The following is a 56638-nucleotide window of genomic DNA, read 5'->3' as shown; positions in this document are numbered from 1 at the left end:
CGCCCATGGGAAAATATTCCGGTACTCAGTTTTCTGTTCCTGCGCGGCCGCTGTTCTGGCTGCTCAGCACCGATCAGCAGACGTTATCCGCTGGTCGAACTGGCTTGCGGCCTGGGATCGGCCTTCATTGCCTGGCATTTCGGTTCCGGCTGGCAAGCGTGCATGACATTGCTCCTGAGCTGGGGCCTCTTGGCCATGAGCCTGATCGACGCCGAGCACCAACTGCTGCCGGACGTGCTGGTGCTGCCCTTGTTGTGGCTGGGGCTGATCGTCAACAGTCTCGGTCTGTTCGTGCCCTTGCCGGATGCGGTGTGGGGCGCCGTGGCCGGTTACATGACGCTGTGGTCGGTGTTCTGGCTGTTCAAGCTGCTCACCGGCAAGGACGGCATGGGCCATGGTGACTTCAAGTTGCTGGCGATGTTTGGCGCGTGGGGCGGCTGGCAGGTTCTGCCGCTGACGATCCTGTTGTCATCCCTGGTAGGCGCGGTGATTGGCGTAATTTACCTGCGCTTGCGCAACGCCAAAACGTCTACGCCGATCCCCTTCGGTCCCTATCTGGCAATTGCCGGCTGGATTGCCTTGCTCTGGGGTGGTCAAATAACCGACTTCTATTGGCAGTTTGTCGGTTTGAAATGAATACCCCTGTGGAAAAACCCTGGATTCTCGGCCTGACCGGCGGCATCGGCAGCGGCAAGAGCGCGGCTGCCCAGCATTTCATCGACCTGGGTGTGCACGCGGTCGATGCCGATCATGCCGCACGCTGGGTGGTGGAACCGGGTCGGCCGGCGCTGGCGAAGATCGCCGAACACTTCGGCCCTGGCGTGTTGCAGGCCGACGGCCATCTGGATCGCGCCGCATTGCGCAAACTGATCTTCGAAGTGCCGGATGAGCGTCGCTGGCTGGAAGCCTTGCTGCATCCGCTGATCGGCGAAGAAATCGCCCATCACCTGGCACTGGCAAAATCACCTTACGCGATTCTGGTTTCACCGCTGCTGATCGAGTCTGGCCAGTACGCCATGACCCAACGGGTGCTGGTCATCGATGCCCCTGAACAGCTACAGATCGAACGCACCTTGCGACGTGACCAGACCAGCGAACAGCAGGTCCAGGCGATCCTCAAGGCCCAGTCCAGCCGTCAGGATCGCATCAGCCATGCCGACGATGTGGTGGTCAATGACCGCGACCTCGCCTGGCTGCACAGCGAAGTCGAGCGCCTGCATCACTTTTACCTAACTTTGCGTGGAGGCCAGTCATGAGCCAAACCCCAACCGTCGAATGCCCGACCTGCGGCGCCCCTGTCGAATGGAGTGCCGAGAGTAAATTCCGGCCGTTCTGTTCAGACCGTTGCAAACTGATCGACCTCGGTGCCTGGGCGTCGGAAGAACACAAGATCCCGGTCGCCCCCGACGCCGAGGACGAACTGTTCAGCGGCGATTTCGACCCGCGTCACTGATCCTTCCCGTCGACGATCCCGGGACTGATCAAGGCTTGGGATCGTCGTCCTTCCACGGCGCCGACAGGTAGCGCGTGCGGTTGAACGTCTCCAGCCACTCGGGGCAAAACACCACCAGCGCACTGACCACCATGCCGTTGATGAATGCCTCCGGGAAAATGATCAGCCACAGGTAGCCGACGAAGTCCTCCAGCCAGTACGGCATGGCAAACAGCCCGTCGAACCACAGCAACCCGAGCGCCAGCAGCAGGCACAGCAACGCCGACAGGGCCGCCGCAAAAAATCCGGAAACGAAGATATACACAAAGGGATTGCGTGGCTGTGCACGCTCCACCAGGATCGCACAGCACTCGGTCACCAGCACCGGCAACAGAATAAACAACGCGCCATTGACCCCGACCGCAAACAAATCCTGCCGCCCGAGCGACACCAGCCCCATCTGCGCCACCAGCCCGCCGACGATAGCCAACGGCCAGTCCAGCAACAGCGTCACCGCCGTCATGCCGATGAAGTGATAGGACACGCCGGTGTCGAAATCCCGCCGCACCAGCCACAACATGAACAGCGCGAACACCGTGCCGAACAGCAGATGCTGGCGACGGCTGTCGGTGAACAGCTCGACCCACGGCGCACGCCAGATTGCCCAGAGCAACAGCGGCACATAAATCAGCCAGCCAACTGTCAGACTTTGCGGTGACAGCAGCTCGGCGCCGATCATGGGTGAGACGTCTCCAAGGCCTCACGCAACTGCGCAGCCGTGGCGTACTCGTGCTGCGCCACCAACTGGCCGCCCTTGAGCTGTAACCACAGCACTTTATCTTCGGCACCGGGATACCTCGGAGCAACGCGGCCATCGCGGTCCAGCATCACCCGGTAGGAATAATCACGCATGGCCGGTACGGCGAACATTTTGGCGATCAGCCGTGGCATGCGCTGGATATCCGCGAGAAACACTGCATGGCGGGCCTCCAGATAGCCTTTGGGCTGGCCTTGCAACGCAGCGTCGACCAACTTGGCCCCCTCCATGCTGCGAGCCACCAGCAGCGTCTGAGTGCGATCGTCGAGGGTAAACGCCTGATCGAACTGATCAAGCAACGTCCAGGGTGCCACACGCTCGCCGACCTCAAGTGCATTGGCCCAGAGGGGCAAAAGCCCGAGCAACAATACCGTCCAATATTTCACATTCAACCCCTTGGTCAATCATATGAGTGGTGGCCATCAGTCTACACCGCCGTTTCCGGGTGCCCAGCCACGCTTTTTACCGCTTAACGCTTTCTGCTTGTCGCAATTGAACGCTAAGCTTGGGCCTATGGATGACTCAGATTACTTACGCCTGCTGACCATCGCGGCCGAGCAAGCCAACGCTTTCCTGTCCAATGCCCGCAAATGGGAGCGTGAGCGTTGGGTTTGCCAACGCCTGCTGCAAGGGCTGAACATTCCGTATCGCGCCGACGAATTCGCCCCGGCCGGGGAACCACCGGACGTACTGTTTCGCGACGCCAGTTTCGAAGTGTTCTTCGTGCTCGATGAGGGCCGCCGCCTCAATGATGAGTGGCGCGATGAGCTGCAACGCCGGCGCAGCGCGTTCTCCCTGAGCCAGCTGGTGCGGCGCGAAGCCAAGCCGCGACGCATCCCCGCCAACGAATTCTTGCTGCGGTTGGCGCCGACCCTGCGCAAAAAGGCGCATAACTACAAAGAGCGCGGCATGGACCTGGGTGAGCTGGACATCATCGCCTTCGCCAGCCTCAAGCGCGAAGTGCTGGACCTCAACAGCCATTTCCCGCCGCCCACCGAGTACCTGCGCCAGGGCTGGCGCTCGCTGTCGCTGGTAGGACCGACGTTCGCCCGCGTTCTGTTCGCCCATCCCGACGCACCGGATTTCCTGCGCAGTAATCTGGGACGCAGCATCGTCTTCGATGTCGGGATCAGCCTGTGAGTCCATTGCAGGCGCTGATTGCCGATGTCCCGCAAACCGGCCGCGTTCGCTGGATCGGCGTGCGCCCGGAACGTAACGCGCCGATGATCGAACTCGATGCGGTGGAAGCACGGCTCGAAGCTGGCTTGACCGGTGACCGCGCCCGGCCAGGCGCACGCAACGCGCGGCAGGTGACGCTGATTCAGTGGGAACATCTGGCAGTGATCAGTTCGCTGATGGGCCGCCCGGTCGATCAACCGGTCAAACCTGAAGATCTGCGGCGCAATCTCGTTATCAGCGGGATCAACCTGTTCAGCCTCAAGGGCCGGCGCTTCCGGATCGGCCAGGCGATTTTCGAAACCACTGGCTGGTGCCAGCCTTGCGCACGTCTGCAAAACAACCTCGGCCCGGGCACCTTTCAAGCCGTACGCGGGCATGGCGGGATCACTGCCCGAGTGTTACAAAGTGGCATCATTCGCCTGGACGATACGGTGAACGTCGAGCCCGTTCCGGACACCGGCTATGCTCCGTTCATCGTTCGTTAAATCAGCCTGTAGCTTCTACACATTCAGCAACGTCTACCTGACGAGGCCTTTATGACCAGCCGCCTGAACCCCGACGACCAAAAACATGTCGAAGAGTACCTGCAACTGTCCCAGCACCAAGTCGAGCGCCGACCTTTCCGGCCGTGGATGCTCCTTGTACTGGTATTGGCAGTGACCATTGGTTTAGGCCTGTTGAGCCGACTTATCAGTTACCTGACGCTATGAGCTGCCTTGCGCTCGCGCGGTTGACTGTACCGATTTCATTTAGCCTTGCGAGTTATCCCCATGTCCCATCGTATTGTTATTGTCGGCGGCGGCGCCGGCGGTCTGGAGTTGGCTACCCGTCTGGGTAAGACTCTGGGCAAGCGCGGCACTGCCAGCGTCATGCTGGTCGACGCGAACCTGACCCATATCTGGAAACCGCTGTTGCACGAAGTGGCGGCCGGGTCGCTGAACTCTTCCGAAGATGAACTCAACTATGTGGCCCAGGCCAAATGGAACCACTTCGAGTTCCAGCTGGGTCGCATGAGCGGGCTCGATCGCACCCAGAAGAAAATCCAACTGGCCGCCACGTATGACGAAGCCGGTCTGGAACTGGTGCCCGCCCGTGAAGTGCCGTACGACTCGCTGGTGATCTCCGTCGGCAGCACCACCAATGATTTCGGTACCCAGGGCGCTGCCCAGCACTGCCTGTTCCTCGATACCCGCAAACAGGCCGAGCGTTTCCACCAGCAATTACTCAACCACTACCTGCGTGCCCACGCCGGGCAGACCGACAAGGTCGAGCAGATCAGCGTGGCCATCGTCGGCGCCGGTGCCACCGGGGTCGAACTGGCCGCCGAACTGCACAACGCCGCCCACGAACTGGCGGCTTATGGCCTGGACCGGATCAAGCCGGAAAACATGCACATCACCTTGATCGAAGCCGGTCCACGGGTATTGCCAGCGCTACCGGAACGCATCGGCGGGCCTGTGCATAAAACCCTGGAGAAACTCGGAGTCAACGTGATGACCAACGCAGCGGTCAGCGAAGTGACGGCTGACAGCCTGATCACCACGGATGGCAAAGTAATCAATGCCAGCCTGAAAGTCTGGGCGGCGGGGATTCGCGCACCGGGGTTCCTCAAGGAGATCGACGGCCTGGAAACCAACCGAATCAATCAGCTGCAGGTACTGCCTACCCTGCAAACCACGCGCGACGAAAACATTTTTGCCTTTGGTGACTGCGCCGCCTGCCCACAACCAGGCACTGACCGCAACGTTCCGCCGCGCGCCCAGGCTGCGCATCAACAAGCGTCGTTGCTGGCCAAATCACTGAAGCTGCGCATCGAAGGCAAGGCGCTGCCAGAGTACAAGTACACCGACTACGGTTCCTTGATTTCGCTGTCGCGTTTTTCGGCTGTAGGTAACTTGATGGGCAACCTCACCGGCAGCGTGATGCTCGAAGGCTGGCTGGCGCGGATGTTTTATGTCTCGCTGTACCGCATGCACCAGATGGCGTTGTACGGCCCGTTCCGCACGGCGATGCTGATGCTGGGCAGCAAGATCGGACGCGGCACCGAGCCACGCCTGAAGCTGCACTGATATAAAAACTGTGGGAGCCAGCCTGCTGGCTCCCACTTCCATGCGTTTATGTTTCTCGCAGGCAAAAAAAATCCCCGTATCTTTCGATACGAGGATTTTTAATATGGTCGGGGTAAGGGGATTCGAACTCCTGACATCCTGCTCCCAAAGCAGGCGCGCTACCGGACTGCGCTATACCCCGGTAAAAAAAAGGCACCTTCGAGAGGCGCCTTCTGCGAACAGAGCTTTTGGCGTCTGATCTTAAGATTTGATTCCAGCGTTAACTGGTTTCAAAAATGGTGGGTCGTGTGGGATTCGAACCTACGACCAATTGGTTAAAAGCCAACTGCTCTACCAACTGAGCTAACGACCCAAAAATGGTCGGGGTAAGGGGATTCGAACTCCTGACATCCTGCTCCCAAAGCAGGCGCGCTACCGGACTGCGCTATACCCCGGTTTGAAATTGGCTCCGTGACCAGGACTCGAACCTGGGACCCAATGATTAACAGTCATTTGCTCTACCGACTGAGCTATCACGGAACTACATATTTCAATTTACAACGTTGAAGCTTTACTGCGTTCTCTTCGACTCGTTCGCATCACTGCGTTCGTGTGTCTGAGGCGCGCTATTCTACAATCTTCAGCACCTCTGTCAACCCCCTAAATTGCTTTCAAGTTAATGATTTGCAACTTATTTTGGATTCCTGCTTGGGGAGCGGAAACCCTCGCGGGTGACTGACTGCGGGGCGCACTTTACAAGCCTTTTCCTTTGAGTTCAACAGCCTAACGAAAAAAAGGCCTCGCAATGCGAGGCCTTTTCATTTTTGCTGCCGTCGAGGATCAGGTGAAGACGATTTCGTCGTTTTCCACCACACCGTGGGCCGTGTCCCCTGGCATGAATCGTCCCGACAAAATCAGCTGCGCCAGCGGGTTCTCGATCCAGCGCTGAATCGCTCGTTTGAGCGGCCGTGCGCCATACACCGGGTCGTAACCCACCGCGATCAGCTTATCCATGGCCTCAGGGCTGAGTTCAAGCTTCAGCTCCCGCTCGGTCAGGCGACTACGCAGACGACCCAACTGGATCTCGGTGATGCCAGCGATTTGATCCCGCGCCAGTGGCTCGAAGATCACCACTTCGTCGACCCGGTTGATGAACTCGGGCCGGAAGTGCGTGGAAATGGCATCCATGACCGCCGCACGCTGCGCCTCACGATCACCGACCAGTTCCTGGATCTGCGCCGACCCCAGGTTGGAGGTCATGACTATCACGGTGTTCTTGAAGTCCACCGTGCGGCCATGGCTGTCCGTCAGGCGACCGTCCTCGAGCACTTGCAGCAAGATGTTGAACACATCCGGGTGCGCCTTCTCGACTTCGTCCATGAGGATCACCGAGTAAGGCTTGCGACGCACCGCCTCGGTCAGATAACCGCCTTCTTCATAGCCAACATAGCCGGGTGGTGCGCCGATCAAGCGAGCCACGGAATGCTTCTCCATGAATTCGGACATGTCGATCCGCACCATCGCCTCTTCGGTATCAAAGAGGAATTCGGCCAGCGCCTTGCACAGCTCGGTTTTACCGACACCGGTGGGGCCGAGGAACATAAACGAGCCACTTGGCCGGTTCGGGTCGGACAACCCGGCGCGAGAACGCCTTACCGCGTTGGAAACCGCGACCACCGCTTCTTCCTGGCCAATCACACGCTGGTGCAACAGGCTTTCCATCTTCATCAGTTTTTCGCGTTCGCCTTCGAGCATCTTCGACACCGGGATACCGGTCCACTTCGACACGACTTCGGCGATCTCTTCTTCTGTCACCTTGCTGCGCAGCAACTGGTTTTCGGTTTTGCCATGCTGGTCGACCATTTGCAGGCTGCGCTCCAGGTCCGGGATCACCCCGTACTGCAATTCGGCCATGCGGTTCAGGTCGCCCTTACGGCGAGCGGCTTCCAGTTCCTGACGGGACTGTTCGATCTTTTGCTGGATCTGCGCAGAACCCTGAACTTCAGCTTTTTCCGAGTTCCAGATTTCTTCGAGATCGGAGTACTCACGCTCATGCCGAGCGATTTCTTCCTGCAGTTTTTCCAGACGCTTCTTCGCTGCGTCGTCGCTTTCTTTCTTCAGCGCCTGGGATTCCACCTTCAGCTGAATCAGGCGACGCTCCAGACGGTCCAGCACTTCCGGCTTGGAGTCGATCTCCATGCGGATGCGGCTGGCGGCCTCGTCGATCAAGTCGATGGCTTTGTCCGGCAACTGCCGGTCAGTGATGTAGCGATGGCTGAGCTTGGCCGCCGCGATGATCGCACCGTCGGTGATTGCCACCTTGTGGTGAACCTCATAGCGCTCTTTGAGGCCACGCAGGATGGCGATGGTGTCCTCTTCGCTCGGCTCGTCCACCAACACTTTCTGGAAGCGTCGCTCAAGCGCGGCGTCCTTCTCTATATATTGGCGGTACTCGTTGAGCGTGGTTGCGCCAACGCAATGCAGCTCACCGCGTGCCAGGGCGGGCTTGAGCATGTTGCCCGCGTCCATCGAGCCTTCGCCCTTACCGGCGCCGACCATGGTGTGCAGCTCGTCGATGAACAGAATGATCTGCCCTTCCTGCTTCGACAGCTCATTAAGCAGGGATTTCAGGCGCTCTTCGAACTCACCGCGATACTTGGCACCGGCAATCAACGCCCCCATGTCCAAGGACAACAGGCGCTTGCCCTTGAGGCCGTCCGGCACTTCGCCATTGATGATGCGCTGAGCCAGGCCTTCGGCGATGGCGGTTTTACCCACGCCGGGCTCACCGATCAGCACCGGGTTGTTCTTGGTGCGGCGTTGCAGCACCTGGATCGTGCGGCGAATTTCGTCGTCGCGGCCGATCACCGGATCAAGCTTGCCGTCTTCGGCGCGCTTGGTCAGGTCGACGGTGTATTTGTCCAGCGCCTGGCGCGCCTCCTCGTGGTTCGGGTCGTTGACGGCCTCGCCACCACGCAGGTTGTTGATCGCGTTTTCCAGGGCTTTCTTGCTCACGCCCTGACCGAGCAACAGCTTGCCGAGCTTGCTGTTTTCGTCCATGGCGGCGAGCAGCACCAGTTCGCTGGAGATGAACTGGTCGCCCTTCTGCTGGGCCAGACGGTCGGCCTGGTTGAGCAGACGCGCCAGATCCTGCGACATGTTGACGTCGCCGGTCGGGTTCTGGATCTTCGGCAGCTGGTCGAGCTCTTTGGTCAGCTCTTTACGCAGGCTGTTGACGTCGAAGCCCACCTGCATCAGCAGGGGTTTGATCGAGCCGCCCTGCTGTTCGAGCAAGGCTTGCATCAAGTGCGCCGGTTCAATGGCGGGATGATCGAGGCCGACAGCCAGGGACTGGGCATCGGACAACGCTAACTGCAATTTGCTGGTTAAACGGTCAATACGCATGGGGTCACCTTCCTTTTGAGCAGGCCGGACCTATAAAACATCCTGAATGAAGAAACCTGCCAGATAGCACAATAGATGTGGTCGATTCTGGGAGTTTCAAGCGTCTTGAGGTTGATGTAGATCAGACAAATCTAGCGTTCGAGCCAAACAAGAGAGGCAAACCGGCCGGTTTTTGGGTTGCGGCGGTAAGAAAAGAATCGCGGATCGGTCACGGTACAGAAACCGCCACCATAAACGGCGTTGACACCGCGGGCCGCCAGGCGCAGACGAGCGAGCCTATAAATGTCGGCCATGAACTTGCCGGGGTTGTGGCTCGGCACAAAAGCCTCACCGGCTTGCGGGAGCTGCTGCACGAAGGTTTCGCGTACTTCCGGGCCGACTTCAAAGGCTTGCGGGCCAATGGCTGGGCCGAGCCATACCAATACGTCGGCTGGTGGCACCTCCAGACTGTCGAGCGTTGCTTCGAGTACACCCGCCGCCAACCCGCGCCATCCAGCATGAGCTGCGGCGACGCGAGTACCGGCACGGTCGCAAAACAGCGCTGGCAAGCAGTCGGCAGTCATTGCCGCACAGGCAATACCTGGGGTGGCCGTCCAACTGGCGTCGGCGGTCACCACTCGGCTCGGGTCCGCGTGCGCCACGACAATGCCGTGAACCTGCTGCAACCAGGCCGGCTGGATGGAAAAATGATCGGTGAGGCGACGGCGATTCTCGGCGACAGCTTCAGGGCTGTCGTCGACGTGATCGCCGAGGTTGAGGCAGTCGAACGGCGCCAGGCTGACGCCGCCCGCACGGGTGGTGACACAGGCTTTGACCCCGGCCGGCGCGGGCCAGTCAGGAATCAGCCAGTCACTCATCCGATGAACGCCTCGCGGTCTTGCTTGAGCAGGGTCAGCAACCAGACGAAATCTTCCGGCAGCGGCGATTCCCAGCTCATGCGTTGACCGGTCGTCGGATGATCCAGCTCCAGGAACCGCGCATGCAGTGCCTGACGCGGGAAGTTTTTCAGCGACTCGACCATGGTCGGGTTGGCTGCCGGCGGAATCCGGAAACGACCGCCGTAGGCAGGGTCTCCGACCAACGGGTAGTTGATGTGCGCCATGTGCACGCGAATCTGGTGCGTACGACCGGTTTCCAGCTTCACCCGCACGTGGGTGTGGGAACGGAAACGCTCAAGCACGCGGTAGTGACTGACGGCTGGCTTGCCGCCTTCCATCACGGCCATGCGCTGGCGTTGCTGGCCATGACGACCGATCGGTGCATTGATCTTGCCACCCGCCGTCACCACACCAATCACGATGCATTCATAGATGCGGCTGACGCTGCGGCTCTGCAACTGTGTAACCAGCTGAGTCTGCGCCTGAATGGTCTTGGCCACCACCATCAGACCGGTGGTGTCCTTGTCCAGGCGATGCACGATACCGGCGCGGGGCACATTGATGATGTCCGGCACGTGGTGCAGCAAAGCGTTGAGCAAGGTGCCATCGGCATGACCGGCAGCCGGATGCACCACCAGGCCCGCAGGCTTGTTGATCACCAGGATTTCGTCGTCTTCATAGACGATGTCGAGCTCGATGTCCTGAGCGATCCATTCGCCCTGAGCTTCCTGCTCGGCAGTGAGTTCAAGAATGGCGCCACCGTGAACGATGTCTCGCGGGCGGATAACCGCCCCATCCACAGTCAGGCGGCCGTCTTTGATCCAGGCGGAAAGGCGCGAGCGCGAGTGCTCAGCGAATAATTGTGCGGCGACTTGATCGAGGCGTTGGCCGCCCAATTCGGACGGCACCTCTGCGCGAAGTTCAATTTTATCGGACATGCTCAGACTAGGCGTCGGCACAGCCTTTGGTTTCGGCTGCGCGCTTGTGGTTAAATACGGCGTCTTTTGCCCCGAGGCTATTCAACGGGGCGCTCATCATAACAGGACGGCCACGCCCAAGACAGCGGCCGTCATAGGGACGCAAGCCGCCATGCAAGTGAAACACCTGCTGCTGATCGCCATCCTCGCATTGACCGCTGCTTGCTCATCGAAGGAAGTCGTAGACGAAAACCTGAGTGAAGTCGAGTTGTACCAACAGGCTCAAGCCGACCTGGACAACAACAGCTACACCAGTGCCACCGCCAAGCTGAAGGCTCTGGAATCGCGTTATCCGTTCGGTCGTTATGCCGATCAGGCGCAACTCGAGCTCATCTACGCCAACTACAAGAACGCCGAACCAGAGGCTGCAAAAGCCGCTGCGGAGCGTTTCATTCGTCTGCATCCACAGCACCCGAATGTCGATTACGCCTATTACCTGAAAGGCTTGACGTCTTTCGACCAGGACGTTGGTCTGCTGTCGCGCTTCCTGCCGCTGGACATGACCAAGCGTGACCCGGGTGCCGCGCGCGACTCCTACAACGAGTTCGCCCAGCTGACCAGCCGCTTCCCGAACAGCCGCTACTCGCCTGACGCCAAGCAGCGCATGATCTACCTGCGCAACCTGCTGGCAGCCTACGAGATCCACGTGGCCGACTATTACCTGACCCGTCAGGCCTATGTCGCGGCTGCAAACCGTGGTCGCTACGTAGTGGAAAACTTCCAGGAAACGCCTTCGGTCGGTGACGGCCTGGCGGTGATGACCGAGTCCTACCAGCGTCTGCACCTGGACGATCTGGCCGCCACCAGCCTCGAAACCCTGAAGCTCAACTACCCGAACCACCCATCGCTGGTTGATGGTCAGTTCGTGCCGTCGGTTGCCGAAGCCGACAACCGTTCGTGGCTGAGCAAGGCCACCCTGGGCCTGATCGAATCCCGTCCTCCGCTGCCGCCGGGAGAGACCCGTGCCAACCAGGACGTGCAGAAGCAGTTCCAGGACGCGAAAGAAGCCATTCCAAACGAACTCAAGCCTAAAGATGCGGATGGCGAGGTGATTGAGGAAGAGGAACACGAAGCGCAAGGCAACAATGAAGACCGTTCGTGGTTCAGCTACATGACCTTCGGCGTGTTCGACTGACACGACCGGCGGTACGATAAGGGAGACTCTCGAGTCTCCCTTTTTTATTGCCGATTTTTTGTGAATATCAATTGCACTGTGCGCCTGTCATGTCCCCGGCTAAACTGCCGGTTCATCAGCCAATAAAGCAGCTCATCATGCTTCGTTTACTCTTCTGGATCGCCGTGATTGCCGCCGCAGTGTGGTTCTGGCGCAAGTACAAGAGCCAGGTGTCCTCCCCCAAGTCCAATGCCGAGCTGGAGGCAGCGCCGATGGTCCGTTGCGCCCATTGCGGCGTACACCTGCCTCGCGACCGCGCGCTGAACCTTCAACAACAGTGGTATTGCAGCCAGGCTCACCTTGAGCAAGGCCCCGGTTCCAGTGATCGCTGAGGCGTCCAGTCACGGCGGCAAACAGGCTCAGCGACTGCTGCGCCTTTATCATCTCTACCGTTTAAGCGTCGGCATCATTCTGGTGTTGCTGATCTCCAGCAACATGGACAACCAGTTGCTGACGTCAGCCAATGACGACCTGCTGCGCAGTGGCAGCTGGTTGTACCTGGTGCTGAATATTCTGCTGGTGGTCTTCTTCGAGAACACCCGCCGCCCGGCACAACTGTTCAGCCTGGCGCTGCTCGACGTCTTGCTGCTGTGCGGCCTGTTCTATGCCGGCGGCGGTGTGGCCAGCGCCATCGGTAACTTGCTGATCGTCTCGGTAGCCATCAGCAATACCTTGGTGCGAAGGCGCATCGGCCTGTTGGTTGCCGCCGTCGCGGCGATCGGCATCGTCGGCTCAAGCTTTCTGCTGAGTTTTACCCATCGCGCCAGTCCCAATGACTACTTGCAGGTCGGCACCCTCGGCGCCCTGTGTTTTGCCGCCGCACTGCTGGTACAAGGCCTGGTCCGACGCCTGGAAGTCAGCGAAACGCTGGTGGAGCAGAAGGTCAGCGAAGTCGTCGGTCTTGAGGCGCTCAATGCCCTGATCCTGCAACGCATGCGCACCGGCATCCTGGTGCTAGACGACCAGCGGCGCGTGCAACTGGCCAATCACAGTGCCTTGGCGTTGCTGGGGTGCGATCGCCTTGAGGGCCAACTGATCGACGACCACTTCCCGTCGCTCGTAGAGCGTCTGCACCTGTGGCTCAACAACCCGACGCTACGCCCCCAGAGCCTGAAAATCGCCAGCAGCGGCATGGAGCTGCAACCCAGTTTCATCGCCCTGGACCCGAGCCCCCAACACCAAACCCTGGTTTTTCTGGAAGATCTCGCGCAAATCGCCCAACAAGCCCAACAACTGAAACTCGCTGCCCTCGGCCGCCTGACCGCCGGCATCGCCCATGAAATCCGCAATCCATTGGGCGCCATCAGTCATGCCGCGCAGCTATTGCGAGAATCTGAGGAACTGAACAGCGCGGATCAACGTCTGACGCAGATTATTCAAGACCACTCTCAGCGCATGAATCGGGTAATCGAAAACGTCCTGCAATTGTCCCGCCGCCAGCAAACCGTGGCGCAACGCCTCGACCTGAAGCCGTGGCTGCAACAGTTCGTCACGCAAACCCGCGAGGCCGCGACCGAGCGTCAGCAGATCCACCTGAACATCGGCCCCGGTGACTTCAAGACCCTGATGGACCCGAACCAACTGCACCAGATCATCGACAACCTGATACGCAACGCGTGGCGCCACAGCGCGCAAACCCACAACCTGGCGCAGGTCTGGCTTGAGTTGTTCATCGAACCCGGCAGCCAGTTGCCGATCCTCGAAGTGCTGGACGACGGCGCCGGCGTGACGCCAGATCATCAGGCGCAACTGTTCGAACCTTTCTTCACCACCAGTCACCAGGGCACCGGCCTTGGGCTGTATCTGTCCCGTGAGCTGTGCGAAAGCAACCAGGCCCGCCTAGACTTCAAACCACGCCAAGGCGGCGGCTGCTTTCGCATCACCTTTGCTCACGGACGGAAACAAAGTTGAATATGAGCCCACGGCAAAAAGTCCTGATCGTCGACGACGAACCGGACATCCGCGAACTCCTGGAAATCACCCTGGGACGGATGAAACTCGACACTTACAGCGCGCGTGACGCGAGCGAGGCCCTGGCCTTGCTCAAGCGTGAAACCTTCGATCTGTGCCTGACCGACATGCGCCTGCCGGATGGCACCGGCCTGGAGCTGGTGCAGCACATCCAGCAACGCTACCCCCAGACCCCGGTGGCCATGATCACCGCGTACGGCAACGTCGACACGGCAATTAACGCGCTCAAGGCCGGTGCTTTCGACTTCCTCACCAAACCGGTGGACCTTAATCGCTTGCGGGAACTGGTCAGCAGCGCCCTGCTCCTGCCCGCCCCCGGTGGCGTGATTGATCGGCGCCTGCTGGGCGACTCATTGCCCATGCGCAATTTACGCAAACAGATCGACAAACTGGCGCGCAGCCAGGCCCCGGTTTACATCAGTGGCGAATCCGGTAGCGGCAAGGAACTGGTGGCCCGATTGATCCATGACCGCGGCCCGCGGGCCAACCAGGCGTTCGTTCCGGTCAACTGCGGAGCGATTCCGTCGGAACTGATGGAAAGCGAGTTTTTCGGTCATCGCAAAGGCAGCTTCAGCGGCGCCATCGAAGACAAGCCGGGGCTGTTCCAGGCCGCCCAGGGTGGCACGCTGTTTCTCGACGAAGTGGCTGACCTGCCGCTGCCGATGCAGGTCAAATTGCTGCGGGCGATACAGGAAAAAGCCGTACGCAGCGTCGGTGGCCAGCAGGAAATGGTGGTCGATGTGCGCATTCTTTGCGCCACCCACAAGGACCTTGGCGCCGAAGTCGCCGCGGAACGCTTTCGCCAGGATTTGTACTACCGCTTGAACGTGATCGAACTGCGCGTACCGCCCTTGCGCGAACGCCGTGACGACATCGAGCCGTTGGCCAGCCACGTGCTCAAACGCCTGGCTGCTGACACCGGTCAACCGGTGGCAAAACTGCACCCGCAAGCACTCGACGCACTGAAAAGCTACCGCTTCCCCGGAAATGTACGGGAGCTGGAGAACATGCTCGAGCGGGCTCACACCCTCTGTGAAAACAAACAGATCGAGGCCGGCGACTTGCGGCTGGTCGAGGGCAACTGCACGCCTGAGGGTGGGTTGCCGGATTTGACGCAAATCGACAATCTTGAAGCGTATCTGGAAAACGTCGAACGTCAGCTGATTCTCCAGGCACTGGAAGAAACCCGCTGGAACCGCACGGCGGCGGCTCAGCGGCTGAATCTTTCGTTCAGGTCGATGCGTTATCGGCTGAAAAAATTAGGGTTGGATTGAGGCCCCCATCGCTAGCAGGCTAGCCTGCTAGCGATGGGGATCGGTCAGATGCGCCCCGTCGGCGCATACGGCGCCGGATCAATGATCGGCTCGCGCCCCAACATCACATCGGCAAACAACTGACACGAGGCCGGCGCCAGTACCAGCCCGTTGCGGAAGTGTCCGCAGTTGAGCCACAACCCGTCAAACCCGGGCGCCCGGCCAATGAAGGGAATGCCTTCCGGCGACCCTGGGCGCAAACCGGCCCAATGCCCGACCACTTCGGCATCCGCCAGCGCCGGAATCAGCTCCACCGCCGAGGCCTTGAGGCTCTCCAGGGCCGATTCAGTTGGCGTCTTGTCGTAGCCTTCGAACTCCAACGTGCTGCCAATCAGAATGTGCCCGTCGCGTCGGGGAATGGCGTAACGCCCTTTGGCCAACACCATGCTCGGCAAAAAATCCGTCGCGCACTTGTAGAGAATCATCTGTCCTTTTACCGGTTCGACCGGCAGCGTGAGATCGAGACTCTTGAGCAAGTCGCCGCTCCAGGCGCCGGCGGTCAGGACCACTTGATCACCTTTGATCGCGCCCGTGGAAGTCTGCACACCGACAATTTTTTCGTCCTCGCGAATGAACCCGCTGACCTCACACTGCTCATGGATCGTCACGTTCGGCAGCGCCTGCAAAGCAGCCTTGAGCGACTTCACCAGGCGCGGATTGCGCACGTTGGCGACATCAGCCATGTAGATGGCTTGGGAAAAACCACCGCCCAGCACCGGCACCGCGTCGTGCGCCGCCGAGATATCCACAGACCGCAACGGACGATTCTCCCGTGCCGCCCAGGCCAGCGCGTCAGCTTCGTCGTCCAGATCGAGCCAGTACAGGCCGGTGACATGCACTTCGGGATCGATCCCGGTGGCAGCAAACAGGCGCTCACCCAGCTGTGGATAAAAATCCTGGGACCAATGAGCCAGAGCGGTGACCGCCGGGTTGTAACGCCATGGGTAAAGCGGCGAAACAATGCCACCACCCGCCCACGACGACTCTTGCCCGACGTTCGATCGGTCCAGCAGCACAACGCTCTGCACTTCGGACGCGAGATTGAATGCCGTCAGCAGGCCGATTACCCCGCCACCGACAATCACCACTTGCTGTTGCCTGTTCATATTCTGATCCAGCCGATAAATAGACAGAGGACGCAAAAGGCGCCCGAAGAGAAGACTCAGCGACCCCAGCAATCCTTGGTGGTCAGGCCGGCCGTGGCGTTGACCATGCTGCGCACACCCGTATTGGTGATCGTGAAATCACCGCACTTGTCTGTTGCCATGGATGTACCGGCCTTGCGCACTGCCGTCAGCAGGAAGGTCTGGTCGGTCAGGGTCGACGTGATGGTGTAGTAATCATTGCCGGGACTCAGCCCCGCAACACCGGTGTAGACATTTTTTTGCGAATAGAATCGTTCGAGAAGCTGCGCCTGCTCGGACAGCAGACCGGCCACTTCGGCACGGCGGCCCTTCTTCAGGTACTCGGTGAAGCTCGGTGCCGCGATGGTCATGACAATCCCGATGATCGCAATCACGATCATGATTTCGATCAGGGTAAAACCACGGTTGGATCTGTGCATGCCTCAACTCTCACTTACTGTATTTGTCGCCACATGATGCGACGGCTGCCGCCACCGGATTTTTCCACCAGTGTGGTGATGCCGCCACTGGAATCGTTCACGACCTTGCGGGTCCCGCCATTGACGATGGCGTTCAAGGTCGGATTGCCACCGGTGAAAATTACACCGCTGGACACCGTATCGTTGCTGTCGACCAGGCCATCGCCATTGGTGTCGAGCACGGCGTAGTTGAGCATCTTACCGCTGAACGCATCGAGCTCGACCAGTTTGCCGGTGCCGAAGCTGGCACAGGGATCAGTGGTGTCGACGCTGGCCGTGGTAAAGACGATTCGCCCAAGGATCAGGCTGGCCTGATTGATCACCCGCTCGCCGGTCAGTGCGCTGTTGTACACCAGCGGCAAATACCAGCCTTTTTCCGCCGGATAAGTCACCTCGTTCTGGCTGGTGGTGATGAATTGGCCTGAGCTCCCCGAAAACACACCCGTCACCGCCTGCAACTGCAGGCTCGAGGTAGTGATCTGCCCGGAACCGCCATCCGCGTCCCACACCGCGTAGAACGCCTGTAAATCCTTGTTGGTCTTGTCCGCCGTTTCGTTGAATTTGCCGGTGCCGAAAAATACCACTTTGCCCCCCAGCGAGTTATCGGCCAGCAATGGCTGCGCCGTGATGGGCTGGGTTGCGCCGCCAGCAGTGGTGAACAACGGTTTGCCGGAAAACGCCACGCCCCAGGCATCCGTGCTCGTACCGCTCAAATCAAACTTCCACAGCCGCCCCTTCAAATCTCCGCCATACGCGGCCTGCACGACGTTCTGCGAGTTGACCTTGAGCTTCACCGAGGACAACCCGTTGGTGGTTTCGGTGTTGTCGATGACGATTTTCCTGATCAGCGAACCGTCGCGAACATCGACCACGTACAACGCCGCGACCCCGGAGTTGCTGCCGTAGCCGTTGGAAATGAACGCAGCCCATCGCCCGTCAGCCAAGCGTGCCACTTCCGGACGGGCGTAGGCATAACCCAGATCATTAAATGCATTCGCCGTGTTGGCGGTGGCAGGCGCGCTGATCTCCCATAACGCCTTGGTCACGTTACCCGCCGATGCATCGAACAATTGCAGCGCATAGAAAGTCCGCCCTCCCGCCCCGGTGCCGCCCAGCGCGAGGGTTTTCCAGGCACTGTTGAGTTGGGCATCGAACACCCCCACCTGACCGTCCACCAGGAACTTGTGGCTGACGCCGTTGATGTAGGTGGTATCGGCGATGTACCGCAACGATGGCAACACACTCGACGGCATATAGGCGTAACGTCGAGCGCCGTTGGCGGAGTTGATGACGTTTACAAAACCGTCGTTGGCGTTGACCACCAGGCTGGCATTCATGTTGGCCGCTTTGCTGGCCAGGTAAGTGCTGTAGGTGTTGTCGCCGGAAAGATCGGAAGCGGTTTTATCCGTTGGTGACGCCAGGGCCAACGGTGAGTTGATGATGTCTCCCAACAGAACACTGCGCACTTTGAGTCCGGTCTTGTTGATGCCTTTGCTCCACTCCACCAGATCACTGCCGGTGATGCCGGTGGGCAGGCCCTGATTGAGGGTGGTTTGCTGGGTTGTGGAAAAGTTGGCGTAGGCTAACGTCACGGCCGTGTTGGTTTGACTGTTCCAGGACTGATAGACCGGTGCTGTGGCTGCGGGCACGATGGCTGTGTCAGTCGTCCACAGCACTGCACTGGTATTGACCGCGCCACTGGCGGTAAAGCCGTAGGCCTTGATTGTGCCGCGCCAGTCCTTGGGGTCGTAGCTGGTCTGGAAGTAGCTTGTGCCGCTGGCGAGAGTCGTCCCGCTGGTGGTGCCGCTGCCGCCGGAACCGGCCTTGGAGGTGATATCACTCAGAGCGTTAGACAGCGCGGCGTTCAAGCCGGCGCTGTCCGTCGCCTGATAGTACTTGCCCTGACCGTAGCTGGCGGCATCCGACAGCATCTGGTTCGCCGCAGTAAAACCGACGGTGTAGGTGTTCATGTTCTGCTTGGGGAAATCGCTGGCGTCCCAGCTTTTACCCGCCAGGTCGGTCCCGGTGGAACGCATGTCGATGTCAAAGGCGAATTTGGCGATGTCGTCGAGGTAAAGAGCGTCGCCTTCTTCATCCCCGGTTTCCGGAGCATCTCCATCGTTGTTGACACTGTCCCAATTGGGAAGTCGAGGACCTCCTTTGGTGACAGCCTGGGGATCATTGCCCGGGAGGGTCCGGTCGAACGTGGGTAAACCATCGGTGATCACTACACCGTAATTTTTCTGACAACGATACTGAATCGGACTGGTATAGGTGGCGGGCGACGAGTTGTAGTAAGGCGCCATCCCACGCATGTAACGGGTCACTTCGTAGTAGGTTTCCGCCAATGGCGTGTTGGCGACGGCGCTCAGGCCATTGATCGAAGAAATCAGCGCGTTGTAGTTGGCGTCCACCGACAGATCACTGACCGCCCGGGCAATGTAGCCGCCGTTGCCTGGGTTATTGCTGACGGGGGGATTGAACGTCGCCAGACCGATACGCAACGAGCGATTGCTGGTGACCAGATTCTTGGAGACGTCCTGTGCAACGCTGATCCGGTACTCATCGGGAATGGCATTGGCGCCCGAGGTGAAATCGCGATTTGAACCGTTGGCCAGCCCCAACAGATACGCCAGATAGTTCGCCGTGTAGCGGGTGTTTTCATTGCCCACCGGGTCGGGCAGTTTCAGGCAGATCCGCGTCAACCCGAGAAATCCGCGATAGAAACCGTACCAATTGCCGTTGGTCGAACACCCGCCCCGGTTCAGGCTCGACAGGGCGATGTTGGTGTCACTCATATCGAGATTCTGACCACCGATGCATGACAGGTTGGAGTTGCACATCGCAATCTGCGCACGACTGGCCGTGGGATCGAAGCCCGGCGCCCAGATGATGTTGTTCATGCTCCCCGAATTGTCGATCATCAACATCACATTCGGCGCGACCGCTGCGGCGCTCAATAATGGCGACTCGGAAGGCGTGAAGGCATAGACCGGCACCGCCAGATACAACCCCAGAGCAACCCCACACAGCATTCGCCACAGCTCCGCGCGCCGATCAGTACTTCGCATAAATACTCTCCACCACACTGCGCGAACTACCCGCGATGCCCACGGCGGTCACCCGGTACAACGTCGCCGACGTGTTGCTCGGCACGTTCACGGCCGTGAGGGTGGTGCCAATGTTCTGCACCCCATAAAAGCCATTGCCCGAAGCGATCCACGTCACACCTGAAGTGGAGTTGAAACCGGCCGCCTTGACGGTCGAAGACTCCGCCGGCGGCGCACATTGGCTGGTGCCGTTGCAGACAGCCAAGGCGTAGCTATCGAGTTGTACTGCGCTTTCACCGACACGCAACGCCGCCTCGGCGCTCTGGAACGATTGATTGCGCAAACTCACACTGCCGGCCATTTTTTCCTGCAGCGTGGCGTTCTGCATCGATGAAAGGCCAATCAGCGTCAACAGCAAAAGAAACACCAGGCTGACCAGCAACGCCATGCCACGCTGGCCGCGAAAAGTGATCGCAGAAAAACTCATCGGTCCTCCGCTCATGGCAGGCGGTTGCGCAGCGCGGCAACCACGTTGAAGGTTTGATTGCTGACCCGGTTTTTAGGGTCGGTGAGGGTCAGGCTCAATCGCACGCTACGAATGCGCGCGGGGTCAGACGGGTTGCTGCTGTAACTGGAGGCCGACGAATCGGCCGCGGAACTGGCGAGGCCGAAACTCACATTGAAGGCACTGACGTTATCCACCAGCACCTGCTGGGCCGGTGTGCCTCTGCCGACACCCATCGTCAACTGGCCATTCTTCAAGCTGTAGATCAACCGTCGGATCGGGAATGCCAGTTGCCCCGAGGCCGGCGTGCGCGAGTCGCTATAGGCCGTCGCAGTGTTTCGACAATCCGATATCACCGTCCAGGTCGGCGTCCCGCCGCTGCTGCCGACATCCGCCGTCACCAAGGTCAGCTTGAGATTGGCGTTATCCCAACTGATGGGGGTAATTTGAGCTCCGCTGAATTCACCTGCCGAACTGGCGTCGGTAATCGTCCCCAGACAACCGAACATGCCCACCATGCGAATTTCCTGAATCATTTTACTCAGCACGAAACGCGCGTCTTCCTGCATCGCAGCGGCGGCGTTCTGGCTGACGTAGGTGTTTTTCGAGGCAATGAACACCTGCACAACGCCCAGCACCACCACCAGGCTCAAGGCCAGGGCGATCAGCAATTCGATCAGGCCGAAGCCACTTTGCCGGCGGTTCATGGCGTCGATACCGGGTCGACGGTGGCACGGCTCGTGAGGACGAAGCTTCGACGCGAATTGGCGCTGTTGGCAGCCCGGGAGTCGTCCCAGGTGATGGTGATCGTATACACCCTCTGATTGAGCGCAATGCTGCCCGTGGCGGTGGGACCACCGAAATTGACGATATTGCTGTTGAAGTCGTAGAGGTCCTGATCCCGGGCTACATTGAGGTTGCCGGAAGTCGGCGGTGTCACGGTGTAGTCGGCGGCTGAATTGGCGCGGATGCGGTCCATCATGTCGTAGGCGATGAAGCTGGCCTGACTGGTCATGCGCGCACTGTCGGTGTATTTCAGCGCATTCAATTGAAAGGCAGCCGCGCCCAGCAGCCCTACGCTCAGAATCAACAACGCCACCAGAACTTCGATCAACGTCATGCCGTCCTGTGCATGCTTGCGCCCTTGCCTCATCCGCAACTTCCACCCAATAGAATTCGTCCGTTCAAACACACATTCAGCGTCCTGCTTTGCGCCCCCAGTACATAGCTGATCACCACCGCCGTAGACGATGACGACAGCCCGCCGAGATTGTTGAAATCGATGGCGGTCACTCCTGAGGTTAGCGTCAGTGTCGCTCCGCTGCTCATCGCTGGAACAACCCGCAATACATTGGCCGAAGTGCCAGTACTGTCATAAACCGCCAATTCCCCGGTCCAGACGCTGCCGCCCGCTGTGGGCCGAAGCCGTGTCGTCACGCCCCGGTCAATGGCCTCCAGCCGGGCGAAATTAAGACCGCGTTGCAGGTCGCCGATTTCCGTGTCGGCCCTGGTCGTTTGAGCCGAACGGGTAAATGCCGGAACGGCCAGGGTGATCAACACCAGAAAGATCCCCAGCGCGATCAGCAACTCGACCAGCGTGAAACCTTTTGAACGATGTTCCATCAGTGCCCTCCGTTGCCGTCGGCTATACCTGCAGTTACACGCTAGAACATTCAGCCGCCCCAGCGCGGTTGATTTGCCATAGGCCGTGCACGGACTGCGCGGACCACACCACTCCAGGGAGGAAGATGTCATGCGTCAGCAAGGTTTCAGCGTGGTTGAACTGCTTATGGGACTGACGATTGTCGGGATTGTTCTGCATTTGGTCAGCCCGGCGTTCGCCGCAGTCACCCAATCGAACCTTCGCGAGCAAGCTGCAGAGTCGCTTTACAGTGGTATCCGCACCGCCAGAACCGAGGCCATCGCGCGCCATCAGAGCGTGATGATCCACGCCATCAACGGCGACTGGGGCCAGGGCTGGCGAATCATTGTGGATATCAGTGGCAAGGGGCAGAAAGACCCCGGCAATCCGCTGCTGGCGGAGCGTCAAAGCGGTACGCGGGTGCCGATCGTCGGCAATCGACCGGTCAGCACCTTCGTGCGTTTCAGCAGTCTGGGTGAGCCGCAATTCGCGAGGGGGGAATTTCAGGCAGGAACATTACATGTTTGCGCCGCTCGCGAGCCGGTGAGCCAGTACCAGGTAGTGCTGGCGCCGACCGGTCGCGTCAGCCTGCGCAGCGTGAAGGCTGAGCAAGCGTTATGCGCAGAGGGGAAAACGCTTAAAGCAGGGAGCGCACGCGCAGTTCTTTAGGCATGGAGAATGTGATGTTCTCCTCACGACCGGCGAGTTCATCGGCACCGGTAGCGCCCCAGGCCTGCAACTGCTGGATCACACCCCGCACCAGCACTTCCGGCGCAGAGGCGCCAGCGGTAATGCCGATGCGCTCGACACCGTCGAACCAGCTTTTTTGCAGGTCTTCGGCGCCATCAATCAAATAGGCCGGAGTGGACATACGCTCGGCGAGTTCACGCAGGCGATTGGAGTTCGAGCTGTTCGGACTGCCGACCACCAACACCACATCGCACTCGTCAGCCAGTTGCTTGACGGCGTCCTGACGGTTTTGAGTGGCGTAGCAGATGTCGTCCTTGCGTGGGCCACCGATGGCCGGGAAACGCGTACGCAGGGCGTCGATGACGCGACTGGTATCGTCCATGGACAAGGTGGTCTGGGTCACGAACGCCAGTTTTTCGGGGTTGTTCACTTGCAGTTCGGCAACGTCTTTCTCGTCTTCGACGAGGTAGATCGCGCCACCATTGCTGGCATCGTACTGGCCCATGGTGCCTTCGACTTCAGGGTGTCCGGCGTGGCCGATGAGGACGCACTCGCGACCCTCGCGGCTGTAACGGGCGACTTCGATGTGCACCTTGGTCACCAGCGGGCACGTGGCGTCGAACACTTTCAGGCCACGGCCGGCCGCTTCGGTACGCACGGCTTGGGAAACACCGTGGGCACTGAAGATCACGATCACGTCGTCCGGAACCTGATCCAGCTCCTCGACGAAAATCGCCCCGCGGTTGCGCAGGTCTTCGACGACGAATTTGTTGTGGACCACTTCGTGGCGCACGTAAATCGGCGGCCCGAAAACTTCCAGGGCGCGGTTGACGATTTCGATCGCCCGGTCCACGCCGGCGCAGAAGCCACGGGGGTTGGCGAGTTTGATTTGCATGCTGTGCCTCGTGTCTTGCGCGCAAGAAATAGCGAAAACTATGGAAACCTGCTGTGGGAGCGAGCCTGCTCGCGAAAGCGGTGTGTCAGACGACATCAACGTTGAATGTCAGTCAGCCTTCGCGAGCAGGCTCGCCCCCACATGTTTGACCGTGTCCGATCAGTTACAACGCTTTGACGGAAATGATTTCCACGTCAAAGGTCAGCGTCTTGCCAGCCAGCGGGTGGTTGAAGTCGATGGTCACTTGCGCGTCATCGAACTCTTTGACCACACCCGGCAACTCAGTATTGGCCGCATCGTTGAAGATCACCAGCAAGCCCGGCGACAGGTCCATGTCCTGAAACTGCGAACGCGGGATGATCTGCACGTTTTGCGGGTTTGGCTGGCCGAAAGCGTTTTCCGGCTCAATGCTCAGGGTACGCTTGTCGCCCGCCTTGAAACCGAACAGCGCCGCTTCGAAACCTGGCAACAGGTTGCCGTCGCCGACCTTGAAGGTCGCCGGGGCTTTGTCGAAGGTGCTGTCCACCGTGTCGCCGTTCTCCAGGCGCAATGCGAAATGCAAGGTGACTTCCGTGTTCTGGCCGATGCGTTGCTCAGCCAATACCTGTTCAGTCATGAACGGTTTCTCCGGTCTTTTTACTTTTGAACATATCCAGTGCCAGCATCACGGCGCCGACAGTGATTGCACTGTCAGCAAAGTTGAACGCCGGGAAATACCAGCGGTTCTGCCAGTGCACCAGAATGAAGTCGATCACATGGCCCAGGGCAATGCGGTCATACAGGTTGCCCAGCGCGCCACCGAGCACCAGTGCCAGCGCAACCGCCAGCCAGGTTTCGTTGCGCCCCAGACGCTTGAGCCACACCACCAGCACCGCACTGACCACAATCGCGATGAGGGCAAACAACCAGCGCTGCCAGCCGGAGCTGTCAGCCAGGAAGCTGAACGCCGCGCCAGTGTTGTAGGCCAGGGTCCAGCTGAAGTAATCGGGGATGATCACGATCTGCTGATACATCTCAAGCTTGCCCTCGAAGTAGAACTTGCTGGCCTGGTCGATGACCAGGACCAGCAAACTCAACCAGAGCCAGCCCAGTCGCCCGAAGCGACCTGCGGCATTAGGCATAGTGACGAACCTCGCCGGCGCCGCTGATGTTGTCGACGCAACGGCCGCAGATTTCCGGATGCTCCGGGTTCACGCCGACGTCTTCACGGCAGTGCCAGCAACGGGCGCACTTGGCGAAGGCCGACTTGACGATCTTCAGCTTCAGGCCGCTGACTTCAGTCACGACTGCGTCGGCAGGCGCCTGTACGAAGGGCGCAACGCTGGCGGTCGAGGTGATCAGTACAAAGCGCAGCTCGTTGCTCAGCTTGGCCAGATCGGCGCTCAAGGCGTCTTCGGCGAACAGCGTCACTTCGGCTTGCAGGTTGCCACCGACAGCCTTGGCCGCACGCTGGATTTCCATCTCTTTGTTGACCGCCACCTTCACGTCCATGATGCGATCCCAGTAGGCGCGACCCAACTCAAAGCCTTCCGGCAGTTCGGTCAGGCCTTCATACCAGGTGTTGAGCATGACGGACTCGTTACGCTCGCCCGGCAGGTACTGCCACAGCTCGTCGGCGGTGAACGCCAGGATCGGCGCGATCCAGCGCACCAGCGCTTCGCTGATGTGGAACAGCGCGGTCTGGCACGAGCGACGGGCCTTGCTGTCGGCACCGGTGGTGTACTGGCGATCCTTGATGATGTCGAGGTAGAAACCGCCCAGTTCCTGCACGCAGAAGTTGTGAATCTTCGAGTAAACGTTCCAGAAACGGTATTCGCCGTAGTGCTCTTGCAGTTCGCGCTGCAGCAGCAGGGTACGGTCCACCGCCCAACGGTCCAGTGCGAGCATTTCTTCAGCCGGCAGCAGGTCGGTGGCCGGGTTGAAACCGGTCAGGTTGGAAAGCAGGAAGCGCGCGGTGTTACGGATACGCCGGTAGGCGTCCGCACTGCGTTGCAGGATCTGCTCAGACACCGCCATTTCACCGGAATAATCGGTCGATGCCACCCACAGACGCATGATGTCGGCGCCCAGGGTGTCGTTGACCTTTTGCGGTGCAATCACGTTGCCCAGGGACTTGGACATCTTGCGCCCGGACTCGTCGACGGTGAAACCGTGGGTCAGCAGCTCGCGGTACGGCGCGTGGTTGTCGATGGCGCAACCGGTCAACAGCGACGAGTGGAACCAGCCACGGTGTTGGTCCGAACCTTCCAGGTACAGGTCGGCGCGTGGACCGGTTTCGTGGCCCATCGGGTGAGAACCGCGCAGCACGTGCCAGTGCGTGGTGCCCGAGTCGAACCAGACGTCGAGGGTGTCGCTGATCTTGTCGTACTGCGGAGCCTCAGCGCCCAACAGCTCGGCGGCATCCAGCTTGAACCAGGCTTCGATGCCCTCGACTTCGACGCGCTTGGCGACTTCTTCCATCAGTTCGACGGTCCGTGGGTGCAGCTCGCCGCTTTCCTTGTTCAGGAAGAACGGGATCGGCACGCCCCAGTTGCGCTGACGGGAAATGCACCAGTCCGGACGGTTGGCGATCATCGAGTGCAGGCGCGCCTGGCCCCAGGCCGGAACGAACTGGGTGTCCTCGATGGCCTTGAGCGAGCGTACGCGCAGGGTGTCGCCAGTGGTCGGCTGCTTGTCCATGCCGATGAACCACTGCGCGGTGGCGCGGTAGATCAGCGGGGTCTTGTGGCGCCAGCAGTGCATGTAGCTGTGTTCGATGACGGTGGTGTGCAGCAGCGCACCGACTTCGGTCAGTTTGTCGACGATGGCCGGGTTGGCCTTCCAGATGAACTGGCCGCCGAAGAATTCCAGCGAGGTCGCGTAAACACCGTTGCTTTGAACCGGATTGAGGATGTCGTCGTTGACCATGCCGTATTTCTTACAGGTCACGAAGTCGTCCACACCGTAGGCCGGCGCGGAGTGAACCACACCAGTGCCTGCGCCCAGTTCAACGTAGTCGGCCAGGTAGACTGGCGACAGGCGATCGTAGAACGGGTGACGGAAGTTGATCAGTTCCAGCGCTTTACCGGTGGTGGTCGCGATGACCGAACCTTGCAGCGAGTAGCGCGCCAGGCACGACTCGACCAGCTCTTCGGCCAGCACCAGCAGCTTGTCGCCGACATCGACCAGGGCGTAGTTGAATTCCGGGTGGACGTTCAGCGCCTGGTTGGCCGGGATGGTCCACGGGGTGGTGGTCCAGATCACGATCGAAGCAGGCTTGGCCAGCGATGGCAGACCGAACGCGGCAGCCAATTGGGCTTCGTCAGCAATCGGGAACGCCACGTCGATGGTCGAGGACTTCTTGTTCTCGTACTCGACTTCGGCTTCGGCCAGGGCCGAACCGCAGTCGAAGCACCAGTTGACAGGCTTGAGGCCCTTGAACACGAAACCGCCTTTTACGATTTCAGCCAAGGCACGGATTTCACCGGCCTCGTTCTTGAAGTCCATGGTCTTGTACGGGTTGGCGAAGTCGCCCAGTACGCCCAGACGGATGAATTCGGACTTCTGCCCTTCGATCTGCTCGGTGGCGTAGGCACGGCACAGTTCGCGGGTCTTGTCCGCGCCCAGGTTCTTGCCGTGGGTCACTTCGACTTTGTGCTCGATCGGCAGACCGTGGCAGTCCCAGCCCGGAACATAAGGCGCGTCGAAGCCCGACAGGGTCTTCGAGCGAATGATCATGTCCTTGAGAATCTTGTTCAGTGCGTGACCGATGTGGATCGTGCCGTTGGCGTACGGAGGGCCGTCGTGCAGGACGAACTTCGGACGATCCTTGCCAATCTCGCGCAACTTTCCGTACAGGCCAATACTGTCCCAGCGCTGCAGAATCTGCGGTTCGCGTTGTGGCAGGCCGGCCTTCATTGGGAAGGCGGTGTCCGGAAGGTTTAGCGTGGCTTTATAGTCGGTCATTTAAGGCTCTTCATTAGCGATTGGCGCTAGGTGCGACAGGGCACGGGCGGCGGCGACATCCGCATTGATCGCCGTCTTAAGCGCCTCCAGAGAGGCGAAACGCTGCTCTTCACGCAGCTTTTGGTGGAAAACCACCGTCATACGCCGGTCATACAGATCGCCGGCAAAATCTAAAAGATGGACTTCGAGATGGGCTTTGCCATCCCCTTGGACCGTGGGCCGCACGCCGATATTGGCGACACCCGGCCAGGTCTTGCCGTCGAGGTCGACACTGACCAGGTAAACCCCGGTGAACGGCACGCGACGGCGCTTGAGTTGAATATTGGCAGTGGGTGTACCCAACTGACGCGCCAGCTTCTGACCGTGCAGCACGCGACCGGCAATCCGGTATGGACGACCGAGCAACCGTTCGGCGAGGCCAAAATCGGCAGCCGCCAGGGCGTTACGCACCTGGGTGCTGCTGACGCGAATGCCATCAAGCTCGACGGTCTGCGCCGCTTCAACGGTAAAGCCCTGCATAACGCCGGCCTGCTGCAGAAAATCGAAATCCCCTACCCGGTCACAACCGAAGCGGAAGTCGTCACCGACTTCAAGGTGCTGCACGCCAAGGCCGTCCACCAGAATGGTAGCGACGAACTCGCTGGCGCTGAGCTTGCTCAGGCGATGATTGAACGCCAGGCACAAGACCCGGTCGACGCCTTCGGCGGCCAGCAGCTGCAGCTTGTCACGCAGACGGGCCAGACGGGCCGGGGCGGTGTCCGGCGCGAAAAACTCTCGCGGCTGCGGCTCGAAAATCACCACGCAGCTGGGCACGCCCAACGCCAGCGCACGCTCACGCAAACGCGCCAGGATAGCCTGGTGGCCACGGTGTACACCGTCAAAGTTGCCAATAGTGGCGACACAGCCCCGATGCTGGGGGCGCAGATTGTGGAGGCCTCGAACCAGCTGCATAACGCGCTTCTTGCTCATAAAGTGGTCGATTATAACCACACCCGGCGGCCGACGACAGGCAACACCGTATCCCAAAGTAATCGAGCCGACAAAAATGCCGGCTCGCCCGTCTTTATCGAGGTTTTAACCTCAGCCCAACGCCTTGCGATTGAAGTCGCGCAGGCGGAAGCCCATCAACATTAACATGCCGAAATACGCCACCACACCGGCAACCACCAAGCCGCCCAGCCGCAGGAAACGCTCAAGCATCTGGCCCTCGCCCCAGGCCGGCATGAAATGCATCCCGGCCAGCAGCACGCCAGACATCACCGCTACCGCAATCACCAACTTCAAGCCGAACTTGGCCCAGCCCGGTTGCGGCTGATACATCTGCTGTTTACGTAACTGGTAGAAGAGCAGCCCGGCATTGAGGCAAGCGCCGGCGCTGATGGCGAGCGCCAGGCCCGCGTGAGCCAGCGGACCGATCAGCACCAGGTTGAACAGCTGCGTGACGACCAGTGTGAACATTGCGATTTTTACCGGCGTACGGATGTTTTGTTGCGCATAAAAGCCCGGCGCCAACACTTTGATCACGATAATCCCGAGCAATCCGACGGAATAGGCAATCAACGCGCGCTGGGTCATGGCCGCGTCATGGGCATCGAACTGGCCGTACTGGAACAGCGAAACCGTCAGCGGCTCGGCCAGGATCGCCAGCGCCAGGGCACACGGCAACACCAGCACGAAACACAGCCGCAACCCCCAGTCGAGGATGCGCGAATATTCCTGTCGATCCTTGCTGGCATAGGTCTTGGCCAGGGTTGGCAGCAGGATAGTGCCCAATGCCACACCCAGCACACCGGATGGCAGCTCCATCAAACGGTCGGCGTAGTACATCCAGGACACGGAACCGGCGACCAGGAACGACGCGAAGATTGTGTTGATGATCAGCGAGATCTGGCTCACCGACACCCCGAGAATCGCCGGCAGCATCTGCTTCATCACCCGCCAGACACCGGAATCGCGCAGGTTCAGGCGCGGCAGCACCAGCATGCCGATCTTTTTCAGGTGCGGCAGCTGATAAAGCAATTGCGCCAGGCCACCCACCAGGACCGCCCAACCGAGCGCCATCACGGGCGGATCGAAGTACGGCGTCAGGAACAGCGCAAAAATAATCATGCTGACGTTGAGCAGCGTTGGCACGAACGCCGGCACCGAAAAACGGTTCCAGGTGTTGAGAATCGCACCTGCCAGCGAAGACAGGGAAATCAGCAATATGTAGGGAAAGGTCACCCGCAACAGGTCGGTCGTGAGCTCGAATTTTTCCGGGGTATCGGTGAAACCCGGTGCGGTGACCCAGATGACCCAGGGTGCGGCAAGCATGCCCAACGCCGTGACCAGTGCCAGCACCAACGTCAACAGACCCGAAACGTAAGCAACGAATGTCCGCGTCGCCTCATCGCCCTGCTGACTTTTGTATTCGGCGAGAATCGGCACGAAAGCCTGGGAAAATGCCCCTTCGGCAAAAATTCGCCGCAACAGATTGGGCAATTTGAAGGCGATAAAGAAGGCGTCGGTCGCCATTCCCGCGCCAAATGTGCGCGCAATGAGGGTGTCACGAACGAACCCCAGAACCCGGGAAAGCATCGTGATAGAGCTGACGGCGGCCAACGATTTGAGCAGATTCATTGAAAGAGTTTGTGCCTGTCGATAAACAGCAGGCGAATAAAGCGCCCACTTATGCGATACTCCGCGCCGCAACAGCACAGAGCCAAAGCTCGCGAGTTTACAGGTCACACGCCGGAAAGAAATATTCTGTGCCACCGACCTCATGAAAACGTGACGAGCGAAGGCAAGACAAGGCGAAAACAGGCGAGAAAGCGGAGTTGACGAACGTCAATGAGCATTTCGAGGCTGTTTTCAACGCAGTATTGTCGAGCGCAGTAGTTTTCATGGGGTCGGGACCGACCACTTAGCGGAACGTTTCCTCCGCCCTTGACAAGACTTCAACTCATCGGCATGATTCGCGGCCTATTTTGTTTGCTATTTCCTAAAAAGTCTTTCGAGGAGCTCGACGGTGGCCAACTCACCTTCCGCCAAAAAACGTGCAAAACAGGCTGAGAAGCGTCGCAGCCACAACGCCAGCCTGCGTTCCATGGTTCGTACCTACATCAAGAATGTAGTTAAGGCCATCGACGCAAAAGACGCTGAAAAAGCTCAAGCTGCTTACGTTCTGGCTGTGCCAGTTATCGACCGTATGGCCGATAAAGGCATCATCCACAAGAACAAGGCTGCTCGTCATAAGAGCCGCCTGAATGGCCACGTTAAGGCCCTGAACGTTGCCGCTGCTGCCTAAGCGACCCGTTCATTAAAAAACCGACCTCAGGGTCGGTTTTTTATTGCCTGCGATTTAGTGAATTCGACGCAAAAAACTGTGGGAGCGAGCCTGCTCGCGAAGAGGTCGCTACATTCAACATTATCGTTGACTGTTACACCACTTTCGCGAGCAGGCTCGCTCCCACAGCTTGAATGGCGTCAGATTATTGGGCGCTTGCCCACGGCAAGATCGGAATCGCCGTTACGGCATTCTGCGGGCTGCCTTCGATCAAGCGATCGCTGTAGACCAGATACACCAGCGTATTGCGCTTCTTGTCGAGGAAACGCACCACCTGCATGGTCTTGAACACCAGCGACGTGCGCTCCTTGAACACCTCATCACCATCCTTCAGCTCACCCTTGAAGCTGATCGGCCCGACCTGACGACAAGCAATGGAGGCTTCGGCGCGATCCTCGGCCAGACCCAGACCGCCCTTCACACCACCGGTCTTGGCGCGCGACAGGTAGCACGTCACACCGTCGACCTTCGGGTCATCAAACGCTTCGACCACGATCCGGTCATTCGGCCCGACAAATTTGAACACCGTCGAGACCTGACCAATTTCTTCAGCCGAAGCCAACAGCGGCATCGCCAACAGCAGCCCCAGTAATCCTTTCGCCAAACGCATTCAGATATTCCTTCAAACCAGAATCAGGTTATCGCGGTGAACCAGTTCTGGCTCCGCCATGTAACCCAACAAACCGACAATCGCATCAGATGACTGACCGATGATTTTTTGTGCCTCCAGCGCGCTGTAGTTCGCCAGGCCACGGGCAATCTCACGACCGTCCGGCGCCACGCACACCACCATTTCGCCACGACGGAAACTGCCCTGGACCAGCTTGACCCCAACCGGCAACAAACTCTTGTTGCCTTGCGACAGCGCCGTCACAGCGCCCGCATCGAGCACCAGGGTGCCGCGGGTTTGCAGATGCCCCGCCAGCCACTGCTTGCGCGCCGCCAGCATGCCGCGCTCAGGCGAGAGCAAGGTGCCGATGCGCTCGCCCGCCTTGAGGCGGTCCAGGACACGCTCAAGACGCCCACCGACGATGATGGTATGAGCACCGGAACGCGCCGCCAGACGCGCAGCGCGCAGCTTGGTCTGCATGCCGCCACGACCCAGCGCACCACCGGTGCCACCCGCCACCGCATCGAGCGCCGGATCATCGGCGCGCGCTTCGTAAATCAGCTGCGCATCGGGGTTGTTGCGTGGATCGGCATCGAACATGCCATCACGATCCGTCAGGATCACCAGCAAGTCCGCCTCGACCAGGTTGGCCACCAGCGCCGCCAGGGTGTCGTTGTCGCCGAAACGAATTTCATCGGTGACCACGGTGTCGTTCTCATTGATCACCGGAATAACCTTCAGCTCGACCAGCGCACGCAAGGTGCTACGGGCGTTCAGGTAGCGCTTGCGGTCAGAGAGGTCGTCGTGGGTCAGGAGAATCTGCGCCGTGTGCCGACCATGTTCGGCAAAGCTCGACTCCCAGGCCTGCACGAGCCCCATCTGACCGATGGCAGCAGCAGCCTGAAGTTCGTGCATTGCACTGGGTCGCGAGGTCCAGCCCAAACGGCTCATACCGGCCGCCACCGCCCCGGAGGACACCAGCACCAGCTCGACGCCCGCCTCATGCAGGGCCACCATCTGCTCTACCCAGACACTCATTGCTGCGCGATCCAGGCCTTTGCCGTCCGCCGTCAGCAAAGCGCTGCCGATCTTCACGACCCAACGCTGCGCACCTGTCACCTTGCTCCGCATCATCTTCAACCTTAGCTTGAGGAACAGTGCGACCTGGCACTGCCCATGACGTTATTCGTGGTTATTCGTGACCAACGATCGATTTCCGGATACTAAAACGCCGCTCGATTGAGCGGCGCTTAAGTTTATCGCAACGAATCAGTCACGCACGTAAATGATTTCCGGACCGTCTTCATCATCCACATCTTCTTCGTCCCAATCATCGTCGCCGATGTCGTGGACCGACTTCACGCCACTGCGACGCAGGGCACGCTGATCGTCCAGCGCCTGCAACTGGGCACGGGCTTCATCTTCGATGCGCTGATCGAGATCGGCCAGCTCTTCCTTGTAGGCCGGGTCGTTGGCCAGGCGGTCAGCACGATCTTCCAGGTAACGCATGATGTCGTGACACAGACGCTCGGTGTTCTGCTTGGCGATGGCCGAGATCACGTACACCGGACCAGTCCACTCCAGACGATCAACGATCTCTTTGACGCGCGCATCATGCTCTTCGTCGAGGATCTGGTCACACTTGTTCAGGATCAACCAACGATCGCGCTCAGCCAATGACGGACTGAACTTGGTCAGCTCGTTGACGATGACTTCAGCGGCGTCCGGGGCACTGGTTTCATCCAGCGGCGCCATGTCGACGAGGTGCAGCAGCAGACGAGTACGCGACAAGTGTTTGAGGAAGCGAATCCCCAGGCCCGCGCCATCAGAAGCGCCTTCGATCAGACCCGGGATGTCCGCGACTACGAAGCTTTTCCAGCGATCGACGCTGACCACACCCAGGTTCGGCACCAGCGTGGTGAACGGGTAATCGGCGACTTTCGGCTTGGCGGCCGATACCGAACGGATAAAGGTACTTTTACCGGCGTTCGGCAAACCCAGCAGACCCACGTCAGCCAGTACTTTCATTTCCAGCTTCAGGTCGCGCTGCTCACCCGGCTTGCCTGGCGTGGTCTGGCGCGGCGCACGGTTGGTACTGGATTTGAAACGGGTGTTGCCCAGACCATGCCAACCGCCCTGCACCACCATCAATTTCTGGCCAGCCTTGGTCAGGTCGCCGATCACTTCTTGCGTGGCCGAGTCGATCACCGTGGTACCCACGGGTACACGCAGGATCAGGTCCTCGCCCTTCTTGCCGGTGCAGTCAGTGCTGCCGCCGTTGGAGCCACGCTCGGCATCGAAGTGCCGGGTGTAACGGTAATCGACCAGGGTGTTGAGGTTTTCGTCGGCCATCATGTAGATGGAACCGCCGTCACCGCCATCACCGCCGTTCGGGCCACCGTTCTCGATGAATTTTTCCCGACGGAAACTCATGGCGCCATTGCCGCCATCACCAGCCTTTACGCGAATCGATACTTCATCAACAAACTTCATAACAAACGCCTCTCGCCATACGGACGAGCCGAAAAACAATCAAGACATAAGACTCTTGCAAAAATGAGCGCAGCGACCCCAAACCACGACATCTACATCGTACGCCGACAGCCCATACAAACAGCTTTGCAAGAGACTCACCCCACAAACGAAAAAGCCCCGTCGCGAGACAGGGCTTTTCCAGCGATCGCGCAATTAAGCGGCGACTACGCTCACGTAACGACGACCGAAGGCGCCTTTTACTTCGAACTTGATCACGCCTTCGACTTTAGCGAAGAGAGTGTGATCTTTACCCATGCCAACGCCGTAGCCAGCGTGGAATTGGGTGCCGCGCTGACGCACGATGATGTTGCCTGCTTTAATAGCCTGGCCGCCATACATCTTCACGCCAAGGCGTTTGGCTTCTGAGTCGCGACCGTTACGGGTACTACCACCAGCTTTTTTGTGTGCCATGAGTTCAATTCTCCTAGTGAGGAATTAGGCTGAAATTAAGCCTGAATACCGGTGATTTTGATCTCGGTGTACCACTGGCGGTGGCCCATACGCTTCATGTGGTGCTTACGACGACGGAACTTGATGATGCGGACTTTATCGTGACGACCTTGGGAGATCACTTCAGCCACAACGGTAGCACCAGCAACAACTGGAGCACCGATATTCACGTCGTCGCCGTTGGCAACCAACAGAACGCGATCAAAGGTAACGGATTCGCCGGTAGCGATTTCCAGTTTTTCGATCTTCAGGTATTCACCTGGGGCGACTTTGTACTGCTTGCCGCCAGTAACGATTACTGCATAAGACATGGTATTTCTCCGATAATCCTGCTCACCCAGCTCTTTATAAGAAGAGGTATTGGCTGGCATGGCTGCATGGGGCTGGAAGGCCCGCTTGCAATTGCGTAAGGCAGGTGCTGCCCAGGAAGTTCAGGGTGCGCGATTGTACGCAAGGCACGAGCGCCTTGCAATAGGCCGTCTATCGCGCCTTGACAGGCCCGGACGTGGGTCCTAGCATGCCGCGCAACCCTTCTGGAGCGACTGTCGCTGATGCAACCCCAAGCTTTCTACCGCGCGGTGGCGGACGATTTTAGCGCCGTCGACGGCATCATCAAGAAGCAGCTGACTTCCCGAGTGCCGCTGGTATCGAAAATCGGCGATTACATTACCTCGGCCGGCGGTAAACGCCTGCGTCCTTTATTGGTGCTGCTGTCCGGCAAGGCCCTGGGACGTGAAGGCGATGACCTGCGACTGTTGGCCGCAACCATCGAATTCCTGCACACCGCCACCCTGCTGCATGACGATGTGGTCGACATGTCCGGCATGCGCCGTGGCCGCTCGACCGCCAACGCCATGTGGGGCAATGCACCGAGCGTTCTGGTGGGCGACTTCCTGTATTCGCGCTCCTTCGAAATGATGGTCGAGCTGGGCTCCATGCCCGTGATGAAGATCCTTTCGCAAGCCACGCGCATCATCGCCGAAGGCGAAGTGTTGCAGCTGTCGAAGGTTCGCGACGCCAGCACCACCGAAGAAACCTACATGGAAGTCATCCGCGGCAAAACCGCGATGCTCTTCGAAGCTTCGACCCACAGCGCCGCGGCCCTGGCCGGTGCAACGCCCGAACAGAGCGAAGCACTGCGCATGTTCGGCGATCATCTGGGTGTGGCGTTCCAACTGGTCGACGACCTGCTCGATTATAAAGGCGACGCGCAAACCCTGGGCAAGAACGTCGGTGACGATCTGGCCGAAGGCAAGCCAACCCTGCCGCTGATCTACACCATGCGCGAGGGCACGCCGGAACAGGCCGCCCTGGTGCGCCAGGCGATCCAGAAAGGCGGCATCGAAGACCTGGAGAGTATCCGCGCCGCCGTGGAAGCCTCGGGCTCGCTGGAGTACACCGCGCAACTGGCTCGCGATTACGTCGCCCGCGCGATCAAATGCCTCGACGCGTTGCCGCCGAGCGAATATCGCGATGCGCTGGTTGAGCTGAGCGAGTTCTCGGTCGCCCGTACACACTAAATGCATTGCAAAACCCTGTGGGAGCGAGCTTGTTCGCGATTAGGCACTGACATTCAACATTATTGTTGACTGACAGGACGCCCATCGCGAGCAAACTCGCTCCCGCAGGTTTTTCTGCGCTGCGCCCTCTCCCAGCTAAAACCCTATACAATGTGCGCTTTTTAGCGATCCTGAATCCAAGGAGCCTTAGTGAGCACGTTGCCACCCTGCCCGAAATGCAATTCCGAATACACCTACGAAGACGGCGCCCAGCTGATCTGCCCTGAGTGCGCCCACGAATGGTCGGTCGGTGGCGAATCCGAGACCGTGTCCGATGACGCGGTGAAAAAGGACTCGGTCGGCAACGTGCTGCAGGACGGCGACACCATCACCGTGATCAAGGACCTCAAGGTCAAGGGCACGTCCCTGGTGGTCAAGGTCGGCACCAAGGTCAAGAACATCCGCCTGTGCGATGGCGATCACGACATCGACTGCAAGATCGACGGCATCGGCCCGATGAAGCTCAAATCCGAGTTCGTCAGAAAAGTCTGAGCCTGCTGTATACCATCCCGCGCCCTGCGTGGGATGGTGCTTCGCCCTCCCCCGTTTCACCCCGCAGATCCTCACGATAGCCAACAACCAGCCGTTTTGACCTTACTCAATCTTTACCCAGAAAAAAGCCTGACCTGCGAATAGGCCCTTGCTATTTATTGAATAGGAATTATTCTCATTGAAACCCATCAATGGAAATGAGAACCCATGACTTATTTGATCGATGCCTGGCTGGACCGCCCGCACCCTTACCTCAGGATCCTTCATCGGGAAACCGGGGAAGTCTGTGCCGTACTGGAAGAGGAGGCCTTGAGCGAACTGCAGGATCAGGGCGACCTGGACCTCAATGGCTTGAACTCGAGCGAACCTGTGGTGCTTAAGGAAGTGGTGCGAAACCTGTTTCTGTTCTGCTACGCCCGGGCATTGCGCCCGTCGAATGAGCTGACACACAAGATCGAAATATGAAGCAGCGAAAAAAACGGTGGGAGCCAGCCTGCTGGCGATTGCGATCTGATAGTCGACATTGCTGCTGACTGACACATCGATATCGCGAGCAGGCTCGCTCCCACATCAGCCCGATGTCATATCGGACAAGGTATTACAGAACGTCAAGCAGCTCGACGTCGAATACCAGAACGCTGTGCGGCGGGATGCTGCCAACGCCTTGAGCGCCGTAAGCCAGTTCGCTCGGCACGTACAGGCGCCATTTGCTGCCGGCATTCATCAGTTGCAGGGCTTCGGTCCAGCCTGCGATCACGCCGCCAACCGGGAATTCTGCAGGCTGGCCACGCTCGTAGGAGCTGTCGAACACAGTGCCGTCGATCAGGGTGCCGTGGTAGTGGGTACGCACGGTGTCTTCACGGGATGGCTTAGCGCCTTCGCCGGCAGTCAGTACTTCGAACTGCAGGCCGGAAGCCAAGGTGGTGATGCCATCACGCTTGGCGTTTTCAGCCAGGAAGGCCAAGCCTTCGCCAGCAGCCGCTTCAGCCTTGGCTGCAGCTTCGGCTTGCATGATTTCACGGATCACTTTGAAGCTGGCGGACATCTCTTCCTGGCCGACACGGCTTGGCAGACCGGCGAACGCGTCGGTCAGGCCAGCCAGGATGGCGTCCAGGCTAACGCCCGGTGGCGGGTTGTCGCGCAGCTGGTCACCCAGCTGACGGCCGATACCGTAGCTGACGCGCGTTTCGTCGGTGGACAGATTTACTTCGGACATGACACTGCTCCGCTGTGCGGACGGCCCGGGAACTTGCCGTGCGTGCACAGCGCGTCCCGGAGCGCCCGGAACCAAAAGGGCCAGCAGACTAGCACAGATGCCATCGCGTTGATCAGGGGTGTCAGCCCTGTCGCGTGGAGCGCTGCTCGATCGGCACCTTCAGGCTTTCTTCAATGCCACCGAGCCCGCACATCTCGTCATGCACCAAAGTGTGTACGAGGTTGAAGTTCAACTTGGGAATGGAACGCAGCACATCACGGGCATGTTCCACCGATCGCAGGTGCATCATTTGTCCGCGGGTATCGCTCAACGGATACGCCGCGCCATGCATCCGCGCCTCCAGCAGATAGATGCCACCCTCCATCGAGATCAGATTCAGCTCATCGACCTTCCCGGCGACGGCATAAGCATTCAACTCTTGCAGGTTCATGAAACACACCTCACGCATTGGCGAGCCACGACCCTTACAGGCATAGGCCTCGGCGCATCAAAGCACAAGCCACTGGATGGACCGTTTGTCTGTTATCGCGGGAGTTCGTGGCGAGCTTGCTCGCGTAAGGCTGCGCAGCGCCGCCAAAAAGCGGGATTGCTTCACAATCCCGCAGGAGCAAGCTCCCTCGCCACAAGGGAGCTCGTCCGGATCAGTGCTTGGTCACCTTATCCAGGTAACCCATGGCAAACGCTGACACCACGAACGTCATGTGGATGATCACGTACCACTTCAAATGCTCGGGATCGACATTTTTCGCATCCATGAAGATGCGCAACAGATGGATGGACGAAATGGCCACGATGGACGCGGCCACTTTCATCTTCAACGAAGAAGAGTCCATGGTCCCCAGCCAGTTGAGTTTTTCCTTGCTGTCGTCGATGTCCAGCTGCGATACGAAGTTTTCGTAACCGGAAATCATCACCATCACCAGCAAGCCGCCCACCAGCGCCATGTCGATCAGCGACAGCAAGACCAGGATCAGGTCCGATTCAGCCATCGAGAAAACATTGGGAATGACGTGGAAAACTTCCTGGAAAAATTTTAGCGCCAGCGCCAACAACCCTAGGGACAAGCCGAAGTAGATCGGCGCCAGCAGCCAGCGGGAGGCGTACATTGCGTTTTCGATAAAGCGTTCCATTGAATCTCACAGGTGGTCTGAAAATGGCCGTGAGTATAACAGCCGCCCGTTACACGCAGAAACCGTCCGGAAATCCGCCACCTGCGCGTGTATGTCAAAGTTTTTCTGCTAGTGTCCAAACCATTGACATTGCCGTGACATCGGACAGGAAGACTGGAAATGGATGTGCGATTACCCCTGACGAGTGCCGGAGTTTGCCTGGCTGTGCTGCTGAGCGCGTGCTCGCCCAGTGAAGAAAAACGCCAGGTCAGCCTCGAGGAAAAAACCGCGCAGTTCGAAAAGTCGCTGGACGCAATCGAGGATCCCAAACTCAAGAATGCCGTGGCCGAGCTCGGCGGTTCGCTGCTGTTACTCGAGCGAGCGCAACTGAAACTCGACAGCAAACCGCTGGAAACCGAATACGGCGAAGACGTGCTCGCCGTGCTCAAGCACTACCCCACGCCACAAGCGCTGGTCGACACCTACATCAACGGCCTGTTCGTGCTGCTTAGGGACTCCAGTTCCGACTACCTGACCGACCTGCAGCCGGTGTTTCCCTTCAACTTCAGTATTCCGGCGGCCTTCCTCTTTCCCCACGGGCTGGAATGGCAGTCGGTCACCCTGAGCAACAAACGTGTGATTGCCTTTCAGCCGGAATGGTCGGAAACCGATCCGGGCATCCAGTTGAGCCCGTCGAGTTCAAACCTGACTGATCCTGATGACCTGACTGTAGCCTACCCCTTCATCGACGGGCTTGACGCCGACATCAAGAGTCAGCCGCAACCGGTGAGCCTGCAGGGCACGGTTGAGGTCATCGCGCCAGGTCGCCTCTATAGCTTCGACCTGACGAAAAAGGACGTGGGCCAGACCCGCACCAATGACAATCTCAGTGTCACGCTGATCAAGCTGGGTACCAACTACGCCGAAGTCGAGTTCAGCAACAGTGCGCCACAAGCCGCCGAGACCGGGGAAGCCCAACTGAACCCGCTGATCGTCCAGGCCAGAGACGCCACCGGGCAATTTCTCTCGCGCTCAGGATCGATCAACGAAACTGCTGCACAAATCGTCTTTTACCAACAACAGTTGGCGAAGATGCAGCAACAGAAAGCCTGGAGCGAAGTGCTGGAAAAACAGCTTGATGACGAGCAACGCAACTTCGAGAAACAACAGAGCCATCGTTACGCGAAGGTGTATTTCAACGGCCCCATCGAAACCCTCGAAGTCAGCCTGCTGGATTTCTCGACCGCCACGGTGACCAGCAAGGAATTGAACCTGCCGGTACGCCGCTTCGACCGCATCACCACGGAGAAAACCATCCAGCCGCTGAACCTGCCCGTGGTGGTGTATGACGATCAGGCTCCGAGCTGGCTAAGGGGCGCGGCATTGACGGAAGACCAACTGAAAAAAGGCGTGAACATCAGCCAATCGGTCGAAGACCCCAGTGCCGCACGCATCGAGTTCAATCACCTGCGAAGCTTCAATGATGAGTTGCTTGGGACGTCATTCAACCCCGGCGAAAGCCCGGTCACTTTCTTCACCGAGGACAGCCGCGGCAAACGTGACGAACCCATTGAATTGCCACCAGAGGCGTATGAGGTCGACCCCTTGCGCGGCAGCATCACCTACGACCTGAACCTGTTTCCGGAAACGCCGGCCTATGTGGTGGGCTCCATACCGTTGTTTCTGGCGACAGTCGATAAAAAGACCCTCGATGCCCATCAATTACCCAAAGGGCTCGAGCTTAAAGGCAACACGTTGGTGGTGGACCTGAAGCTGTTTCCCGAGCAGGACTGGCGCTTCTTCGCCAAGGATGACAGCGGGCATTACCTCAAGGAAATTCTCGCGGTCAATCACGTCGCGAGCACAGAAGGGCCAGCGCTGTTTGCCGTGCATTACTTCTACGGGCAACCGACGCGCCTGGAGACCTATCAGCGAACTGACCTCGCCACCGTGCCCTACGGTTTCGAGGTCAGGCTCGACAAGGCCGACTTGACCAAACTACCCCAATAACCGGGGTCAGTGTTCGGGGCGAAACTCGAAGCCACCGACGTTCCGGCAACGACCGCCATTGATTTCCCGCAACTGGGCTTGCAGATGCAGGCACCAGATCTGCGGATCATTGGCCAGTTCATAGCCATGCAGCGTCAGGCTTTCAACAATCGTGTCGAGGATGGATTCAGCCGCGAAAGGACCATGGAACGGGCCTTGGGCTTTGATGGCTGAAGGTTGCTCGCCAGCCATTCCGGCGGCGAAGAGCAAGGTCCACATTCCCGTATCCCCGGCCAGCGGCTTGATGGCACATTCGATACGGGTCACAAGACCCAGGCATTGACGAGTGAGGCAGAGGTTGCGCGACATGGCGGCGACCCTCGGTCGATCCGGTATTCAGCCCCCATCGGAAGGCTGTTTCGATCCAGTGATTACTGTCCTTGTCCTTGAGCAGAGAATAGAAGAAAAGTACGAGATGCAGGCCAATCGACACCAGAAGGCGCCGAATGGTCATAGTGTGAATATTGGCGCCAGAGTGATGGCGTTTTTCGTAGGTACAGCGGATAAAAACAGGGGAGCGAAACGGCTCGCGATGGCGGTGTGCCAGACAACACAATGTTGAATGTCAGACCGCTATCGCGAGCAGGCTCGCTCCCACAGTGGATCGATGTGAAGCTCAGGCTTGGATCAAGCCGGCTTGGCTTCCACCAGCGCCTCGACCGCCATTTCCTTCTCGGCTTCTTTCAGATCGTCCTCGCTGATCATCTCCGCAATGACCCGCAAACGCTCAACCACCCGTGCGTTAACGCTGCCCTCAGGGAATTCGCCGTTCTCGTCCGGCTCACCCGCAGGCTCGCCGACCAGCAGGCTCAGCGCCTCATCGGCCTGGCGTACCGCATAAACGTGGAACTGACCGGCACGCACCGCCGCCAAGACTTTTTCATCAAGCATCAGCGTGGCGACGTTGGCTTGAGGAATGATCGCCCCCTGCTCACCCGTCAACCCACGGGCTTCGCACAGACGGAAGAAGCCCTCGATTTTCTCGTTGACCCCTCCCACGGCCTGCACTTCACCAAACTGGTTAATCGACCCGGTGATCGCGAAGCATTGCTTGAGCGGGGTTTTCGACAAGGCCGAAATCAACGTGCACGCCTCACCGAGTGACGCACTGTCACCATCCACGTAACCGTAGGACTGCTCCAGGGCGATACTCGCGGAAATCGCCAACGGGAACTCCTGGGCGTAACGGCTGCCCAGATACCCGGTGAGGATCATCACGCCTTTGGAGTGGATCGGCTGACCAAGGTTGACCTCGCGCTCGATGTCGACGATGCCGCTGCCGCCCGGGTAGACCGTGGCGGAAATCCGCGCCGGCACACCGAAGGCCGAATCGCCGACTTCCAGCACCGTCAAACCGTTGCACTTGCCGACTGCCGCGCCATCGGTGTCGATCAGGATGATCCCGGCCAGCATGTCATCGAGAATCCGCGCCGACACACGTCCGGTGCGTGTCGCCTTGGCCTTGAGCGCACGCTCGATGTGCCCGGCGTCGGTCATTTCATCGCCGGCCAGATGGCGAATGAAATCCGCCTCGCTGACCAGTTGGAACAAATCACCGATACGCGCGGACAGGCGCCCCTGATGCTCGGCCAGACGCGCGCTGTAGGTTGCCAGACGCGCCACCGCATCGGCGGTCAGCGGCGCCATGCCTTCTTCGGAAGTACGGGTTTTGAGCAACTGGGCGAACTGCTCCAGGCTCTCGTCAACCATCGGGATGTCTTCGTCGAAATCCACCAGGACGCGGAACATCTCCTGGAAGTCCGGATCGAGGTCCTGCAGCGTGTAATAGAGCGAACGGGCACCGATGATGACGACTTTGACCTGCAACGGAATGTGCTGCGGATTCAACGTGACGGTGGCGAAGCGGCCCATCTCGCCCAGCGGCGATTCCATTTTCAGCTTGCGCGATTGCAGGGCGCGTTTCAGCGCGTCCCACACGAACGGTTCACTGAGCATTTTTTCCGCTTCAAGGATCAGGAAGCCGCCGTTGGCGCGGTGCAACGCACCCGGACGCAACTGGCGATACGTGGTGTAGAGCGCGCCCTGATCGGTGGTGTACTCGATGCGGCCGAACAGATTTTCGTAAGTCGGGTGCGGCTCGAAGACCACTGGCGCACCGCCGCTGAACGGATGACCGACCACCAGGCTAGGCGCGTATTGCTCCTCCAGCAGCTTGCGCGCAACCGCATCGGTCTTGCTGTCGTCGACCAGTTGCTCGACCACGGTCTTGAGCAGATACACCTGCATCGCTTGCAGGTAACCGCACACGGCGGCGTTCTCGGCGTACTTCTCCGACAACGGCGACAGCAGCGGCTGCAACGCCAGGGTGATGGTTTCTTCGTTGAGCTGGCGCAATTGATTGCTTGATTCGCGCTTCCATTGCGGCAGGCTGGCGAGTTCCTCGTTCAGGCGTTCTTCGAGGTTGGAGATATCCTCGTGGAAACGTTCGCGCTCGGCTTCGGGCAATTGGGCGAATTCCGCTTCGTCCAGCGCCTTGCCTTCGAGCATCGGCGTGAAGGCAATGTTGCTGGCATCGCGGTACAGCGCGACTTCTTTTTCCAGGGCCAGGCGCTCGATTACATCCAGCGCCTTGTCGTAACGCTGGTTGAAGCTGCGGTCGATGGCGCTTTTTTTCTGCTGGTAGGACGGGTGCTCGAACACCGCCGGGAAGGTTGCCAGCAGGTTATCGATCAAACCGTTGATGTCACCTATGAACGCACCGGCGGTGCCCGAAGGCAGTTCCAGGGCACGCGGTTCGCGCGGCTCATCGAAGTTATTGACGTAGACCCAGTCCGCCGGGGTCTGCAGGCGTTTGCCTTCGGCCTTCAGGTAGCGTTTGACGAACGAGAACCGGCCAGTGCCGGGTTCGCCCATGACAAATACGTTGTAACCGGGGCGTGGCATGGCCACACCGAACTGCAAGGCTTCGACCGCACGTTCCTGGCCAAGCACACCGCGAAAGGGCTCCAGATCATTAGTGGTAGAGAAGCTGAACTGTTCAGCGGAAAACGGACGGGTCAGCGCTTCGGGCGCTAGACGCAAGCTGGCAGCAACAGGATCAGGCATCGGGCTTCCTTACATCAGGCGGGGCAGATAGCGGCATTCTGGCGCTGCCTGTGCCTGACTGGCAAGGAGCGCCTAAGGCCAAAGCATAGACAAGTCGGTGCGCCACGGCGGGCGGGCGTCAAATCACTGTTTTCAACGAATGTTTTGCAAAAAATCACGGAACCGCGCGATCGTGCCTAAACTCCAAACTGCGCGGCTGGACTAATAACCGGCCCACTGGCACCGGAACGGGCCAGATCCCTTGTCCATTGGTTTGCACATAAAGAGAAAAAAGCTATGAAACGGATTCTTCTCGGTACTCTCTTCACCGCTGTATCCATCAACGCCATGGCTCAGGCGCCAGGCGGCCCGGATTGCGGTTGGGGCAACATGCTGTTCGAAGGTCAGCGTGGCACCCCGGCTCACTTCCTGGCATCCACCACCAACGGCACCTCCGGCAACGCGACCTTCGGTATGACTTCCGGTACCAACGGTTGCTCGACCAACGCGTCGCTGACCTATGGCGGCAAATCCTGGTTTGCCATGAATGGCATGATGAACGAGCTGTCCGAAGACATGGCCAAGGGTCAGGGCGAAGCGCTGACCACCTACGCCGTGGTATTGGGCGTGGCGCCGGAAGACCGTGCGCACTTCGCCGCCGTCACTCACGAGCACTTCCAGCAGATCTTCAGCAAGGCTGACGTGACCGCAGAAGATGTGCATACCAACACGCTGGCCGTTCTGAAGAGCGATCCTCGTCTGGCCAAGTACGCAACTCAGGCTTAAGCTCGACCGCCCCCGCTTCCTTCGGGAGGCGGGTTTTATTTTTTCGACTTTCGGCCATATCGTCGAACTGCAGGAGCCGGCTTGCTGGCGCCTGCAACGACGCTGTGTCCGTACCGGGTCTTTATTTTTTTCGACTTAAGTTGCCGACTATGCTCAAACGCCTTGCCTGGCTGGCGCTCTGTGTCTGCGCCCCGCTGTCCGCCGCGCCAATTATCGACAATCAACGTTTGCAGCAACTGGCCAACGACCCCTTCTGGATTTCGCTGGGCCATTACGAAACCGCCAAGCTTGGCGGCTGGCGAAGCTATGTCAGCGATAAAAAATTCTTCCTGGCCGCCGATGGCAACGAACACCCGGACCGTGAACTGGCGGCCACCGTGCAAGCGCTGTACGCGTCCGCCAGCGCAGGCGAACAGCACGCGCAATGCGTTTATCCGGCGCGCACCCGCTGGCTCATAGCTCAGCTCAACCTGGCGGATCTGCCGGAGCTGGAGTGTGCCGAATTCAAGCAATGGTTCAAGGACGTCTCGCCCCACAGTGCGGTGATGATCTTCCCCGCCGCATACCTGAACAGTCCGTCCTCGATGTTCGGCCACACCCTGCTGCGTATCGATCAGGCGGATGTGCAAAGCGACAAGACTTCGTTGCTCAGTTACGCCATCAACTTCGGCGCTTACATCGAAGGTTCGGACAATAGCATTCTGTATGCCTGGAAAGGCTTGATGGGGGGTTATCCCGGCCTGTTTGCGCTAGTGCCGTACCAGGAAAAACTCTCGGAATATCGCAGCCTGGAAAACCGCGACCTGTGGGAATACCGCCTGAACCTGACCCAGCAAGAAACTGCGCGCATGGTCGAGCATGTCTGGGAGCTGAAACAGATCCAGTTCGATTATTTCTTCTTCGACGAAAACTGCTCCTATCGCTTGCTGGAACTGCTGCAAGTAGCGCGTCCCAGCCTGCGGCTCACGGAACAATTCCCGCTGACCGCCATTCCCACCGACACGGTCAAAGCCGTGAAAGAGGCGGGGCTGGTGGAGTCGATCCAGTACCGCCCTTCCCGCGAGCGCGAACTCCTTAGCCGCGCTGAACCATTGAGCGACGAAGAACAGCAATGGGTGCTGAAAGTCAGCGCCGATCAGAAGCAGCTGCAAACGCCGGAATTCAGGGCTCAGGCCCGCGACCGCCAAGCGTTGATCATCGATGCGGCCTATCGCCTCGAACGCTATCGCGCCAACGGCCAGGAGCGCGATCCGCAGCGGGCACAGCGCAGTTTCGAACTGCTGCGGGCGATCAATCAGAACCCGGCACCGGAGCTGGACATTCCTCAACCCGGGCTACCAGAGGATGGCCACGAATCCCGCACCTGGCAGGCTGGCCTCGGCACCCGCGGCGACCGCGCCTTTGGCGAATACGGTTTGCGCATGGCCTACCACGACCTCAACGACAATTCCGAGAGCTTCCCGCTCGGGGCGCAGATCGAAATCCTGCAACTGAAACTGCGCCAGTACGAAGGCAATGACTGGCAGGTTCAGCAATTGGACCTGGCGACCATTCGATCCCTGACACCGCGCAACGAGTTGCTGCAGCCGTTGTCGTGGCAGGTCACCGGCGGCCTGGAGCGGGTGCCGGGCAAGCATGACGACGAGATCCTGGTCAGCCACGTCAATGGTGGCGGCGGTGGTACCTGGCAACTGGCCGACGACATGCTCGGGTTTGCCTTGGGCACTGTGCGCGTGGAGCACAACAACGACTTCGCCGAATTCATTTCTCCAGCAGCGGGTTTCAACACGGGACTGTTGTGGAAAAACCCGCTGGGCAATTTGAGCCTGGAGGCAAAAGGCGATTTCTTCACCAATGGCGAAGTGCGCCGTTCCATCGGTTTGAATCAGCAATGGGAGCTGTCACGCAACCTGGGCCTGCGCCTGAGTGCCCAGCGTGAGTTCAGCCATTGGGCCACACCAGAGAATGAAGTGATGCTTGAGGTGAAGTGGTATCACTACTGACGCCCCTAACGTCTATAGAAGTGAGCCTGCTCGTGACCTCGAACGGGATCTGCGCAGTTTCAAACAGCGACTGGGCAGCGCTCAGGTCATCGCTATCGCCACCTAAACGGAAAAAGTGCAGATCGGCAACTGGATGATCTACACCGATGAACACGACACCGAACACCGGGTGCAATTGGTGGGCGAAGATCAGGCCGATGCCGCTAATGGCCTGATCAATTGGGGCTCGCCACTGTGGCGGGCGCTACTGAGCGCACAACTCAATGATGAAGTGCTTTGGCAACGCCCGGCGGGGGATCAATTGATTGAAGTGATCCGCATCGAACCGGGTTAAACCACACCCTGAGCGAGCATGGCATCGGCGACTTTGACGAAACCGGCGATGTTCGCGCCCTTGACGTAATTGACCTGACCGTTCTCTTCGCCGTAATGCACACAGGCGTGGTGGATAGATTGCATGATCGCATGCAGCTTGCTGTCCACTTCACCGCCGGTCCACAGCAGGCGCATGGCGTTCTGCGACATTTCCAGGCCGCTGACGGCAACGCCACCGGCATTGGACGCCTTGCCCGGCGCGAACAAAATGCCCGCCTCGATGAACAGGTCGACCGCTTCCAGCGTGGTCGGCATATTGGCGCCTTCGGCGACGCACATGCAGCCATTGCGCAGCAGTGCCCGAGCCGCCTCGGCATCCAGTTCGTTTTGCGTGGCGCATGGCAGCGCGATATCGCAGCTAAGCCCCCAGGGGTGTTGACCTGCCAGGAACTCAAGGCCAAAGCGCCCCGCCAACTCGCTGATGCGCCCACGCTGGAGGTTTTTCAGCTCCAGCACCGCTTGCCATTGTTCTTCGGTCAAACCGCTTTCGCAGTACAGCGTGCCTTCGGAATCCGACAGTGAAATCACCTTGCCGCCCAGGTCCATGACCTTGCGCGCAGCGTATTGCGCGACATTGCCGGAACCGGAAATCGCCACACGCTTGCCCTCGACGGCCTGCCCTCGGCGCTTGAGCATTTCTTCGGCAAAGTACACGCAGCCGAAACCGGTGGCTTCCGGGCGAATCAGGCTGCCGCCGTAACTGGGGCCCTTACCGGTCAGTACGCTGGTGAACTGGTTGCTCAGGCGCTTGTACTGCCCGAACAGGAAACCGATCTCGCGGGCACCGACGCCGATGTCACCGGCCGGCACGTCCACGTCGGCACCGATGTGCCGGTACAGCTCGCTCATGAAGGCCTGGCAGAAGCGCATGACTTCGGCGTCGCTTTTGCCTTTCGGGTCGAAGTCCGAACCGCCCTTGCCGCCGCCCATGGGCAACGAAGTCAGCGAGTTCTTGAAAGTCTGCTCGAAGGCGAGGAATTTCAGCACGCCGAGGTTCACCGAAGGATGGAAGCGCAAACCGCCCTTGTATGGGCCGATGGCGCTGTTCATCTGAACGCGGAAGCCGCGATTGACCTGCACTTTGCCATGATCATCGACCCATGAAACCCGAAACACGATCGCCCGTTCCGGCTCGCAGATTCGCTCCAGGATGCCCGAGGTCAGGTAGTGCGGATGGGCTTCGAGAAACGGCCACAGACTGCGCAGGACTTCTTCCACAGCCTGGTGAAACTCGGGTTGATCCGGATCGCGTTTTTTCAGGCGCGCAAGGAAGGATTCGACGGATTCGATCATGGAAAAGTCTCGGCAAATTTATTGTCGTTGGAGGTGATTGAGCCGGACTGTAACAAACGGATCGCGCACAAGAACAGAGCAGAATGTCGCGTTTGTGAAATTAAATGGTGCGCAGGATATAAATTTATGGTGTTTTTGTGGTGATAGCGCACCCAAATGGGGATTCAAATATCGGCTTTTGCACCATCAGTTAACTCTGCTTCGAGAGCAGGCTCGCTCCCACTTTTTGAAATGCGTTCACCCTGTGGGAGCGAGCCTGCTCGCGAAAGACGCGGCTCGGTGCCATTGAATACACACATAAAAAAACGGAGCCCGAAGGCTCCGCTCTTTATGCAACCAACCCGAATCAGGCCAGTTTCTTGTGCCGGACACGATGCGGCTGGGCAGCTGCTTCGCCGAGACGCTTTTTGCGATCGGCTTCGTATTCGGTGTAGTTGCCTTCGAAGAACACCGCTTGCGAGTCGTCTTCGTACGCCAGGATGTGAGTGGCGACGCGGTCAAGGAACCACCGATCGTGAGAGATCACAATGGCGGCGCCCGGGAAGTCCAGGAGGGCCTCTTCCAGGGAACGCAGGGTTTCAACGTCGAGGTCGTTGGACGGTTCGTCGAGCAGCAGGACGTTGCCGCCCTCCTTCAGGGTCAGGGCCAGGTGCAAGCGACCGCGCTCACCACCGGACAGATCCTTGACGAACTTCTGCTGATCGCCGCCCTTGAAGTTGAAGCGACCGACGTAGGTACGCGACGGGATCTCGTAGTTGCCGATGCGGATCTGGTCGGAACCGTCGGAGATCTGCTGGAACACGGTCTTGCTGCCGTCCAGGTCTTCGCGGCTCTGGTCCACGCAGGCCAGTTGCACGGTTTCGCCGACTTCGATGCTGCCCGAGTCTGGTGTTTCCTTGCCCATCAGCATGCGGAACAGGGTCGACTTACCGGCACCGTTACCACCGATCACGCCGACGATGGCGCCTTTCGGCATGGAGAACGACAGGTTGTCGATCAACACGCGATCGCCGTAGCCCTTGGTAACGTTCTTGAACTCGATAACCTTGTCACCCAGGCGTGGACCGGCCGGGATGTAGATCTCGTTGGTTTCGCTGCGCTTCTGGAATTCCTGCGATTGCATTTCTTCGAAGCGTTGCAGACGAGCCTTGGATTTCGACTGGCGGGCCTTGGCGCCTTTGCGCACCCACTCAAGCTCTTCCTTCATGGCTTTTTCGTGAGCCGACTGCTGTTTGGATTCGGCGGCCAGACGATCGGACTTGGCTTCCAGCCAGCCCGAATAGTTGCCCTCGTAAGGAATGCCCGCGCCGCGGTCGAGTTCCAGAATCCAGCCAGCGACGTTGTCCAGGAAGTAACGGTCGTGCGTGATCGCGACCACGGTGCCCGGGAAGTCGTGCAGGAAGTGCTCCAGCCAGGCTACCGAATCGGCGTCCAGGTGGTTGGTGGGTTCGTCGAGCAGCAGCATGTCCGGAGCAGAGAGCAGCAAGCGGCACAAGGCCACGCGACGCTTTTCACCACCGGAGAGGAATTCGACCTTGGCGTCCCACGCCGGCAGGCGAAGTGCGTCGGCGGCGACCTCCAGTTGGCGATCAAGGTTGTGACCGTCGCTGGCCTGCAGGATGGCTTCGAGCTTGGCCTGTTCGGCAGCCAGTTTGTCGAAGTCGGCATCTTCTTCGGCGTAAGCCGCGTAGACCTCGTCCAGGCGCGCCTGGGCGTTCTTGATCACGCTGACCGCTTCCTCGACGACTTCACGCACGGTCTTGGTCGGATCAAGTTGTGGCTCTTGCGGCAGATAACCGATGTTCAATTCTGGCATCGGACGGGCTTCGCCCTCGAACTCGGTGTCGACGCCGGCCATGATTTTCAGCAGCGTGGATTTACCCGAACCGTTGAGACCGAGCACGCCGATCTTGGCGCCCGGGAAGAACGACAGGGAGATGTTTTTCAGGATTTCCCGCTTCGGCGGAACAACTTTACCCAGCCGATGCATGGTGAATACGTATTGAGCCATGGAGAACCTAGGGTCAGTGACAGATGAATGATTAGGGCGCAGGGGATACCTGGCCAGGCCGTGCGCGTCGCCCGATTGAAAGCTATCAATATGTGCGCGCTGAAAAAGCCTGATTTTAGGAGCTGGAACGCTCCCGCGTAACCGGCAAAGCTACCTGAATGACGGAAGGCCGTCCAGCCGAGCGGGGCTGGCACTTTGCCACAACTCAAGGCATGCTAGCCGCCCTTCGGGCGTCCGGCTTATAGTGCACGTCGCGCCAGTCCAGCCAAACCGCAGGATTAAAGTTTGTCCAACGTCCCTCCGCCCCTGACCACCCGTGCACCGACCTCGGCGCCCGGTTCACCCCTGCGCGGCACCTTGAAAGGCGCGCTCGCGACACTGGTGCTGATGCTGCTCGCCCTGATGTTCTGGCAGTTACTGGATCAGTTGCGCGAAACCCAGAAAATCCAGCGCCAGTACACCATCGACCACACCGCCGACCTCGCGGCCCAGGTCAGTCTGAACATGGCGCTCAATGCCCAGATTGCCTCGAATCTGCTGCCGATCGTCGAACAGCCGCAAAGTGCCGACGAACAGCAGGAGCTGCTGCGCAAGGTGCAAAGGTCCTTGCCGGACCTGGTCAGCCTTGCCTTGCTCAGCCCTTCGGGCAGAATCATCAATGACAGCGCCAGTAACAGCGAAGATGCCGATTATCTGGCCGAGCTGGTTCGGCGCAGTCGCGCCCAACCACATTATTTCAGCAATGCCATTGATGGCTCCGTGGTGCACCTGTTGCTGCATCAGGCCAGCGGCAGCACCCGCGGCTACTGGGCCTTGCGCCTGAAGCCGACGTTTTTCTCGTCCCTGACCAACATCAATGAAGCGGGCGACCGCCCCCTGTGGCTGGTGGAAAACCGCTTCAATCACCAGATCATCAGTCGTGACGAATCACTGCCTCTGGTCAATCCCGGCACCCTGACCGAGGACGACGTGTCCAACAGCGTGCTGACCGTTCCCTTGAGCAGCAGCGACTGGCAACTGCGTGGTTTGTTCGATCGCCAGCGCGTGCTCGAAGAGCTGTTGCCCGCTTTCATCGGCAAATGCCTGTTGGGATTGGCCTTCTCCATGCTGCCGTTCATCGTTCTGCTGAACATGCGCCGCCGCCAGCGCCAATTGCATGAAGGCCGCCGCCGCTATCAGGAGATTTTCGAGGGTACCGGCGTCGCGCTGTGTGTGCTCGATATGGCCAGCCTGAAAAGCGTCTTCGACAAGGCCCAGCTGCACAGCAACGAGCAACTGCACGCATGGCTCGCGGTTCCGGAACAACGTCGACAATTGCTGCAAGCGCTGCGGGTTACCGAAGTCAACCAGGTCGCCCTGCAACTGCTCAACGTCAACACCTCCCAGCAGGCCTGGGACTTGCTGATAAACGGCAACCCAGTGGATGGCAGCGCCATCGGCAATCAGATGCTCGAAGCAGTGCTCAATCAGCAGGAGCAACTGGAGCTGGAAATCAAACTGCTGGACGCCACAGGCCGCGACCAACATCTGTGGCTGGTGCTGCGCCTGCCGAAGAACCCGGCCGACTATAAAGCCGTGATCCTGAGCATCACGGACATCACCAGCCGCAAGCTCATCGAGCTGTCGCTGCAAGAGCGTGAAGGGTTTTGGTCCGATGTCGTGCGTACCGTGCCCGATCACCTGTACGTCCAGGACGTGATCAGCCAGCGCATGATTTTCAGTAACCATCACTTGGGGCAGACCCTCGGCTATAACCGCGCCGAACTGCAACAGATGGGCGAGTACTTCTGGGAAATCCTCCTGCACCCCGACGACGCCGACTACTACCACCGCTCACGCCAGAGTCAGCGTCAGGGTGGTTACAGCCAACTGTTGCAATGCCAGTTGCGCTTCCGGCATCGCGACGGCGAATGGCGACGCTTCGACATTCGCGAACAGGCCCTGGCGCGGGACAAGCACGACCAGGTGACTCGCATCATCGGCGTGGCCAAGGACGTCACCGAACAGATCGAAGCCAGCGAGTCCCTGCGCGACAGCGAACAGCGTTACCGTATGCTCGCCGAGAGCATCAGCGACGTGATCTTCTCCACCGACAGCCGCATGAGCCTCAATTACGTCAGCCCGTCGGTGCAAGCCGTACTGGGCTACGACGCCGAGTGGATTTTCCAGAACGGCTGGCAATCGACCATCGCCAACCCTCAACAACTGACCGGTATCTACAGCCTGATGGAACGGGTCGGCAAAGCGCTGGACCAGCCCGACCAGCTGGCCCTGTTGCGCAATCAGGTACAGACCCAATTGTTCCTGTTCGACTGCCTGCGGGCCGACGGCCGCAAGATCCCGATCGAGTTGCGCCTGGTGCTGGTCTGGGACGAGCACGGCGCCTTCGAAGGCGTGCTCGGTGTCGGACGCGATATCAGCCAGCAACGCCGCGCCGAAAAAGACCTGCGCATGGCCGCCACGGTATTCGAGCACTCGACCTCGGCGATCCTGATCACCGACCCGGCCGGCTACATCGTTCAGGCCAACGAGGCCTTCAGCCGAGTCAGCGGTTATGCGGTGGAGCAAGTGCTCGACCAGTTGCCGAGCATGCTGACCGTCGACGAGCAGCAGGAAGCCCACCTGCGTTATGTGCTCAAGCAGCTCAATCAGCACAGCACCTGGGAAGGCGAAGTGTGGTTGCGGCGCCGCAACGGTGAACATTACCCGGCGTGGGTCGGCATCACCGCGGTGCTGGACGACGAAGGCGACCTCGCCAGTTATGTGTGCTTCTTCAGCGACATCAGCGAGCGTAAAGCCAGCGAGCAGCGGATTCATCGCCTCGCCTATTACGACGCGCTGACGCACCTGCCCAATCGAACCCTGTTCCAGGATCGTTTGCACACGGCGCTGCAGGCCGCCGAACGGCAGAAGTCCTGGGTGGTGCTGATGTTCCTCGACCTCGACCGTTTCAAACCGATCAACGACTCCCTGGGCCACGCCGCCGGCGATCGCATGCTCAAGGAAATGGCCACGCGCCTGCTCGGTTGCGTCGACGATGACGACACCGTGGCGCGCATGGGCGGTGACGAGTTCACCCTGCTGCTGCAACCGCGCGCCAACCGCGAGATTGCCTTGAACCGGGCCATTCACGTGGCCGAACAGATTCTTGCCAGCCTGGTGAAACCGTTCGTGCTCGAAGGCCGCGAATTCTTTGTCACGGCCAGTATCGGCATCGCCCTGAGCCCGCAGGACGGCAACGAGCTCAGCCAACTGATGAAGAACGCCGACACGGCGATGTACCACGCCAAGGAGCGCGGCAAGAACAACTTCCAGTTCTATCAGGCGGACATGAACGCCAGCGCCCTGGAGCGTCTGGAGCTGGAAAGCGACCTGCGCCACGCCCTGGAACAGAACGAATTCGTGCTGTATTACCAGCCGCAGTTCAGCGGCGATGGCAAACGTTTGACTGGCGCTGAAGCCCTGCTGCGTTGGCGTCATCCGCGCCGTGGCCTGGTGCCGCCGGGGGATTTCATTCCCGTGCTTGAAGAGCTCGGGCTGGTGGTGGATGTGGGGGACTGGGTGATCAGCGAGGCCTGCCGACAACTCAAGACCTGGCATCAGGCGAAAGTGCGCGTGCCGAAGGTGTCGGTGAACATTTCGGCGCGACAATTCTCCGACGGCCAGCTCGGCACGCGGATCGCCACCATTCTCAAGGAAACCGGCCTGCCGCCGGCGTGCCTGGAGCTGGAGTTGACCGAAAGTATCCTGATGCGCGAAGTCAGCGAGGCCATGCAGATCCTCGACGGCCTGAAGAATCTTGGCCTGAGTATTGCGGTCGACGACTTCGGCACCGGTTATTCATCGCTCAATTACCTCAAGCAGTTCCCGATCGACGTGCTGAAAATCGACCGCACTTTCGTCGATGGCCTGCCCTCCGGCGAGCAGGACGCGCAGATTGCCCGCGCCATTATCGCCATGGCCCACAGCCTCAATCTGGCGGTGATCGCCGAGGGCGTGGAAACCCATGAGCAACTGGATTTCCTGCGCGAACACGGTTGCGACGAGGTTCAAGGCTATCTGTTTGGCCGACCGATGCCGGCCAACGCATTCGAAGTGCAATTCAGCAATGATGCGCTGTTCATGTTCGACTGATGTGCAGTCACCGCTGATCCCCCCATGAAAGCCACTTGTCTGCGACATGATGTCGTTTCATATGCCTTCCAAAACCCATTGGGTTAGAATGCCCCCCTTTTCTGCCCCCGATCCTTGAGGACCGCCATGTTCAGCCGTGATTTGACTATTGCCAAGTACGACGCCGATCTCTTTGCCGCCATGGAGCAAGAAGCTCAGCGCCAGGAAGAGCACATTGAGCTGATCGCTTCGGAAAACTACACCAGCCCTGCGGTGATGGAAGCTCAAGGCTCGGTACTGACCAACAAGTACGCCGAAGGCTACCCGGGCAAGCGCTACTACGGTGGCTGCGAGTACGTCGACGTTGTCGAGCAACTGGCCATCGACCGCGCCAAAGAACTGTTCGGCGCCGATTACGCCAACGTTCAGCCACACGCTGGCTCCCAAGCCAACGCCGCGGTCTACCTGGCCCTGCTGTCGGCCGGTGACACCATCCTGGGCATGAGCCTGGCCCACGGCGGTCACCTGACCCACGGCGCCAGTGTTTCGTCTTCGGGCAAGCTGTACAACGCCATCCAGTACGGCATCGACGCCAATGGCCTGATCGACTACGACGAAGTCGAGCGCCTGGCCGTTGAGCACAAGCCAAAAATGATCGTGGCTGGTTTCTCTGCCTACTCGCAGATCCTCGACTTCCCGCGCTTCCGTGCAATCGCCGACAAAGTAGGTGCTTACCTGTTCGTCGATATGGCTCACGTGGCCGGTCTGGTCGCTGCTGGCGTCTACCCGAACCCGGTTCCATTCGCTGACGTCGTGACCACCACCACCCACAAGACCCTGCGCGGTCCACGTGGCGGCCTGATCCTGGCTCGCGCCAACGCCGACATCGAGAAAAAGCTCAACTCCGCGGTATTCCCGGGCGCCCAGGGCGGCCCGCTGGAGCACGTGATCGCTGCCAAGGCGATCTGCTTCAAGGAAGCACTGCAGCCTGAGTTCAAGGCTTACCAGCAACAAGTGGTGAAAAACGCCCAGGCCATGGCCAGCGTGTTCATCGAGCGCGGTTTCGACGTGGTGTCCGGCGGTACTGAAAACCACCTGTTCCTGCTGTCGCTGATCAAGCAGGAAATCTCCGGTAAAGACGCCGACGCCGCTCTGGGCAAAGCGTTCATCACCGTGAACAAGAACTCCGTGCCAAACGATCCACGCTCCCCGTTCGTCACCTCCGGCCTGCGCTTCGGCACCCCGGCTGTGACCACTCGCGGCTTCAAGGAAGCAGAGTGCAAGGAACTGGCTGGCTGGATCTGCGACATCCTGGCTGACCTGAACAACGAAGCGGTGATCGACGCCGTTCGCGAGAAGGTCAAGGCTATCTGCAAGAAGCTGCCAGTGTACGGCGCTTGATAAGCCCGCTAAAACAGCAGTAATAAAAACCGGCACTCGTGCCGGTTTTTTTATGCACACTATTCTTGGCAAGAAACAAATCAAACCTTGCAGCCTGGTTCACCCGGGCAAACTTTATTGTTTTGCAATACACTCAAAATCCACAGTTAAAACCTACATGCTAACTTTCTTCCAACTCACCACCCATCAGTGAGCAACTTTCGCAATTCATTTATGAAGTCTGCGAATACCAAACCTTACGGAAGAGATTTTTGACATGCAAAACATGGATGCAAGCCAATCGTTTACAGCACAATTATTTGTTAATGGCACACCGGTCGCTCTCGCCGGTAAAGTTCTTCAGAAAAAACTGGAAGCTCCTGACATCTCGGAGTACTGGTCCGGTGTCTTTCGCAGGCAGATGGAGCGGGTCAAGAACATGTTGAGCTACGGTGAAGAGGTCGTCCCGGAGACCTTTCTATTCGCTCACCACGATGGCGTCTACACCATCAAGGTTGCAGATGAAAATGGGCAATTCGTTAATTCCGCGAGCATGGAAGGCGAACTTCGCAATTTGACCGTGTTCGAGGGCACTGATCCAACTTACTTCCACATCATCAATGGCGCGGGCGACAGTGTAAAACTTGATAACTTGCCGGAAGCACTCAATAAAATCCGTCTCCATACCGGACCACAACGCAGGGAAGTTCATACCTATGGCGACGAACCTAACTTTCCGACACTGACAGACCTGAAAGATCGA

Annotated in this window: 53 protein-coding genes, 4 tRNA genes and 1 pseudogene (2 of these 58 cut by a window edge); 24 read left to right on the top strand and 34 right to left on the bottom strand. The window is 59.2% G+C overall.

Annotated features, from left to right (window positions below; all coding sequences use genetic code 11):
* The 3 genes in view from BVK86_RS21935 to yacG are tightly spaced (each overlapping or abutting the next) and all read left to right on the top strand, a layout consistent with a single transcriptional unit that may run on beyond the window.
* A protein-coding gene (locus tag BVK86_RS21935; protein ID WP_075948421.1) for a prepilin peptidase crosses the window boundary here: on the top strand, positions 1-636 show its 3' portion. It extends 237 nt beyond the left edge of the window; 636 of the gene's 873 nt are visible here — the last part of the coding sequence; its start codon lies off the left edge, out of view; it ends in the stop codon at positions 634-636.
* The gene (gene coaE, locus BVK86_RS21930) at positions 633-1256 is read left to right on the top strand and encodes a dephospho-CoA kinase (RefSeq protein WP_075948420.1); all 624 of its coding nucleotides are present in this window, start codon (positions 633-635) and stop codon (positions 1254-1256) included. Before BVK86_RS21935 ends, coaE begins: the two co-directional genes overlap by 4 nt.
* A complete protein-coding gene (gene yacG / locus BVK86_RS21925; protein WP_056855639.1) occupies positions 1253-1453 on the top strand; it encodes a DNA gyrase inhibitor YacG in 201 nt (66 codons plus the stop codon). Before coaE ends, yacG begins: the two co-directional genes overlap by 4 nt.
* Positions 1454-1481: 28 nt before the next feature.
* On the opposite strand, the gene BVK86_RS21920 is transcribed toward yacG, so the two are convergent.
* Together BVK86_RS21920 and BVK86_RS21915 are read right to left on the bottom strand one after the other, a co-directional pair.
* Positions 1482-2171 (bottom strand): energy-coupling factor ABC transporter permease, encoded by a 690-nt coding sequence (locus BVK86_RS21920; RefSeq protein WP_075948419.1) that lies wholly within the window; start codon positions 2169-2171, stop codon positions 1482-1484.
* Positions 2168-2635, bottom strand: a complete 468-nt coding sequence (locus BVK86_RS21915) for an FAD/FMN-containing dehydrogenase (protein WP_075948426.1) — start codon at positions 2633-2635, stop codon at positions 2168-2170. The genes BVK86_RS21920 and BVK86_RS21915 overlap by 4 nt, the downstream gene beginning before the upstream one ends.
* A 127-nt stretch (positions 2636-2762) precedes the next feature.
* Between BVK86_RS21915 and BVK86_RS21910 the strand changes: the two genes are divergently transcribed.
* The 4 genes from BVK86_RS21910 to BVK86_RS21895 are packed head-to-tail and all read left to right on the top strand — an operon-like array spanning position 2763 to position 5497.
* On the top strand, positions 2763-3389 hold the full coding sequence (locus BVK86_RS21910; protein ID WP_007970534.1) for a DUF1780 domain-containing protein: 627 nt from the start codon (positions 2763-2765) through the stop codon (positions 3387-3389).
* Positions 3386-3913: an MOSC domain-containing protein gene (locus tag BVK86_RS21905; protein WP_075948418.1), complete on the top strand. Its 528-nt coding sequence runs from the start codon at positions 3386-3388 to the stop codon at positions 3911-3913. Before BVK86_RS21910 ends, BVK86_RS21905 begins: the two co-directional genes overlap by 4 nt.
* A gap of 51 nt (positions 3914-3964) precedes the next feature.
* Positions 3965-4138: a DUF3094 domain-containing protein gene (locus BVK86_RS21900; RefSeq protein WP_007970531.1), complete on the top strand. Its 174-nt coding sequence runs from the start codon at positions 3965-3967 to the stop codon at positions 4136-4138.
* A gap of 60 nt (positions 4139-4198) precedes the next feature.
* The gene (locus BVK86_RS21895) at positions 4199-5497 is read left to right on the top strand and encodes an NAD(P)/FAD-dependent oxidoreductase (RefSeq protein WP_075948417.1); all 1299 of its coding nucleotides are present in this window, start codon (positions 4199-4201) and stop codon (positions 5495-5497) included.
* A 104-nt stretch (positions 5498-5601) separates the two neighbouring features.
* Here BVK86_RS21895 and BVK86_RS21890 read toward each other — a convergent pair.
* The 7 genes from BVK86_RS21890 to rluD form a co-directional block, all read right to left on the bottom strand.
* Positions 5602-5678, bottom strand: a tRNA-Pro gene (locus BVK86_RS21890).
* A gap of 95 nt (positions 5679-5773) precedes the next feature.
* Positions 5774-5849, bottom strand: a tRNA-Lys gene (locus tag BVK86_RS21885).
* Between the two features lie 5 nt (positions 5850-5854).
* Positions 5855-5931: transfer RNA gene (locus tag BVK86_RS21880), tRNA-Pro, on the bottom strand.
* A gap of 9 nt (positions 5932-5940) precedes the next feature.
* Positions 5941-6016: transfer RNA gene (locus tag BVK86_RS21875), tRNA-Asn, on the bottom strand.
* Between the two features lie 300 nt (positions 6017-6316).
* Complete coding sequence (gene clpB, locus BVK86_RS21870) at positions 6317-8881, bottom strand: ATP-dependent chaperone ClpB (RefSeq protein WP_075948416.1); 2565 nt, start codon at positions 8879-8881, stop codon at positions 6317-6319.
* A gap of 131 nt (positions 8882-9012) precedes the next feature.
* Positions 9013-9738, bottom strand: coding sequence for a peptidoglycan editing factor PgeF (gene pgeF / locus BVK86_RS21865; RefSeq protein WP_075948415.1), 726 nt, complete (start codon positions 9736-9738; stop codon positions 9013-9015).
* Entirely contained in the window at positions 9735-10697 is a 963-nt protein-coding gene (gene rluD, locus BVK86_RS21860) for a 23S rRNA pseudouridine(1911/1915/1917) synthase RluD (RefSeq protein ID WP_075948414.1), read from the bottom strand. Before rluD ends, pgeF begins: the two co-directional genes overlap by 4 nt.
* A 151-nt stretch (positions 10698-10848) precedes the next feature.
* On the opposite strand from rluD, the gene BVK86_RS21855 reads away from it, so the two are divergent.
* The 4 genes from BVK86_RS21855 (at position 10849) to BVK86_RS21840 (ending at position 15155) form a co-directional block, all read left to right on the top strand.
* The gene (locus tag BVK86_RS21855) at positions 10849-11871 is read left to right on the top strand and encodes an outer membrane protein assembly factor BamD (RefSeq protein WP_075948413.1); all 1023 of its coding nucleotides are present in this window, start codon (positions 10849-10851) and stop codon (positions 11869-11871) included.
* Positions 11872-12008: 137 nt separating this feature from the next.
* The gene (locus tag BVK86_RS21850) at positions 12009-12242 is read left to right on the top strand and encodes a PP0621 family protein (protein ID WP_075948412.1); all 234 of its coding nucleotides are present in this window, start codon (positions 12009-12011) and stop codon (positions 12240-12242) included.
* Complete coding sequence (locus BVK86_RS21845; protein WP_075948411.1) at positions 12232-13821, top strand: sensor histidine kinase; 1590 nt, start codon at positions 12232-12234, stop codon at positions 13819-13821. Before BVK86_RS21850 ends, BVK86_RS21845 begins: the two co-directional genes overlap by 11 nt.
* A gap of 2 nt (positions 13822-13823) precedes the next feature.
* Positions 13824-15155, top strand: coding sequence for a sigma-54-dependent transcriptional regulator (locus BVK86_RS21840; protein WP_075948410.1), 1332 nt, complete (start codon positions 13824-13826; stop codon positions 15153-15155).
* A 44-nt stretch (positions 15156-15199) separates the two neighbouring features.
* Here the strand turns inward: BVK86_RS21840 and thiO are convergent, their stop codons facing one another.
* From thiO to BVK86_RS21805, 7 genes are read right to left on the bottom strand one after another with little or no spacing between them, the layout of a single operon-like run.
* Positions 15200-16300, bottom strand: a complete 1101-nt coding sequence (gene thiO / locus BVK86_RS21835; protein ID WP_075948409.1) for a glycine oxidase ThiO — start codon at positions 16298-16300, stop codon at positions 15200-15202.
* Between the two features lie 56 nt (positions 16301-16356).
* On the bottom strand, positions 16357-16758 hold the full coding sequence (locus BVK86_RS21830) for a type IV pilin protein (RefSeq protein WP_075948408.1): 402 nt from the start codon (positions 16756-16758) through the stop codon (positions 16357-16359).
* Positions 16759-16772: 14 nt separating this feature from the next.
* Positions 16773-19868 carry a pilus assembly protein gene (locus BVK86_RS21825; RefSeq protein WP_075948407.1) on the bottom strand — a complete coding sequence of 1032 codons (3096 nt, stop codon included), beginning with the start codon at positions 19866-19868 and terminating at the stop codon, positions 16773-16775.
* On the bottom strand, positions 19855-20334 hold the full coding sequence (locus tag BVK86_RS21820; RefSeq protein WP_075948406.1) for a pilus assembly PilX family protein: 480 nt from the start codon (positions 20332-20334) through the stop codon (positions 19855-19857). Before BVK86_RS21820 ends, BVK86_RS21825 begins: the two co-directional genes overlap by 14 nt.
* 11 nt (positions 20335-20345) lie before the next feature.
* Positions 20346-21059, bottom strand: a complete 714-nt coding sequence (locus BVK86_RS21815) for a prepilin-type N-terminal cleavage/methylation domain-containing protein (RefSeq protein ID WP_075948405.1) — start codon at positions 21057-21059, stop codon at positions 20346-20348.
* Complete coding sequence (gene pilV, locus BVK86_RS21810; RefSeq protein WP_075948404.1) at positions 21056-21505, bottom strand: type IV pilus modification protein PilV; 450 nt, start codon at positions 21503-21505, stop codon at positions 21056-21058. The genes BVK86_RS21815 and pilV overlap by 4 nt, the downstream gene beginning before the upstream one ends.
* On the bottom strand, positions 21502-21975 hold the full coding sequence (locus BVK86_RS21805; protein ID WP_075948403.1) for a GspH/FimT family pseudopilin: 474 nt from the start codon (positions 21973-21975) through the stop codon (positions 21502-21504). Before BVK86_RS21805 ends, pilV begins: the two co-directional genes overlap by 4 nt.
* A 130-nt stretch (positions 21976-22105) precedes the next feature.
* Between BVK86_RS21805 and BVK86_RS21800 the strand changes: the two genes are divergently transcribed.
* Positions 22106-22663, top strand: coding sequence for a GspH/FimT family pseudopilin (locus BVK86_RS21800; RefSeq protein WP_075948402.1), 558 nt, complete (start codon positions 22106-22108; stop codon positions 22661-22663).
* Here BVK86_RS21800 and ispH read toward each other — a convergent pair.
* The 6 genes from ispH to murJ form a co-directional block, all read right to left on the bottom strand.
* The gene (gene ispH, locus BVK86_RS21795) at positions 22632-23579 is read right to left on the bottom strand and encodes a 4-hydroxy-3-methylbut-2-enyl diphosphate reductase (protein ID WP_075948401.1); all 948 of its coding nucleotides are present in this window, start codon (positions 23577-23579) and stop codon (positions 22632-22634) included. The genes BVK86_RS21800 and ispH overlap by 32 nt on opposite strands.
* A 163-nt stretch (positions 23580-23742) precedes the next feature.
* Complete coding sequence (gene fkpB, locus BVK86_RS21790; protein ID WP_172668667.1) at positions 23743-24180, bottom strand: FKBP-type peptidyl-prolyl cis-trans isomerase; 438 nt, start codon at positions 24178-24180, stop codon at positions 23743-23745.
* Positions 24181-24187: 7 nt separating this feature from the next.
* Complete coding sequence (gene lspA / locus BVK86_RS21785; RefSeq protein ID WP_075948400.1) at positions 24188-24700, bottom strand: signal peptidase II; 513 nt, start codon at positions 24698-24700, stop codon at positions 24188-24190.
* Complete coding sequence (gene ileS, locus BVK86_RS21780; protein WP_075948399.1) at positions 24693-27524, bottom strand: isoleucine--tRNA ligase; 2832 nt, start codon at positions 27522-27524, stop codon at positions 24693-24695. The genes lspA and ileS overlap by 8 nt, the downstream gene beginning before the upstream one ends.
* Positions 27525-28475 (bottom strand): bifunctional riboflavin kinase/FAD synthetase, encoded by a 951-nt coding sequence (gene ribF, locus BVK86_RS21775; protein WP_075948398.1) that lies wholly within the window; start codon positions 28473-28475, stop codon positions 27525-27527. It lies immediately after the preceding gene.
* A gap of 129 nt (positions 28476-28604) precedes the next feature.
* Entirely contained in the window at positions 28605-30143 is a 1539-nt protein-coding gene (murJ, locus tag BVK86_RS21770) for a murein biosynthesis integral membrane protein MurJ (protein WP_075948397.1), read from the bottom strand.
* A gap of 388 nt (positions 30144-30531) precedes the next feature.
* On the opposite strand from murJ, the gene rpsT reads away from it, so the two are divergent.
* Complete coding sequence (rpsT, locus tag BVK86_RS21760) at positions 30532-30810, top strand: 30S ribosomal protein S20 (RefSeq protein WP_020798646.1); 279 nt, start codon at positions 30532-30534, stop codon at positions 30808-30810.
* A gap of 184 nt (positions 30811-30994) precedes the next feature.
* Here rpsT and BVK86_RS21755 read toward each other — a convergent pair whose 3' ends face one another.
* From BVK86_RS21755 to rplU, 5 genes are all read right to left on the bottom strand, one after another.
* Positions 30995-31459, bottom strand: a complete 465-nt coding sequence (locus BVK86_RS21755) for a CreA family protein (RefSeq protein ID WP_075948395.1) — start codon at positions 31457-31459, stop codon at positions 30995-30997.
* Positions 31460-31471: 12 nt separating this feature from the next.
* Positions 31472-32590, bottom strand: coding sequence for a glutamate 5-kinase (gene proB, locus BVK86_RS21750; RefSeq protein WP_075948393.1), 1119 nt, complete (start codon positions 32588-32590; stop codon positions 31472-31474).
* Positions 32591-32728: 138 nt separating this feature from the next.
* Positions 32729-33952 (bottom strand): Obg family GTPase CgtA, encoded by a 1224-nt coding sequence (cgtA, locus tag BVK86_RS21745; protein WP_075948392.1) that lies wholly within the window; start codon positions 33950-33952, stop codon positions 32729-32731.
* A gap of 195 nt (positions 33953-34147) precedes the next feature.
* Entirely contained in the window at positions 34148-34405 is a 258-nt protein-coding gene (gene rpmA / locus BVK86_RS21740; protein WP_003281574.1) for a 50S ribosomal protein L27, read from the bottom strand.
* A 35-nt stretch (positions 34406-34440) separates the two neighbouring features.
* On the bottom strand, positions 34441-34755 hold the full coding sequence (gene rplU / locus BVK86_RS21735; RefSeq protein ID WP_003176051.1) for a 50S ribosomal protein L21: 315 nt from the start codon (positions 34753-34755) through the stop codon (positions 34441-34443).
* 240 nt (positions 34756-34995) lie between these two features.
* Between rplU and BVK86_RS21730 the strand changes: the two genes are divergently transcribed.
* The 3 genes from BVK86_RS21730 (at position 34996) to BVK86_RS21720 (ending at position 36960) form a co-directional block, all read left to right on the top strand.
* A complete protein-coding gene (locus BVK86_RS21730; RefSeq protein ID WP_075948391.1) occupies positions 34996-35964 on the top strand; it encodes a polyprenyl synthetase family protein in 969 nt (322 codons plus the stop codon).
* A gap of 189 nt (positions 35965-36153) precedes the next feature.
* Entirely contained in the window at positions 36154-36495 is a 342-nt protein-coding gene (locus BVK86_RS21725) for a zinc ribbon domain-containing protein YjdM (protein ID WP_075948390.1), read from the top strand.
* A 207-nt stretch (positions 36496-36702) separates the two neighbouring features.
* Complete coding sequence (locus BVK86_RS21720; protein WP_075948388.1) at positions 36703-36960, top strand: PA4570 family protein; 258 nt, start codon at positions 36703-36705, stop codon at positions 36958-36960.
* A 133-nt stretch (positions 36961-37093) separates the two neighbouring features.
* Here BVK86_RS21720 and bamJ read toward each other — a convergent pair whose 3' ends face one another.
* The 3 genes from bamJ to BVK86_RS21705 form a co-directional block, all read right to left on the bottom strand.
* Positions 37094-37711, bottom strand: a complete 618-nt coding sequence (gene bamJ / locus BVK86_RS21715; RefSeq protein ID WP_056855672.1) for a BamJ family beta-barrel-assembly machinery protein — start codon at positions 37709-37711, stop codon at positions 37094-37096.
* A 121-nt stretch (positions 37712-37832) separates the two neighbouring features.
* Positions 37833-38141: a DUF6482 family protein gene (locus BVK86_RS21710; RefSeq protein ID WP_075948386.1), complete on the bottom strand. Its 309-nt coding sequence runs from the start codon at positions 38139-38141 to the stop codon at positions 37833-37835.
* Positions 38142-38352: 211 nt separating this feature from the next.
* The gene (locus tag BVK86_RS21705) at positions 38353-38841 is read right to left on the bottom strand and encodes a TIGR00645 family protein (protein ID WP_075948384.1); all 489 of its coding nucleotides are present in this window, start codon (positions 38839-38841) and stop codon (positions 38353-38355) included.
* Between the two features lie 159 nt (positions 38842-39000).
* Between BVK86_RS21705 and BVK86_RS21700 the strand changes: the two genes are divergently transcribed.
* Complete coding sequence (locus BVK86_RS21700) at positions 39001-40830, top strand: hypothetical protein (RefSeq protein ID WP_075948383.1); 1830 nt, start codon at positions 39001-39003, stop codon at positions 40828-40830.
* Between the two features lie 6 nt (positions 40831-40836).
* On the opposite strand, the gene BVK86_RS21695 is transcribed toward BVK86_RS21700, so the two are convergent.
* A complete protein-coding gene (locus BVK86_RS21695; RefSeq protein ID WP_075948382.1) occupies positions 40837-41178 on the bottom strand; it encodes a PA4575 family protein in 342 nt (113 codons plus the stop codon).
* On the opposite strand from BVK86_RS21695, the gene BVK86_RS21690 reads away from it, so the two are divergent.
* The gene (locus BVK86_RS21690) at positions 41177-41431 is read left to right on the top strand and encodes a hypothetical protein (protein WP_075948381.1); all 255 of its coding nucleotides are present in this window, start codon (positions 41177-41179) and stop codon (positions 41429-41431) included. The genes BVK86_RS21695 and BVK86_RS21690 overlap by 2 nt on opposite strands.
* A 65-nt stretch (positions 41432-41496) precedes the next feature.
* On the opposite strand, the gene BVK86_RS21685 is transcribed toward BVK86_RS21690, so the two are convergent.
* Positions 41497-43935 carry a Lon protease family protein gene (locus BVK86_RS21685; RefSeq protein WP_075948380.1) on the bottom strand — a complete coding sequence of 813 codons (2439 nt, stop codon included), beginning with the start codon at positions 43933-43935 and terminating at the stop codon, positions 41497-41499.
* A gap of 276 nt (positions 43936-44211) precedes the next feature.
* On the opposite strand from BVK86_RS21685, the gene BVK86_RS21680 reads away from it, so the two are divergent.
* The 3 genes and pseudogenes from BVK86_RS21680 to BVK86_RS21670 all read left to right on the top strand — a co-directional run.
* On the top strand, positions 44212-44700 hold the full coding sequence (locus BVK86_RS21680) for a DUF3015 domain-containing protein (protein ID WP_020798660.1): 489 nt from the start codon (positions 44212-44214) through the stop codon (positions 44698-44700).
* A gap of 149 nt (positions 44701-44849) precedes the next feature.
* Positions 44850-46703 carry an Lnb N-terminal periplasmic domain-containing protein gene (locus BVK86_RS21675; protein ID WP_075948379.1) on the top strand — a complete coding sequence of 618 codons (1854 nt, stop codon included), beginning with the start codon at positions 44850-44852 and terminating at the stop codon, positions 46701-46703.
* A 34-nt stretch (positions 46704-46737) separates the two neighbouring features.
* Positions 46738-47037, top strand: a pseudogene (locus BVK86_RS21670) (GreA/GreB family elongation factor); the annotation flags it as partial.
* Here the strand turns inward: BVK86_RS21670 and gdhA are convergent.
* Positions 47034-48371: an NADP-specific glutamate dehydrogenase gene (gdhA, locus tag BVK86_RS21665; protein WP_075948378.1), complete on the bottom strand. Its 1338-nt coding sequence runs from the start codon at positions 48369-48371 to the stop codon at positions 47034-47036. The pseudogene BVK86_RS21670 and the gene gdhA sit on opposite strands and share 4 nt — an antisense overlap.
* A gap of 346 nt (positions 48372-48717) precedes the next feature.
* Positions 48718-50382 carry an energy-dependent translational throttle protein EttA gene (ettA, locus tag BVK86_RS21660; protein ID WP_075948376.1) on the bottom strand — a complete coding sequence of 555 codons (1665 nt, stop codon included), beginning with the start codon at positions 50380-50382 and terminating at the stop codon, positions 48718-48720.
* Between the two features lie 285 nt (positions 50383-50667).
* Here ettA and BVK86_RS21655 point away from each other — a divergent pair, with 285 nt between their 5' ends.
* The 3 genes from BVK86_RS21655 to BVK86_RS21645 all read left to right on the top strand — a co-directional run.
* On the top strand, positions 50668-54516 hold the full coding sequence (locus BVK86_RS21655; RefSeq protein ID WP_075948375.1) for a bifunctional diguanylate cyclase/phosphodiesterase: 3849 nt from the start codon (positions 50668-50670) through the stop codon (positions 54514-54516).
* A 126-nt stretch (positions 54517-54642) separates the two neighbouring features.
* Positions 54643-55896 carry a serine hydroxymethyltransferase gene (gene glyA, locus BVK86_RS21650; RefSeq protein ID WP_075948374.1) on the top strand — a complete coding sequence of 418 codons (1254 nt, stop codon included), beginning with the start codon at positions 54643-54645 and terminating at the stop codon, positions 55894-55896.
* 256 nt (positions 55897-56152) lie between these two features.
* On the top strand, positions 56153-56638 hold the 5' portion of the coding sequence (locus BVK86_RS21645; RefSeq protein ID WP_075948373.1) for a hypothetical protein. The gene runs 72 nt beyond the window's last position; the window shows 486 of its 558 coding nt (coding positions 1-486); it begins with the start codon at positions 56153-56155; its stop codon lies off the right edge, out of view.

Source organism: Pseudomonas reinekei (genome assembly GCF_001945365.1).
GTDB lineage: Bacteria > Pseudomonadota > Gammaproteobacteria > Pseudomonadales > Pseudomonadaceae > Aquipseudomonas > Aquipseudomonas reinekei.
Note: the sequence above shows the minus strand (reverse complement) of the source record. Positions and strands in the feature narration are given on the sequence as shown.

Bases quoted from the DNA above. Each gene is read 5' to 3' on its own strand.
- BVK86_RS21830 (WP_075948408.1), bottom strand. From the start codon at position 16,758: ATGCACAGATCCAACCGTGGTTTTACCCTGATCGAAATCATGATCGTG.
- coaE (WP_075948420.1), top strand. From the start codon at position 633: ATGAATACCCCTGTGGAAAAACCCTGGATTCTCGGCCTGACCGGCGGC.
- rplU (WP_003176051.1), bottom strand. From the start codon at position 34,755: ATGTCTTATGCAGTAATCGTTACTGGCGGCAAGCAGTACAAAGTCGCC.
- BVK86_RS21700 (WP_075948383.1), top strand. From the start codon at position 39,001: ATGGATGTGCGATTACCCCTGACGAGTGCCGGAGTTTGCCTGGCTGTG.
- BVK86_RS21755 (WP_075948395.1), bottom strand. From the start codon at position 31,459: ATGCGTTTGGCGAAAGGATTACTGGGGCTGCTGTTGGCGATGCCGCTG.
- clpB (WP_075948416.1), bottom strand. From the start codon at position 8,881: ATGCGTATTGACCGTTTAACCAGCAAATTGCAGTTAGCGTTGTCCGAT.
- BVK86_RS21680 (WP_020798660.1), top strand. From the start codon at position 44,212: ATGAAACGGATTCTTCTCGGTACTCTCTTCACCGCTGTATCCATCAAC.
- gdhA (WP_075948378.1), bottom strand. From the start codon at position 48,371: ATGATCGAATCCGTCGAATCCTTCCTTGCGCGCCTGAAAAAACGCGAT.
- BVK86_RS21695 (WP_075948382.1), bottom strand. From the start codon at position 41,178: ATGTCGCGCAACCTCTGCCTCACTCGTCAATGCCTGGGTCTTGTGACC.
- bamJ (WP_056855672.1), bottom strand. From the start codon at position 37,711: ATGTCCGAAGTAAATCTGTCCACCGACGAAACGCGCGTCAGCTACGGT.
- BVK86_RS21730 (WP_075948391.1), top strand. From the start codon at position 34,996: ATGCAACCCCAAGCTTTCTACCGCGCGGTGGCGGACGATTTTAGCGCC.
- cgtA (WP_075948392.1), bottom strand. From the start codon at position 33,952: ATGAAGTTTGTTGATGAAGTATCGATTCGCGTAAAGGCTGGTGATGGC.
- lspA (WP_075948400.1), bottom strand. From the start codon at position 24,700: ATGCCTAATGCCGCAGGTCGCTTCGGGCGACTGGGCTGGCTCTGGTTG.
- BVK86_RS21910 (WP_007970534.1), top strand. From the start codon at position 2,763: ATGGATGACTCAGATTACTTACGCCTGCTGACCATCGCGGCCGAGCAA.
- yacG (WP_056855639.1), top strand. From the start codon at position 1,253: ATGAGCCAAACCCCAACCGTCGAATGCCCGACCTGCGGCGCCCCTGTC.
- glyA (WP_075948374.1), top strand. From the start codon at position 54,643: ATGTTCAGCCGTGATTTGACTATTGCCAAGTACGACGCCGATCTCTTT.
- rluD (WP_075948414.1), bottom strand. From the start codon at position 10,697: ATGTCCGATAAAATTGAACTTCGCGCAGAGGTGCCGTCCGAATTGGGC.
- BVK86_RS21675 (WP_075948379.1), top strand. From the start codon at position 44,850: ATGCTCAAACGCCTTGCCTGGCTGGCGCTCTGTGTCTGCGCCCCGCTG.
- BVK86_RS21840 (WP_075948410.1), top strand. From the start codon at position 13,824: ATGAGCCCACGGCAAAAAGTCCTGATCGTCGACGACGAACCGGACATC.
- ispH (WP_075948401.1), bottom strand. From the start codon at position 23,579: ATGCAAATCAAACTCGCCAACCCCCGTGGCTTCTGCGCCGGCGTGGAC.
- BVK86_RS21920 (WP_075948419.1), bottom strand. From the start codon at position 2,171: ATGATCGGCGCCGAGCTGCTGTCACCGCAAAGTCTGACAGTTGGCTGG.
- BVK86_RS21825 (WP_075948407.1), bottom strand. From the start codon at position 19,868: ATGCGAAGTACTGATCGGCGCGCGGAGCTGTGGCGAATGCTGTGTGGG.
- ileS (WP_075948399.1), bottom strand. From the start codon at position 27,524: ATGACCGACTATAAAGCCACGCTAAACCTTCCGGACACCGCCTTCCCA.
- BVK86_RS21685 (WP_075948380.1), bottom strand. From the start codon at position 43,935: ATGCCTGATCCTGTTGCTGCCAGCTTGCGTCTAGCGCCCGAAGCGCTG.
- proB (WP_075948393.1), bottom strand. From the start codon at position 32,590: ATGCGGAGCAAGGTGACAGGTGCGCAGCGTTGGGTCGTGAAGATCGGC.
- BVK86_RS21900 (WP_007970531.1), top strand. From the start codon at position 3,965: ATGACCAGCCGCCTGAACCCCGACGACCAAAAACATGTCGAAGAGTAC.
- rpmA (WP_003281574.1), bottom strand. From the start codon at position 34,405: ATGGCACACAAAAAAGCTGGTGGTAGTACCCGTAACGGTCGCGACTCA.
- BVK86_RS21800 (WP_075948402.1), top strand. From the start codon at position 22,106: ATGCGTCAGCAAGGTTTCAGCGTGGTTGAACTGCTTATGGGACTGACG.
- BVK86_RS21820 (WP_075948406.1), bottom strand. From the start codon at position 20,334: ATGAGTTTTTCTGCGATCACTTTTCGCGGCCAGCGTGGCATGGCGTTG.
- pgeF (WP_075948415.1), bottom strand. From the start codon at position 9,738: ATGAGTGACTGGCTGATTCCTGACTGGCCCGCGCCGGCCGGGGTCAAA.
- BVK86_RS21705 (WP_075948384.1), bottom strand. From the start codon at position 38,841: ATGGAACGCTTTATCGAAAACGCAATGTACGCCTCCCGCTGGCTGCTG.
- BVK86_RS21895 (WP_075948417.1), top strand. From the start codon at position 4,199: ATGTCCCATCGTATTGTTATTGTCGGCGGCGGCGCCGGCGGTCTGGAG.
- BVK86_RS21710 (WP_075948386.1), bottom strand. From the start codon at position 38,141: ATGAACCTGCAAGAGTTGAATGCTTATGCCGTCGCCGGGAAGGTCGAT.
- BVK86_RS21850 (WP_075948412.1), top strand. From the start codon at position 12,009: ATGCTTCGTTTACTCTTCTGGATCGCCGTGATTGCCGCCGCAGTGTGG.
- murJ (WP_075948397.1), bottom strand. From the start codon at position 30,143: ATGAATCTGCTCAAATCGTTGGCCGCCGTCAGCTCTATCACGATGCTT.
- BVK86_RS21815 (WP_075948405.1), bottom strand. From the start codon at position 21,059: ATGAACCGCCGGCAAAGTGGCTTCGGCCTGATCGAATTGCTGATCGCC.
- pilV (WP_075948404.1), bottom strand. From the start codon at position 21,505: ATGAGGCAAGGGCGCAAGCATGCACAGGACGGCATGACGTTGATCGAA.
- thiO (WP_075948409.1), bottom strand. From the start codon at position 16,300: ATGAACAGGCAACAGCAAGTGGTGATTGTCGGTGGCGGGGTAATCGGC.
- ettA (WP_075948376.1), bottom strand. From the start codon at position 50,382: ATGGCTCAATACGTATTCACCATGCATCGGCTGGGTAAAGTTGTTCCG.
- ribF (WP_075948398.1), bottom strand. From the start codon at position 28,475: ATGCAGCTGGTTCGAGGCCTCCACAATCTGCGCCCCCAGCATCGGGGC.
- BVK86_RS21805 (WP_075948403.1), bottom strand. From the start codon at position 21,975: ATGGAACATCGTTCAAAAGGTTTCACGCTGGTCGAGTTGCTGATCGCG.
- BVK86_RS21720 (WP_075948388.1), top strand. From the start codon at position 36,703: ATGACTTATTTGATCGATGCCTGGCTGGACCGCCCGCACCCTTACCTC.
- BVK86_RS21855 (WP_075948413.1), top strand. From the start codon at position 10,849: ATGCAAGTGAAACACCTGCTGCTGATCGCCATCCTCGCATTGACCGCT.
- BVK86_RS21690 (WP_075948381.1), top strand. From the start codon at position 41,177: ATGGCGGCGACCCTCGGTCGATCCGGTATTCAGCCCCCATCGGAAGGC.